Source organism: Nocardia sp. CY15 (assembly GCF_009829295.1).
In the GTDB taxonomy this organism is placed as follows: domain Bacteria; phylum Actinomycetota; class Actinomycetes; order Mycobacteriales; family Mycobacteriaceae; genus Nocardia; species Nocardia sputi.
The window spans coordinates 1-57,671 of the sequence record NZ_VUOT01000027.1; the positions used below are offsets into that span (position 1 = coordinate 1).

Sequence of the window (57,671 nt, forward strand, 5' to 3'; positions counted from 1 at the left end):
TCGGTGGGGTGGGGGGTCGGTTGTATCGGACGGGTGATCTGGTGCGGTGGAATCGTTCGGGGGAGTTGGAGTTTTGTGGCCGGGTCGATGATCAGGTGAAGATCCGGGGGTTCCGGGTCGAACCCGGCGAGGTCGAGGCGGTACTGGCCGCGTATCCGGCGGTGGTGCAGGCGGTGGTGGTGGCGCGCGTGGACGGGCCGGGGGAGCATCGGTTGGTCGGGTATGTCGTGCTCGATTCCGCGTCTGGTGGTGTCGATGTGGCCGCGGTGCGCCGGTTCGTGGCGCGACGGTTGCCGGGGTTCATGGTCCCGGCGGTGATCGTGGTGCTCGAGGCGATGCCGTTGACGGTGAACGGGAAAGTCGATCGGCAAGCGTTGCCGGCACCGGAGTATCGGTCCGAAGTGGAGTATCGAGCGCCGGAAACGATCCCGCAGGAGGTGCTGGCGGGATTGTTCGCGCATGTCCTGGGCCTCGACCGGGTCGGGGTCGATGACGACTTCTTCGAACTGGGCGGCCACTCACTGTCGGCGACCCGGCTGGTCAGCCGAATCCGATCGGTGATGAAGGTCGAGGTTCCCGTCCGGCAGGTATTCGACACACCAACCGTCGCGCAGTTGGTGTCGGTCTTCGATGCGAGTGTCCGGCTGCGCCCGGCGTTGGTTGCCAAGTCGCGCCCGGAACGAGCTCCGTTGTCGTTCGCCCAACGCCGCCTCTGGTTCCTTTCCCGCCTGCAAGGTCGATCGGCGATCTACAACATTCCCATGGTCTGGACACTCACCGGCCCGTTGGATATCGAGGCCCTGCGACTGGCCATCGCCGATGTCATCGCTCGACACGAGTCATTACGAACGGTCTTTCCCGATGTGAACGGCGTGCCTTATCAGAAAGTTCGCGAACCCGGCGTCGCCGCACACGTGTGGCAGGTGCTCGACGCCACCGGCCGGGACGAAAGCTGGATCGACCGCACGACCGCGGAACTGGCTGAGTTCGAGTTCGATTTGTCCGTCGACGCGCCAGTCCGCGCTACCGTTCTGCGCCACGATACCGAAAGGCATCGACTGGTGTTGCTCATCCATCACATCGCAGTCGACGGGTCCTCGATGCGGCCGCTGATGCGGGATCTGACAACTGCCTATGCCGCGCGATCGAAGAAAATTGCGCCACAATGGAGGCCGTTGCCGGTGCAGTACCTCGACTTCACGCTGTGGCAACAGGACTTGCTGGGGGCGCCGACCGACACCGAGAGCCTGATGTCGTCGCAAATCCGGTACTGGCGCGATGAGCTCGATGGGGCGCCGGCACAATTGACGCTTCCCCTCGACCACCCACGACCCCGGGTGGCCTCCTACGCGGGAGATGGACTCGCGTTCACGATCGACTCGACGCTCCAGACGAAGATTCGGCAGGCGGCCGTCCGAGAAGGGGTCACTGTGTCGATGTTCCTGCAAGCGGCGCTCGCGGTGCTCTTGCACCGGCTCGGCGCCGGCAACGACATCGTGATCGGCTCGCCGATCGCCGGACGTACGGACGAGAATCTGGATGACGTAGTCGGATTCTTCATCAACAGCTGGGTATTGCGTGTACAGCTGTCCCCGTCGATCACTTTCGCTGAGCTGCTCGTACAGGTGAGGCGAAAGGCATTGAACGCGTACGAGAACCAAGACATACCGTTCGAAGCCTTGGTCGAAGCGCTGAACCCGCCGCGCTCTACCTCCCATCACCCCCTGTTTCAAACGATGTTGGTGTTCCAGAACACGATCGAGGACGACATCAGGCTGCCAGCTCTACGATGCGAGCGGGTGTCGGTACCCAGCGGAGTGTCGCGCATGGACCTGACCTTCACAGTCGATGATCGCGTTGATACGCAGGGCTGGCCGTGCCACATCGAGTTCGCCACTGAGTTGTTCGCACGCCCCACGATCGAGTTGCTGGCACAGCGCTGGCTGCGCGTGCTCTCGGCCGTGGCGGCCGCGCCGAGCATCCCGATCGACGCGGTCGAATTGCTGGGCGAAGCTGAGCACCGGCAACTGGATACCATGGGTAACACCGCTGCGCTGCGTGCGGTGGCGGCGCCGACCGGTCCATCTGTCCTGGAGTTGTTCGCGGGACAGGTGATTCGGCGACCGAATGCCGCCGCAGTACAGGCCGATGGCGCACAGTGGACTTACGGCGACGTCGATCGTATGTCGTCACGGCTGGCGGGCGAACTGCTCGCGCAGGGGGTCCGGCCGGGCGATATGGTCGGGCTTTTACTGCCTCGGTCGGTGTATTCGGTGACGACGGTGCTGGCGATATGGAAGGCCGGTGCGGCGTACGTGCCGGTCGACCCGGGATATCCAGACGATCGGATCCGTTTCGTGTTCGGTGACGCCCGAGTGGCAGTCGTCGTCACGACAACGGAGTTGGCCGGTCGAATCGGGCAGCCACACACCGACGGCACCTCGTCGGTGAAAGTCGTCGACGCCTGTGCCTGTGCGGGCGAGCCCCCCACCAGCATCGCATCGGTGCGATCCCCTGCGGGGAGCCTGGCCTACTTGATCTATACCTCCGGCACGACCGGGCGGCCGAAGGGTGTCGCCGTCACGCACTCGAACGTGTCGCGACTCTTCCGTGCCACGCAACCGACGATGGCGTTCGGTCCTGACCAGGTATGGAGTTTGTTTCACTCACTCGCCTTCGACGTTTCCGTGTGGGAGATGTGGGGTGCCCTGGCGCATGGCGGATGTCTGGTGGTGGTTCCCGGTCCCGTGGTGCGGTCGCCGGTTGAGTTCACGCGCCTTATTGCCGATGCGGGCGTGACCGTACTGAGCCAGACTCCTTCAGCGTTCTACACGCTGCCACCGATTCCCGGTTCAAAGTTGGATACAGTGGTTTTCGCTGGTGAACGTCTGGAGCCGGTGCGGCTGCGGCCCTGGATGAAATCTCACTCCAGTGTGCGCATGCTCAACATGTACGGCACGACCGAGACGACCGTGCACGCGTCCGTGCGGCAGATTGGGACAGATGATCTCGAATCGAGCGCGAGTCCGGTCGGGGCTCCACTGCCCGACCTCGCATTCGTTGTGTTGGACATCCATCTCCGTCGGGTGCCACTGGGGGTGGTGGGTGAGTTGTATGTCGGGGGACCCGGTGTGGGAGAGGGGTATTGGCGTCGGCCCGGATTGACGGCGTCGCGGTTCGTCGCTGATTTGTTCGGTGGTGGGGGTCGGTTGTATCGGACGGGCGACCTCGCACGGTGGAATCAAATGGGAGAGTTGGAGTTTCGTGGTCGTGCCGACGACCAGGTGAAGGTGCGAGGGTTCCGGGTGGAACCGGGCGAGGTCGAGGCCGCGCTCATCGCGCACCCGCAGGTGAGTCAGGTCGTGGTCACGGCGCGTGCAGATACTCCGGCGGATCCGCGGTTGGTCGCCTACGTGGTTCCAGCACGCGCGGGCACGCTCGACACTGTGGATCTGCTCGGATTCGTAGCCCAACGTCTGCCGGGATTCATGGTGCCTGCGGCCGTTGTGGCGATCGATCGGGTGCCGATGACCGTGAATGGCAAGGTGGACGAAGCGGCGCTGCCGGCGCCAGAATACCGATCGGCGTCAGCGTTCCGAGCGCCGCAGACCGCGATACAGGCCGAACTGGCGAAGCTGGTCGCGGACGTACTCGGGGTCGATCGAGTCGGCCTCGACGACGAGTTCTTCGCGCTCGGCGGTCACTCGCTGTCGGCGATGCGTCTGATTGCGGCCATTCAACGATCATTCGGTGTCGAAATCGCCGTTGAAGCTGTCTTCGAGTCAGCGACCATCGCAGACTTGGCGGCTACCGTGGACTCCGGGCTTCGGCAGGCGACCGTCCGTCCCGTGACGACTCTCCGTGCCGGAATCGGAAATCCCTTGTTCTGCATTCACCCGGGAGTGGACACCGGCTGGGACTACCGCAATCTTGGAACATATCTGCAATGTCCGATCACGGTGATCCGCCAGCTATTTTTGCCGAACGGTGAGCATCCCCGATCTGTCCGTGAGCTGGCGGCTTTATATGCGGATGAGATACAAGCCGTTCAAAACGTAGGGCCGTACCGACTGCTCGGGTGGTCGTTCGGTGGCGTGGTCGCCCACGAAACGGCGGTAATACTGCAACAGCGAGGTGAGACCGTTGCGAACCTGGTACTGCTCGACAGCCGGATACCTGGAGCCGAACCGCAGCCCGTCAGTGACGAGGATCTTACAAACTATATAATCCGCGGCTATCTCGCACGAATGGGTGTCTCAGCGGACCACGTGATCGGCAGGCTGGCCTATACCGATATGTGCGCGTTGGCCGAAGAGCTCGATATCTTCGACGCTATCCCCCCTGAATCTCTGCTGCGGAGGAGCGTCGAGGTAAGCCGGGCGAATCTATTGCTATTGCGTAGTCATGCGCCGTCGGCATTTTCTGGCACCATCGCGGTGGTCGCGGTCGGCGACCGGGACGGTGGTGATAGTGACGCCGCGGACTGGCGAAAGCACTCGAGCGGAGAGGTGCTCAGGTATCTGATCGATGGCGCCCACGACACGATGCTCCAGATGAAATCGGTCGACCAGTTCGGTGCATTTCTTCGCCGGATTCTGCAGGAGGGCGCAGGTCTCTAGTTGGCGAATCCTGCGCACCCGGTGCGGCGCTAACCGGGCTCGGACGCTGATGCGTGTCCGCGCCGGAGTCGGCAGCCGATCACCGAGACCGTCGGAAGCGTGGGCCGGATGTCGTGTTGTACCCACTTGAGCGGACCCACTGCGGTGGCGTAGATGCCCGACGCTCGCACTATTTCTCCGCGTTCGCGATGAGCCTTGATGATCGCAGCGATACTGGTGATCAGTTCGCCGACCAGGTCGGATTCGGTGGGCGGATCGCGAACCTCCCTGCACAGATGCGCGAGGACGAACGCTGCTTGTCCCAGGTCCGGCACGTGCGATCCGAAGCTGGGCGGTCGTGTGCGGCTCCCGGCCGCGAGTGCCGACAGCCCGACTTCGTGCGCGGCGACGGCGAATGGTCCTGTCGCGTCGGGTTCCATCCTCCATGACCAGATCGCCAGCACTCCGGAGACCCGGCTTGCCGCCCACCGCCATGCCGCGCGATCGATACTCCGAACACGTGCCAGCGTTTCGTTGAAACTACGAACATCAGCGAGGGCGAGTGCCCAGAACGCGGTGTCGACCGACACCACGGTTTCTCTGGCCGACGGCGCAACCGAACGCGGGAGTTTCCATTCGGTTTGTGCGTCGGCCATCGCGTGCGCGTCGTCCTCCCACCCGTCCCGTAAATCACGCAAGCTCAGGCCTGCCCCGACCTCGAGGTCGGTGATCACGGGACCCAGGCGTCTGCTGTGGGCGTCACGCCACTGGGCGATGTAGCCGGCGACATAACCGTCGAGGACACTGACGCGTGGCTGCAGGAGGGTCCCGGTCGACCGCATCCGGCGTATCCATTCGACCTCGGAGAGGCTGACTGCGGCCGTGGCGCGCAGCGTGCGCCGCAGCATTCGATGATCCGAGCCGTCACTGTCTTCCAGCCGCTCGATCCCCGCCTGCATCTGCTGCTCGAAACTCGCACCAGGCCCGGGCAGCCCCGACCGGGAAAGGCAAAGGTCGCAACCGGTCAACGCGACATGATCCGATCAGCCGACGAACCGACGATCACCGTCGGCCGAGGGGGTGAACTTGCCACATCAAGCATCCACTCAGGCTAACCAGTCACCAACGCGGGGAAGTTCCTGCGATCGCCACTGTGCTGACAACCTGACCGTCACGAAAGTGTCTGTTGCGGAGAGAATCTCGTGGCGACCGCAAGGCCAGCTTCCACTCGAAAGCTGCCGGTTCCCGGTCTCGTCAACCGCCGCATCAGCTGGCGACGCACTCATCGATCTCGGTTGGCCGCACCGAGCGCACCGAGTTCTTGTCATACAACCGACCCTGGACAGTCCCCGATAATGCGGATCAGCGGAAGTCAAGTCACCAGATCCCCAGCACAGAGCGATTTCGGATACGAACGCCCCTAGTTGTCGTGCCCCGCTTTCTGCATGCCTCGAATCTCCAGGTGGCCCTGTCGGCAGCGCTGTCCGGGCTCGCCGCCGCCGTGAAACCGGATGGGTGACGGTGCCGAACGACTCCCTGCTGCCGTCCGGCTCAGCGGGTGGCTACTGACTCGTACGTCCGGCGCAGCCGACTGCCTTCAGGACCAGCGGGATCTAGAGGCACCACGCATTCCCAGTGCCGAAGGACCTATCATCGGAGTCCGTCACATGGTGCAGGTCGGCACCGATCACGGCGTCACGGAGCGTCGGCTGCTCGCCTCGACCGGCTTGCGACCGGCTGATCTCGCTGCGGACGATCTGGAAGTCGAAGCGATCCAGGAACTCTCGGTCGCGCGCAACTTGGTGCAGACCATCGGTGACAGACCGGGACTCGGCACCGAGGTGGCGAAGCGTTTCTCATTGGCCGGCTTCGGGCTGCTGGGCTTCGCCATGCTCAGCAGCCCCACTGCAGGTGAAGCCCTGCGGGTCGCACTGCAAATACTGCGGATCGGCAACCGGTTCGTCGATATAACTGTCAGTCTCAGCCAGACGGCAGGACGGATCGAATTCCGGGACGACACCCTTCCCGCCGAGGTCCGCGCTTTTCTGCTCGAACGTGACATCGTGATCATCTTCGGTGTGATCGTGCTGCGTTGCCTCAGCCCGCGACTTGCGGACCGTCTCGGTGATGCACGCCTCGAGCTGGCATTGCCCGAGCGCAGCGTGGCCACCATGACCGCCGGCATGGCTCAGACCCTCTCCGATGTTTCGCACAACCCGGTCGACCGATTCCCGATTTTCGCCGACCGGCTGAGCACGGCCCTGACGTTTCCCGTCGATCTTCTCGCCGAACCGATGTCGATGCCCGATCCCGCTACGGCCGCGCTGTGTGAGAAGCGCTGCCTGGACCTTTTACAGCAGCGAAGAGAGCGTGGCCAACTCGCCACCAGAGTCCGCGCGGTGCTTCTCCAGCAGATCGGCACCATGCCTACGGCGGAGGACATCGCGAGGAGACTGGACATGGACCGTCGTACTCTGCACCGAAGGCTCGCCAGCGAGGGGACCAGCTTCCGAATTCTGAACGACGAAGTCCGCTGTGCACTCGCGATAGACATGCTCAGTGTCCTCGAGCTCACTGTGCAGGAGACCGCAATCCGCCTCGGAAACTCCGGTTCTGCGGCGTTCAGCAGGTCGTTTACCCGATGGACGGGCCACCCTCCGAGTACCTACCGCCGGTGAACACTTCCATCGAATGCCCAGATTCTCGGGTCAGCTAGGTGGCATCGAAGGGAGTCGAGGCCGGACAGGTGGGGGCACGAAGATGGCGTTGGACGATCACGCCGGTCCGGTACCGGTCACTGTCCAGCCGGAACCCTTTCGAACAAGCCCGTGGCGGCGCAGGCAATTCACACGTCGTAAATCGTTCGGTTCTCCGACACCCTGTCGTCCTCTGGTGGTGTGGTCCGGAAGCCCAGCGACAATCCCCCATCGGAAACCCGTCCACTCATTACCTACTGCGCGCTGGGTAGGCTGGAGTCGCCGGATCGGTCCGCAGAATGAACGGCTCTACGCCATGAGTGAATACGACGTCTTCCTCGCCGATTGCCCCGCCCGCACCACACTGGCCCTGGTCGCCGACACTTGGTCCGTGGTGGTGATCTTCGGGCTCGGGGACGGTCCGCAGCGCTACAGCGAACTGCGGGACCGTATCGGCGGCATCAGCAAGAAGATGCTGACGCAGACACTGCGCAAGCTGGAGGCGTCACGGCTGGTCGAGCGCCGTGTCCTCGCCGCCGCGCCGCCCGGGACGGAATATACGCTCACACCACTCGGGAAGAGCCTCCTGGAGCCTGTGTCGCTGCTGGCGCGCTGGGCCGAGGAACATGCCGAAGAACTGGCATTCGGGCAGGATTCCTGATCTGTCGCTGGGCACCATCAGGTTCCCCACAGCCCCATAGCTTCGACTGCATGAGAATCGCAATCTTCGGAGCAGGCAACATGGCCGAGGCCCTGGGCGCGAAATGGGCCGCACGCGGGCACGACCTGATGATCACCGGACGGTCTCCCGAGAAGGCCGCGGCCTTGGCCCACCAGTTGGGCGTACGCGCAGGCAGCTTCGCGGAGGCGGCGCAGTTCGCCGACGCCGCTCTGCTCGCCGTGCTGTACCAAGGGATGGAGTACACCCTCGAACGCATCGGGAACGGCCTGCGCGGCAAGCCTGTCATCGACTGCAACAACCCGGTCGAAACCGAGGGATTCACCCTCGTCACCCCGCCCGGCGAGTCGATGGCGCAGCAAATCGCGAAGGCGACCAGCGGACACGTGGTCAAAGCCTTCAACCTCTGCCACGCCGATGTATGGCGCATGCCGTCGATCACTTTCGACGGCCGTCCGCTCACCGTGCCCTACTGCGGCGACGACTCGACCGCCCTGCGCGTAGCCGAGCAACTCATCGAGGACACCGGAGGGGTACCTCTGCCGACCGGCGATCTGCGGCATGCGCAGTACCTGGAGGCGAGTGCTGCGATCATCATCGCCCAACTGTACGGAGGCCTTCCCGCACGTACGGTGTTCAACCTGGTCGACGACCAGGCACTGGTCGCCCGCCAGGGTTGACGGTGCTGTCCATGACGGCCGAGGCGCTGGGACGACTCGATGCCCCTACGTGCGCTCCGGACCTCGATGCCCCGATCACGCACCCATCGTCGAATGTCGGCGGCGTCGTAAGCCTTGTCGGCATGCACCTTGCCGGGCCGACGCCAGCGCGGACCGCGCCGCGACCAAACGGCGGGCACGGCCTTCACGAGTGACTTCAACGCTTCGGCGTCGTTTGGTGTCCGCAGCCGAAATACTCACAGACCGGGGGATTCCCGTACAACCCGCTCGAACCTCCATGAACAACAGGCTGTCCCGAACTCCCTTCTTCTGTCGGGGCAAGGGGCTATCAGCCTGCCATCCGCGTCGTACGAGAGTTCCGACGCACGATCCCGGCGACGTCGTCTGCGGCTCGGTGATGGCGACGCGCAGGAGTACCTAATCGATGACGGTCGTGACGCCGTCACCACTGCGGGGGAGACGCCGTCACCACAATCCCGTTACGTTCGGTACTGAAATGCAGCGACATGTTGTGAACCTGCAGGCGAGAAGCAAGTCAGGTGCATCGGCAAACCGCTGACCAGGGCTTTTCCGGGCGGCCGGGCGGAGGGATCGGCACCCCGCTCTCGGCCTGTGGCATCGCCATGGTGGCCTCGATCTAAAGGCCACAACAGAGAGTGAGCCAGAGGCGTCTTCTGATAGACCTTGATGTACTACGACTCGGAGAGCCCAGGAAATGCGCCCCGCGCAAGTGGGTGTTTTTCTCCGGTGGGGGATTGTAGTGCTCGGGCGACGTCGTAGATGCCGGGGCGGTTGTAGGGGAGAGGGTGTTTCTGCTCTCGGAACGCCGCTGAGGTGACACCGAGCTTTGCCGCCACGTCGGTGAGTGCGTCTCACGCTTTCAGCGCGCCGGTCCTGCACGTCGTCCCACCCCGCGCGGTACCCATCGGCGGCGCTGCCCTTCCAGGTACCGAACAGTGCCTGAACTTCACGGTCCAACGACATCGAACCCGACCTCAGCTGCTCGGCAACGTCATAGGCGAACCTGCCGACCGCCTTCACTTCCTCCGGCACCACATGCAGCGGGGTGTCGCCTGTCGTCATGGTCTCTCCCCCTCCGGCTACTGCGGACGCGTCGTGGGTATATCGACAGGCTCTGCAGTTCCTTGCCCATTGTGCCCCGAGAGCTCGAGTTCGGCTGAGGACATGACATCTGTGTCACTTCACTGTCAGGGCCGCCTCGATGGTCCAGCGGAGGTCGTGGCGGGAGAGGGTTTCGAGGAAATCGGCAGGATCGAATGCTTGCGCGGGGGTGCGTACTCCGGCGGCAGTGTCGCCTGCCGCCAATCGCCGGGCTGCTTCGACCGCGGCGACGGCGGTGGTTCCGTAGGTGTCTCGGCCTCGGATGATTCCCCGTGTCTGCTGCCCTTGGTGGTCCACGGCGTCGAGCAGGTAGGTGAATTGCTGTTCGGCGCGGTCGTGCTCGGTCGGGCCTGCGGGAAGCTGTGCGATCAGTTCCGGTGTGATGGGTGTTTCGAGGCCGGCCTGCAGGGTTGCCTCCAGCAGGCTTTCGACATGATCGACCTGCACGTGTCGGGGGATGGTGACTACCTCGCACGTCGGCAGCGCAGCCATCGCGACGGAATGGCCGTCGGGCAGGGTGATTCGGTCGCGCCGAGCCGGGATCCCGCTGTGCCAGGCACCGTCGTCATATGTCAGCCCGCCTGACCGCATCGCGTCCATCGTCGCCGACGCCGAGCGCAGCGATCCGCGTGAGAGACCGGCAGCACCGGTGATGAAGTGGCTGACAGTGAGTTCCGCCAGCGGCCCGGTCCGCTCGGCGATCAGGTGCGCGAGCAGGTCGCCCGGCAAGCAACCGTCGTTGACTGCCGGCACTACCGTGACACCCGCACGCTCGGCGTCGCCGCCGAAGGAATCGAAAACGCCTTTCACATACAGTTGCTCGCCCGCGGTGTCGACATAGTGGGCGCCCGCGGCGATCGCAGCATCGACCATCACCGCGCCGGAGGTGGTAAACGGTCCTGCACAGTTGATGACGACATCGCTACCCGCCAAAGCAGCAACGAGAGCGGCGCGGTCGTCGAGACCGGCCACCCGGCGATCGGCGTCGGGAATTCCGACCTCGACGGCGGCGGATTGCAACCGTGTGTGATCTCGACCGACGAGCCGGACCTCCATGCCATGGCGGGACAACTCGGCAAGGGTGAGCTTGCCCTGATAGCCGTTGGCGCCGTAGACGGTGATGAGCATGTCAACTCCTGTGACCTATCGACTTCACTGCATGATCAGCAGCAATTCGAACTTAAAGCCAACGGTCTGCGACGTTCAATGCGTCAGGCTCCAAGATTTATACGAATCTGTCTAGATCGAGTCTTGATTTGATAGTTTTGATGGGGTGGATCCTCTTTCTGACGTGGTGGCCGCGATGCGCATCGGCGAGCCTCATTCGGGCCGGGTCAGCCACCACGCACCGTTCGGCTGGCAGTTTCCCGCCTTCGATGCCGCAGGATTCCATGTGGTCCTGGCAGGCACCTGCTGGTTCCTGCCCCCGGCCGCCGATCCGATCGCGCTGCGGCCGGGCGACATCGTCCTGCTCCCGGGAGGATGCGCCCACGGGCTGGCCGACGATCCGGCCACGCCACTACGTCCTGCTGCTGCGTCGCTGCGCCGGGTGAACCCGCGACCATCCCGACCGGACTCCGCATCCGAACCGCGACCGGAGACCGTGCTGCTTTGCGGCGCCTACCTTCTCGATCGAAGCCGGTCACATCCGATGCTCGCCGATCTGCCCGAGGTCATCCACTTGCCCGCCCCAGAAACTCGCCATACCCCGGTCGGGGCGATCATCGATCTCCTCGACAGCGAACTCGCCGTCGACCGGCCCGGTCACGATGCCATGCTTCGCTCGCTGCTGGATGCGCTACTGCTACACATCCTGCGCGGCTGGCTCGACCGCCACACCGACACCGGGTGGTCGGCCGCGCTACACGACCCAGCCGTCGCCGCAGCGCTCTCAGCGATCCACGGCTCGCCCGAGCACGGCTGGACCGTCGCCGAACTCGCCGCGCACGCCGGGGTTTCGAGAGCTGGCCTCGCCCGCCGATTCACCGACCTCATCGGCCGGCCACCCATCGCCTACCTCACCTGGTGGCGCATGACCCTCGCGGCTCGGCAACTGCGCGACACCGATACCCCGCTGTCGGTCATCGCCCGAGACTCGGGTTATGCGTCCGAATTCGCGTTCGCCCACGCGTTCAAGAACGAATTCGGCCAGCCACCAAATCAATTCCGAAGGAAGAACCCGCCAGTTCAACCACTGTATCCGAACGCAGGACGTTCGACCGGCTACGCGGCTCGCGCGGTGACACGCGCCGTCCAATCCGAAGAATAGACCCGAACACTCGGCACCCAGGAAGGCGCAAAACTTTTCGCAGACCACGTTGGCAGCCGCCCGTTGGGAAAAGTTCACTCGGACCGGACAACCACGTTCCGCCGGCACTATCCCCAGATCGTCGTCGAGCTCGGCGCAGTCCGGCGCGCCCGCTCTGTTGGCCTCGAGCAACCCCTGCGGCCACCGACTATTCGCGAGTGGTCGCCCGCAATGCCCGGCTCCGCCACGACAATCGAGACCTCCGTGAACAACTCGACCTGGCCACAGCCTGCCTCGCACGGTTGAGCATCGACGGACAGGAACTGCGCAGGCAACTACAACGCATCCGGCGACAATGACGGGACCATGTGCTACGAGCTGATGACCTACTGGAGCGGGCGGCTCAGCGGCGGCGTGTTCCCGTCGATGTTCGACACCAGTAGCCATCCTGACGCGGACGGGTTCGTCGCGTCCCTTCGGGATTTTGTCGCGGCGTCCCCGGACCGGCGATACCGCGTGGCGGCCGAGCGGTTGCTCGACAGCGGAAAACCGTTTCTGTACGTAATTCCGATGCGCGCGCATGCATCGGTGGGGGAAACGCAGGAGGCGCAGGAGTTCGTCGACTTTCCCGCCCTGTGCGAATTGACGATGCGTGAATTCACGGTGCCGGACTGCCTGGATTTGCGGCTCGAGGCTCACCGCGAGTTCTTTTGTGCTGAGCTGGTAGAAGCCGAGCCGATCAATGCGCGGGTGCAGTTCGCCGGCACCCGCCATGAGTCCACGGTGGACTTCATCTCGGTACTGAGCGCCATGATCTTTCCCGAGCTGGGCGGCGAATCGTTCCACGCGGCAGTAGGACAGGAACTTCGCAAGCGTGGTTACCAGGGGCTGGTCTTCCCGTCCGCGCGCAACGACTCGCGGGTAGTCATCGTCGATGGCACGCTGATGCAGCACAGCGGGTGGAACTTTCTCGACTACCGGGGCGCCCCACGGATCGGCAAGCGCCGCCGCCGTCGCGGCTGGCCGATCGGCCGCGTGCTGAACCGGCAGAGTCTCGGTGATCTGGGCGTGAAGGCATACATCGTCGATCGGCATCTCTGCGACGGAGTGGAATGCGACGCCACGGGTACGTAACGGAGGGCGTCGCAGCCCAGGAATGGCGGCGGATCGAGCACGAGCTCGCGCAGCTCGCTGAGGGCAAGGCCCCCGTTTGTTCTACGACCGGTTCACTTTGCGGCCGTTGCGTGAGCGATACACGCAGTCGCAGGAGTCGATCGGCGATCAGGGCGAATTGCTGGATTGATGCGGCCTGGTACCTCCAGTCGCTGATGTGACTCGCACGCTGCCGCGCTGTGGCCTGTATCGATGTGCTATCTCTGCTTCAATCCGGCCAGCGCCTTGCGGGCTTGGTTTTCGGCGATCGCCGCGAGCTCGTCGCGATCGACCGGGGGTTCGCCCTTCGCGCGCAGGACGGCGACTTCTACTCGCACCGAGACATTGCTGTCCTGCGCGCCCACGATGTAAGTCATTCCGTTGCTGGTTTCCGTGGTCGCGATATGCCAGTAGCCTTGGGCGCCGATTCCGGTGACCTCGCCCGAGGCGCGCCCCGATCCGGTGGCGCGGGTGTCGGTCTGTTTCCAATTGTCGTAGGCGGAGGCGGCGCCCGTGCCGGTGATCTGAGCCCGGAGGCCGATGCCTGCTTCGTTGACGGTGGCGTCGTCGGGAAGGGTCGAAGGGCTGGTATAGCGGATGGCGCAGTACAGGTTGCCGCCGTCGGCGGTATTGGGTGGGGATTCCCGATGCTGCGGTGCTCCGTTCGGGGTGGACGACCATCTGTGCAACGGCGTGGGATCGACAAGATCGCACGCGTTGGTGATGCCGCTTATCGAATAGATGCCCGGTGCCGGATCCCGGCGGGATGGCGTGGTCGAAGCCGCCCTGGACGAAGCCGAGGTGCTGGACGGGGTAGGAGCAGTGGCAAACTCGCTGTCTTTGTCGCCGCCGACGACGACACCGATCACCACACCGAGAGCCAGCGCCACCGCCAGGGCGAGAACCCCGGCCGCGATCAGACCCGTCCTGCTGCTACCGGTCCGCGGTGGGTAAGGTGGCGGCCCATATCCCGGACCAGGTGGGCTGTACCCGGTAGCGGGCTGAGCGAGGGTGGCCCCGGGCGGAGGGATGTACCTGCCCTGGTCCGAGGCGGACCAGCTGCCCGCTGGCGGATCAGGTGGTCGCACAGGAGGATCGGCGTTTTCCGGCGTCGGCCGAGCGTCAGGTTCGTGCTGGGAGTCGGTCATCGCCATAGCCTTTCCGGTTCCGCAACGGGCTCCCCGTCGACTCCGACCCGATCGTATTCCAGCCACGTTCGGTCGTCGGCGCCGTGTGCCTACCGCTCCGCAGGAGTTGCCGGTCGCTACTTCTCGCCCAGACCGTCCAGCGCCCTGCGCGCCTGCGATCTGGCGATCGAATCGAGTTCGTCCCGTCGCACGACGGGAAAGTCCTTCTCGCGCGTGAGGGATATCCTCACCCGGACCGAGACGTTGCCGTCCTGCACACAGACGACGTAGGTCATGTCCGCGACGAGGTCTCCTCTGACTTCGGAGTACCAGTAGCCCTGAGCGCCGATTCCGATGACCGCACCGGAATCCGACTCCGGCGCGGGTGTGGCGACGTCGGCGTGTTTCCAATGATCGTAGAAGGGGGGAGCCGTACCGTTGGTGAATTGGGCCTCGACGCTCATCACGGCCTTGTTCAGAGAGAACTTTTCGACGGTCGCGCTGGTGTATTCGGCATCGCACCGCAGGCTGCCGCTCGAGTGGGCGGTCGGCCGGGTTTCCCTGTGCGTAGGAGCGCCTTTGGGCGTGGGTGACCACCTGGTCAACGGCGTGGGATCGACGAGGTCGCAGGCGTTGGTGATCGCATCCATCGAATAGGTTCGGGTCTCGCTGGCAGTGTCCGAGGCACCGGCGGATTCACCGCTACGGTCGCCACCGCTGAGGACGATGCCGATAACCACACCGAGCGCGAGCATCACCACCAGCCCGAGTACACCGGCGATGATCAGACCTGTTCTGCCGTTGCGAGTCGGTGGAGGCGGATGCGACGGTGCCGGACCGGGTCCATGGCCAGGCGGCACGGGAGGCATGCCCCAACCGGCGACCGGCGGTTCCGATTGCTGTGTAGCGGGATACACGCCGCCGGGCATCGGCGGCCGATCGCCATGCCCGTGCTGGGGATCGGTCACCTCGTAGCCCCTCGATTCCGCAACGGACTTCTCCGTCGAACGGCGTTCCCGAACGGATTATATTCCGCCACCCCGTCACATGTGTCCGACCCCGTTGTGAGCCGGAACGACACGGTCCTGTGCGCGCGTCACACGCCGCCGCCCATGACGATGACTGCGATGGCGGTGACAGCGGCAAGGGAGCCGCCGATGATTGACTGCATAATGAATCGCCACCAACGAGATGACCATCGCCCAGGAGGAGATCTTCGGCCCGGTGGCGACGGTGATCCCGTGTGACGGCCTGGATGAGGCGCTGCGGCTGGCCAACGCGACCCCGTACGGGCTGGCGGGCGGTGTCTGGACCAGGGATCTCAGTACCGCACACAAGGTGTCGCGGGGCATCACCGCGGGCACCGTGCGGGTGGTCTGCTACGGCGTCCTCGACCCGTTGCCAGACAGCTGACACGGCGCGCTGGGCGTGGTCAAAGAATCGGCAACTCAGGAGGTATCTGCAGGGCGACGTTGGCGGAATCGGTTCTCGCCCCGAACATCCCGTTCTGCGTCGCCGCCGGAATCGGAAGATCGCGTCTATGTGTTCGTGGTGTTCGTCCCGCAGCCGCCCGCGGCGGTGAACGGGTGGATCAGCTGGCGGGCGTAGTCGACCGGGTAATCGGGTTTGGCCGCCATGCCGAGCTGTTCGGAGGTGAAGCGCCGGCCGGGATCGTAGGAGTAGGTGCGGTAGAGGTGGTCCCAGAGCAGGGTGAACAGCCCGAAGTTCACGTCGCCGATACCGGCCCACTTGAGGTGATGGAAGCGGTGGCCCGCGTTGAGGGCGAGGGCGTATCCGGCGGGACCGACACGGTAGTCGGCATTGGAGTGCTGTAGCAGCAGCTGGATCGCGACGGAGAGGGCGAGGACGGAGGCCACGTCGACGGGCAGGCCGAGCAGGATCAGCGGCGCGACGCCCGCGGCCATCTCGACGGTCTGGTGGACGGGATGTTTCATCAGGCCGTTGAGTCCGTAGAACCGGGTGACGCTGTGGTGCACGGCGTGGAATCGCCACAGCAGCCCGATCTTGTGACTGGCCAGATGCACCGTGGTGATGCCGAAGTCGGCGATCAGTACGGCAAGGAGGACCTGTCCGGCGAAGGGCAGCTCGCCGGGCCAGATCCGCGCACTCGGGACGATCGCGGCCAGCAGCGGAATGGCGGCGACACTGATCAGGATCAGGGTTTCGTTGACCATCGCGTGGATGCGGTCGCGGCGACTGTCGCCGAGGTCGTGGTTCCAGCCCTGCTCGTACGGGATGATCCGTTCGGCCAGAAACGAGGCTGCGATCGCCGAGGCCAGGATCGCGAGGAGCCAGTATTTCGGGGCGCCCGCAGCCGAGAGGGCGATTCCGAGCCCGTTGAGCCCGAGCAGCATGAACGGTACATAGGCATACCGCGTGATCCGTTGTGCCGTCAACAGTATGGTCGTGTGCATGCGTTGAGCGTGCTGGCTCGACACCCCATCCGGCTTGAACGATTCGGCTATCGCGAATCGTTGTGCCAGGACAGGTTCCGGCTCAGCGCCGAGGGCGGCAGGCCGAAGGTCTCCCGGCAGGTGCGAGTCAGGTGCGCGCTGTCGGCGAACCCGGCGGCGTGCGCGGCGGTGGTGAGGTCCGCGCCGCCGGCCACCGCGTCCCTCGCGATCATCAGCCGCAACCAGAGCACGTAGCGGCGCAGCGGCAGCCCGACCTGAGCGGTGGAAAGATGTGTCAGTCTGCTCGCCGAAATGCCAACGCGAGCGGCGAGATCGGCGGTGCGAATGGTCCCGGAGGCGACGACAACCGGCAGGCAGTGCAGCGCGGAGGCCACCGCCGGGTGACGGACGGCGTGGGAGACGGCCGTGCTGTGCGGCGCCAAGATCGCCATCAGTTCGGTGACGGCCGCGGCCACCGGCGCATCCTGATCAGGCAGGGACAGCGCCGGTCCGCCGGACCAGCCGGCGGTGTGGGCACGGTGCGTGGCGGCACGACCGGCGGTGCTGTCCGGATCGAGGAACACCGCGATACCTGCGGGGGCGCCGCGCAGAACGCGATGCGATGCATCGGCGGGGATGATCATGTGGGTACCGCTGCACTCGGCGTGGTCGCCGGCAACGGTGATCGGGCCCGCCCCGACTATCACCTGGACGGCGTGGTGGGCGTGGGTGCCGGTCGGGCCGATCGATCCGCTGAAGGCGAGCACGCCGGGACGCAGCAGGACCTCGCCGCGCCAGGGCTGCGGGCCGGTGCGCTCGTCAATGGTGGCGTCGGGAGCCTGCGTCCCGCATGCCGCCGAACGGAGTGGTGACACCGTCGTAGCGTACGTGCAGCATCATCCCCTGTTGTGCGTGCGGCAGGTTGGGGCAGTGATTCATCCAGATGCCCGGATTCGATGCTCGAAACACGACTTCCCAGACTTCTCCGGGGCGAACATCGCGCCGCCGCGGCCGACCGGGGAATCACCGGAATGCGGAAACGCTGCCGACTGCTCGGCGGTGAACTCGAAGCCGGGGCACGTCCCGGAGGCGGGTTCGACGTAAGCGCTCACCTGCCACTCGCCCCGATGGGATCGCACCGGTGAATACGACATCTCCGCGACCACCCATCAGGGTGCTGCTCGCCGACGACGAACGCCTCGTGCGGTCCGGTCCAAAGTTCTCCCCGACCTGGAGGACGACATCGCGGTGGTCGGCGAGGCCACCACGAGCGCCGAAGCCGTCGAATTGGCCCGCGCTACCCGCCCCGACGTGGCTCTGATGGATATCTGCATGCCATCGCTCGACGGGATCCACGCTGCGGCCCGCATTGCTGAGACACGACGGGCTGGAACGGGCGCAGGTCCTGATCCTCACCACCTGCGACACCGACGAGAACGTTGCCGAAGCCTTGCGGGCGGGCGCGAGCGGATTCCTGCGCAAAGACGCGCGACCCGCCGAACTACTGCACGTCATCCGGGTGATCGCCGACGGCGACGCCCTGCTGGTCGTCATCGCCTACCAGACCGGGCTGACCCAGCCCTAGCTGCGGCAGCCCGCGACGGCGATCGCATTCGTCCAGCACAGCCGCCACGCGGCTCGGTCCTCGTCGACGTCCGCGCGGCTACGACCTCCCGCGCAGACGCTTGCGATCTGCGTACGAGGATCGACGTAGACAGTGCCGACCGCTGACGGACGCGGGACGTGCCCACCGGATCGAGAATCAATGGCGTGAGAGGCAAAGTTCCACTGCGAGTGCGCATTCTGTCCGCGCTTACCACCGAGCCGGACTGGGATTCGATCACCCCCGAACAGATCATCGAGGTACGTGAGGCTCAGGCCCACAAGCGCCGCTCGGCACTGGGCAGACTGGTCACCGGCAAGCCTGATCAGCGCGCACGCATCACCACGCACACACTCGATCTCCCACAACGACGCGTGGACGTGCGGGTCCACCGGCCCGAACGGGAAGACTCGGCGCTGCCTTTGATCATTGCGTTCCACGGCGGCGGATTCCTCGGCGGTGCACCGGATCAGGACGATTGGCTGCTCGCGCACTTGGCGGCGAACCTTCCGGCCGTGGTCACCTCCGTCGACTACCGGCTGGCCCCCGAACATCGGATCGGCGCATTCGTCGAAGACGCCCACGACGCCGCGGCCCAGCTGGCCGAATCAGCCCCGGCGTTCTGCGCGGACCCCGCCCGAATCGCCCTGCTGGGCGCCAGCGCGGGAGCCACGCTCGCGGCGCTCACTGCGATCCACGCCCGCGAACTCGGGCTGGCGGTACGGGCGCAGGTGCTGATAAATCCGCAACTCGATTGGACCGACCGTATATTCGACTATCACTCGTTCACCGAGAACGCGGACGCACCGAGCCCGACGCCGGCCTTCTGCCGTGCCATGCTGCGTTTCGCGATTCGCGAACCGTTCGATCGCACGACGATCACCCCCCTGCTGCGTGACGACCTCGCGGGGGCGGCCCCGGCGCTCATCCAAGCCGCGGGGCTGGACCCGCTGGCGGACCAGGCCCCGGCCTACGCCGACCGCCTGCGGCAGGCGGGCGTCGACGCGACGCTGACGCACTATCCGGAGGCGGTGCACGCCTTCCTTTCCATGCCCGGACTGGTTCCCGCGGCCCGGCCGGCCCGCGCCGAGATCCTCGGTTACCTCCGTACCCACCTGCTGGCACGGCCCGGCGAGCAGACGTGCCCGCCTCAGTCGCCGAACCCGTCGGTGATCTGGCGGGCTCACGGCGGTTCGTGAAAGGGCACCGTTCCCGTTCGAGCGAGCGGGCCGACATGCGTAGTCGCTCGTGCCCGCGAGTGCGGTGTGCCGACTCCGGCCGCCGGTTGAGGGCTAAACGGCTGTGGCCCACGGGCGCACCCCGTTTGCCGGCGTTACCATCCCTGGCGATACATGCAGGTACGTCTCGAGGTGTAGCGTCCACGTCAGCGGGACGACGCAGTCGCCGATCGAAGGCCTTTGAACTCTGGAACTCTGTTGCGGCACTGGCTGTTTGATCTAAATTTTCGAAGTGGTTCTTGAATATTTTGGAGTGAGGTGGTGTGTGCGGTGAGCTGGAGACTGGCGGCCTGGATCCGCGAACGCATAGCCAACACGATGGCCAAGCACGCCAATGACATTGCTTCAGTGCGGGAAGTACCGATTCGGCAGACCGCGCACGAACTGGAGCAGACCCAGATCACGAAGCAAGACAAGGATCTCGACGGCGGACGTCAACTCCAAAACGCCGGTGCCGAAACAGATCGCCACAGCACCGTGCCGCATGATCCGGATACGTCCGACAAGCGGCGTTCCACACTGTCGGTGCCCGCTTGGGAATGGGATGAGAAGAACGTGATTCAGCGATGGGACGATGCGGTGGCGGTCTACCCGAACAACCCCGTCGTAGAGGGGCACGTCATGGTCGTTGCCATCGGGCCGTCGGGCGCTTCCGTCGACAAGAGAATGGTTTACGCTGCCGAACTCGCTCGCACGATGTCATCTGCCAACATCATCACCTCCCGCCGCGGGTTGAACTCCGAGTTCGGGCCAATGCACGTCATCCCACGCGCATTCGGTGACGGCCTACCGCTCTGGGCCGAGGGGCACGAGGCACACCCACTCACGCCTTTGACCAAGGAGAATTGCGTATTCGACCGCATCGTCGAGGGTCGTGCGCCCGCCACCATTCTCAGACGCTGGAGGGACGCCATCGCGATCGTGCCGCTGAATCCGATCGCTGAAGGTAAGCACCAACTGATAATTCCTACTGAGCACATTCCCAATGCCGCTGCGGACCCGCAGGCCGCCGGCGCCATGATGGCCCATGTGGTGGAGCAGACCCGCCACATGGAGAATGTCGACATGGTCACCTCGAAGGGAGGACCTGCAACTCAAACTATCGACCACGAGCATCTGCATGCCCTCGAGCGTGAAGAAGGCGACGGGTTCGTGTGCATGACCAACGGCTGAGCTCGATGCACCACACTTGCCGCTCGCCAGGACGACCGGTTCGTCATCCGATAACGCCGGGGCGCCAGCACGTGGCCAGCTTAGCTACGTTCGGCCGCCTGACTCGGCTTTCATCGGCTGGGAATGAACGCCTCAAGCTTTGGCATACTCTGGGACCCCGTTGATCATCACGGGCACAAGGAAACCCGAGGCAGAATCTGCCACGCCATCGGCACGAGCGCCGCAGAACGAAGGGAACATGGTGCAGCGCAGTCCAGGGGGTATGGGCGAATCCCGTATGCCGATACACGAAAGAGCGGGGTGTGCGCGGTGAGCTGGAGGCTGGCGGCCTGGATCCGCGAACGCATAGCCAACACGATGGCCAAGCACGCCAATGACATTGCTTCAGTGCGGGAAGTACCGATTCGGCAGACCGCGCACGAACTGGAGCAGACCCAGATCACGAAGCAAGACAAGGATCTCGACGGCGGACGTCAACTCCAAAACGCCGGTGCCGAAACAGATCACCACAGCACTGCCTCCGGCCACCTGGGTGGGCCAGGAGACGAGGTCGTGTCCTCCGGTATCACGAAGGATGACTTTCCATTCCCAGGCCGCGCGGATACCTTCGCCAGGCCGCTGAGCGAATCGGACAGGGCAGAGCTGGAGGGAAGGAAGGAGTTCGCCGGATGGCACGCTACCGCGGCGAATGCCGGGGTAGCCCGCCTGCGCGCATTGGGCCCACGACCGACCGCGGCCCAATGGCGGGCGGAGTACGGGACCTTGATCGATCAGCGAGCTGAACAAGGAGTTGCGCAATTCGGCCAGGACCACACAACTGGCAAAGAACGGTTCCAGATCCCGATCACCGACGAATCGCCGAACCGCGACCAGATCGGGAGTACCGGCAGGCTGCGCGCCGGGTCGGTGTGGAGTGACGAGGCGCAGGCGTGGGTCGGGGGAGAACCGACGCCGGCAAGCAGAACCTTCGAGGAAGCCGGTCAACGCGCGAAGGAACGGTTCGCGGCCGAGGAGGTGACCGGCGACGTGCTGCAGAATCGAGTGCGGCTTTCCGACGGGTCGGAGGTCGACGGCAACCAGATCGTCACTGGTGAGGCTGCCGAGCAGATCGCACTCGAACTCAAAGCCCAAGTTGCGGCTCGAGGCATCGACGTCAGTACATTTGAAACCAAAGGCGAGGACCTCTCGTTCACGATCACGGCAAAAGCAGCCGACCGAGAACGGATCCTTCAGGATGCGTTCGACCAGCTCGGCAGACCCGAAAAGCTGACCATCCACACGTGGGCGGACAACGCCTACAAGCTTTTCCAGGCACCCGAGAATAAGCGCGGATCCGATTCGGTTATCAGAACCTTCATAGCCGAAACCGGCGAATATGATTTGGGGCGGGTGCCGAAATTCCCACACGATATCGACCTCCGCGCAAACACGATGAGCCAATCGGACTTCGTGAATTATCTCGTCGAGTACGACGCGGAACACGGATAACGCCTCGGCCACTACCATTGCAGCAGGCCTTCCCGTTACTTCCACACAGTACCTGCCGTTGGAATGATTCGCGCGCCGCTACCGGCTAGTGCTTTGTTCATCGATGCGGCGCCGTACCCACTCAACGCCGGACCGTTCTTCACCGGAGCCGCGGCACCCCAGCGCTGCTCGCGTGGCAGGCGGATGAGGAGCGTGAATCGTGTCGACCGCTCGACGAGGGTGCCGATCGCGGAACGGCCCGTGCCGAAGCCAGCCGCTGCTGGACATGGTCACGCAGGCGGGAGGTGGTCACCAGCTTGGAAGCCATCGGGCACCGGGCGAACAACTCGGCCTTCCACTGGGCCACCGAGGCACGATAGTCGAGCTTCCCACTCCTGGTCGCGGCATTGCGCCGCAGTTCCCGCGAGATCGTCTACGGGCTACGCTCCAGAATCGAAGCGATCTGGCGGACACCACTGCCCCGGGTCCGCAACAGGGCGATCTCCTCCCGCCCGGCGAACGACAGGGACCGGCCCGACGGAGACTCCACGAATACGGCGACATCCCGCCAGCATCACGGAACCACCTCGTTCCCACCGCAGGTGAGACACCGGCCGCGACAGCGCATTCCGTCGGCAGATCACCTTCGGCGATCCTGTTTCAGAACCCACGCTCGACCACCCGCTGATGCCCAGGATGCCCCGGCGACCGCATCGGGGGTCGTCCCGTCACCTCCCGCACCAATCCGACGGCCTTCCCGCAACCCCCCTGACCTCGGATGTTGCTTCCAACGGTTGAACCCGATCAAATACACATCGGTGAAGTTCACCGAATCACTTGCATTACAAGGGTTGCCGGCGTCCAACATATTTCTCGTCTTCGGTGGGTCGTGCCAGGAAACCGACCACAAAAGATTCAACGAGCAGTCACGGTGGGGGAATGCGGTGCCGTTCGAATGTACCGCGTGATACGGCAACCGTACCCGGCGAACGCGACGGCGACCGTAGGATTGTCGATGTCAGCTAGCGTCAGGTATCGGTACTCGCAGAAACTACCGGGGCCGTATACCGTGGCGAGCTGCTTGTAGTAGAAGATCGCGGGCACTGAGAACTGAGCAGGGTTGAGTTCGAGCCCGGCGGCGCGGAGAGCGTCATTTCGAGGTGCCGGTCCGCTCCATGCTGACGCTGTCTGGCTGGGCTCCTAACCTTCTGATCCGTAGTTCTGGAGATCGGGCGGGGCGGGGTGCGCGGAGCACCGCGCCCCAGGTCTTTCGAACATGGGGGAGCCGAAACCTTCTGTCGCACTTCTAAATAGATGAAGGGTCGGACGAATCGGAAGTTCGCCCGACAACGGTGTGCCGTCGTCAGCGCGGCCCCAGATCACCAGGGATCTCGGCCCGGTTGCCGGGTCGGCGGCCGTCCGTAGCCACACCGGCCGCTTGCCCTTCATCCACGCAGCCACGAAGTCGAATACGTCGTCGGGATCGACCCCTGTTCGCGCAGCACCTGGGCGAATGCCCAGTACCACTCGATACCACAGCGTCAGTCAGACTACTCTAAAGACTACGCGTCTGGGAGTGGGCGGACCTCCCGGGTCCTCTCCAGCACCGGGTGCACAGAGACGGTCGCCATCCGTAACCCCGGAGTCGAGGCATTCTGCTGAGAAGTGCCCACCTTGGTGGGATCGAACCATGTCGAGGGTGAGCTGCCGTGCACCCTTAGTGGCCTTTCGGCGCGGTCCGGCGTCGATGAGTCTAGACAGCGTCATCACGACAGCGGGACCGCCCGCCACGCCATCCGAAGGAGCACGAACATGACCATCAACCAGCGCTCGTCTCGCCGCAGCCACCAGTTCGCACGCGCCCTGGCGATTGCCGCGGCACCCGCCCTGCTGGGCGTGGGTCTGGTGACGGCCGGAGTCGCCCACGCCGGTCAGGACCCCAACCTGCCGACCTGCCGCTGGCCCAACTTGGTGTGCGGCCCGCAGACCAATCTGACACCCGGCGGGCAAACCAACCTCACCCCTGGCGGCCAGACCAACCTCACCCCGCACCGGCCCTACTCCCGAATGATCGACTGACCGCTCCGCTCATGATCACCATGCCTGCGCGCGGCCACGCCAGCCCCGGCGGGGCCGAAGCACGCAACCCCGCGCCGTGCCCGAAACCAACAACCCAGACCTACTCGATCGACCGCCTGTGCAGTCGCCGGTGCGGTAAGACGCGACCCTACCGCTGCACATGACACGCGAGGAGGAAACCATGACAAGTTCACCAGGTGCAGATCTGTACCAGAGCCAAGCCAAATCACCGCCCGATGAAGGTGTAGGCGAACGGTGACCTGCACGATGCCGGTTCCGGCAGGAGAGATTGCCGTGCTCTGAGTCGCGGAGTCGACCGTCAACGAAGCCGCCGACGTCCACCGAAATCGACTGCGGTGGTTTCCGATCAGATCGGTTCCGTTGAGAACGACCTTCGTGCCGCCCGCTACCGCATATGACCTGGATCAGAATGGCCTCGGGCAGCCTGTGGCCCACTGCATTGCTCCATGGTTCATCGAACTTGCCCGCCAACCCGGTCCCGGCGAGCATCGGCACCTAGGCAGATCCGGCGGGCGACACACTCCATACCTGGCAAATGGGCGAGTTGGATCGCTATGTCGGCGCTTGCCGCAGCGCTGGTGGCAACCGGGCGATGTCAGTAGCAGTTGGCGCCGGCGAGCCGCTGAGTACCGGAGGAACGCGTCTGGATCCGGCGTCGATGATGGCGACCTTCAGCGCGCCAACCTCGCGTCGATGTCTTCGGCCAGATACGGGCATTCGATCGCGGGATTGTCGCGGTGACATCGCAACGCGTGCTCGAGAAAATCTTTGGCAGCGATGAGTCGCTCGATCTGGGCTTCGAATGCATCGGTCCGAGTGCGTATCACGTCGTGCCAGTCCCCGTTGCTGCCTCGACCGGCCAGCACCGCGGCGATATCGCTGAGGCTCATCAGCCCGGTTTCCTGCAGGTATTGGATTATCGCCAGCCTGCGTATCTCGTCCTGGCTGTAGTACCGCCGACCGCCTCTGCGATCTTCCGGTGAGATCAGTCCTTCCTTCTCCCACCAACGCAGTGTCGACGTCGCTACGCCCAACAACTCGGCGACTTCGCCGATCGACCTCGACTTCACACTGCAAGCCAAGCGCATCAAGATCCGGCCCACAACCCTTGACTTGAAGTTGACTTCAACTGTGAGGCTGGTCGTTCAAATGCCAGGAAGAGGAGGAACGACGATGTGCGGTATCACCGGCTGGGTCGATTGGGAGCGAGACCTCACCCAGCAGCGTCCGCTACTGGAAGCGATGACCGATACCCTCATTCCGCGTGGTCCCGACGCGGGTGGGGTGTGGCTCTCGCCGCGGGCGGCATTCGGTCATCGACGATTGGCGGTGATCGACATCGAGGGTGGCGTGCAACCGATGCAGGCCAGTCGAGAGGGTGAGCAGCCGTGCGTGGTGACCTACAGCGGGGAGATCTACAACTTCCCTGAGTTGCGTGGCGAGTTGCAGAGACTAGGCCACCAGTTCCGAACCCGATCCGACACCGAAGTGCTACTACACAGCTACCTGGAATGGGGCGAGCACTGCCTGCCCCGATTGAATGGCATGTTCGCCTTCGGCGTCTGGGACCCCAACCGGCAGGGGCTGCTGCTTGGACGCGACCGGCTGGGCGTCAAGCCACTGTTCTACCTGCCCTACGCTACCGGGGTGCTATTCGGCTCGGAGCTGAAAACATTGCTGGCCAACCCGATCGCTGCGGCCGAGGTCGGTATCGAGGGCCTTGCCGAGGTGTTCTGCGCCACCCAGACTCCCGGGCATGCGGTGTTCCGCGATATTCGCGCACTGCGGCCCGGCCACTACGCGTGGATCCAGCGCCGGAGCTGCCGGGAGCAACGATACTGGGCGCTGACCAGCGGTGAACACCCCGACGATCTGCCGACCACCACCGCTGCGGTGCGCGAGTTGCTGGAGGACATCGTGCGACGGCAGCTGATCGCCGACGTTCCGGTGGGCACGCTACTGTCCGGCGGCCTGGACTCCAGTGCGGTGACCGCGCTGGCCACAGAAGTGCTGAACCGGAACAGCCGCGACCGACTCGCCACATACTCGATCGACTTCGAGGGCAACCAGGATAATTTCCAGCCCAGCGCGATTCGCCCGGAACAAGACACCCCGTTCGCGCGGATGGTGGCACAGCGAGTGCGCAGCGATCACATCGAGTTGCTGCTACGCACCGACGAGGTGATCAGCGCCCGGTCCGAAGTGTTGCGTGCTCGCGACCTGCCCGGACTCGCCGATACCAACGCCGCCCAGTACTTGTTGTTCCGCGAGGTCAAGAAGCGCTCGACAGTGGCGTTGTCCGGAGAGTCGGCCGACGAGGTGTTCGGTGGCTACCCCTGGTTTTTCGATCAGCGTATGCTCGGTGCCGCTACATTCCCGTGGGCGGTCTCGGTCGCCGCGTTCGAGCCGGTACTCGACACCGAGTTGTGGCGGCTGCTGCGACCGCAGGAGTACATCGCCGAGCGCTACGCACAAACCATGGCCGAAGTGCCAGCGCTAGACGGTGAGGCGCCGGGCGACGTACGGATCCGGGAAATGTTCTACGCCAACCTATCTCGATGGCTGACCATGCTGCTGGATTTCAAAGACCGGATGAGCATGCGAGTCGGCCTCGAGGTTCGGGTGCCGTTCTGTGATCACCGACTGGTGGAGTACCTGTGGAACACCCCGTGGGCGTTCAAGACCTCCGACGGGCGAGTCAAAGGCCTGCTACGGAACGCGGTCGCCGACCTGCTGCCAGCCCCAGTGCTGGATCGGAAGAAGACCTCGTTCCCCGTCAGCCAGCATCCGGCCTACGAACAGACACTCCGGGAGGAGATGCGGGCCGAACTCGCCGACCCCAACTCGCCACTACTACCGCTGGTACGCCGAGAGGCGGTCCTCGACCTGCTGGCCGGACCGCCCGGCCAGCAGGGCATGTGGCGCTCTGCGGACACGCTGTCGTTGCTGCTACAGATCGCCGAGTGGCTGCGGGTCTATCACATCAGCATCCGATGAAACCACTGGACGCCGAGCTGAGTCATGAGGGCAGTTCAGTCCGGTTGCGTGGGCCCTGGCGGACAGAACTCCAGGACAGCCCATCGGTGAATTCGCCGCGGCTATGCGCTGTCCAGGAGCCGGAGTTCAATCTGTTGTCGACAGGCACTTTTCGCGCCGCGCACCCGCAGTCGATAGTCCTAGTCAACCGAGCGCGCCGCTGGTGGCCGTGCCGCAGGTTCCAACGCATCGCGCTGTATTCGAGGCGGCATCTGTGTCATGGCCGGTGTGCTGGACTCGAAGTTGTTCAGTCCACTTCCGGGCGGCTCGGCGTCGCAATGAGGTCGCGCCTGTTCACATCCGAGCTTGTCGATCTCGGTGAAAAGCGCCTCGATGATCGTATGCATCTGCTTCTCCGCGATCTGGGCGTAAGTGCGGATGTACTCGATCTCCGCGGGCAGGGGATCGGAAGATCCTGCTGGATCGGCCACCACGGCGGCGATGCCGTCCGCCGCGCGGGCTGCCGACTGCTGGGCCTGCCGCAGAATCTCTGCGTACTGCTCGCGGGCGTGCGCGACCAGCTCACGGGCATAGATCTCGGCTTCGGCCACCGTTGATTCCGCGGTGATCTGCGCCTGGCTGAGCATGTTCACTGCGCGTACGTTCACTCCGAGCAGATCGCGCTGGGAATCCTCGCGCAGCTGTGCGTTCTCGCGCTGCAGTTCCTCCAGCTCGGTGCGCAGGGATTCGACGGTGGAGGAATCGCCGAGCGCCGACTTGTACATCGAGACCCGAAGCTCGAGATCCGCAACCTGGTGAGCTAGATAGTTGTTGTCGGCCAGCAGCGCCTTCTCGTCGCCGAAGTCCAGCTGCTGGGTCAGCCGCTTGTTCGCCGAGTTCAGCCGGGAAACCTCACGGGCTACTCGCCGGACGAATTCGTCGACGTCGCGTTCGTCGTACCCGCGGCGACCCAGTGCCGACTTCTTGAATTTCGCGTTCTCGATATCACGTGCCCTCAGCGTCATGTCGCTACCTCGTGCGCAATCTCTCCGCCGGAGCTGCGGAGGTATTCGGTGTGATGTCCTCGGGGGTGCGGCCGTCGAGGTTCTCGAATCGGATGGCCGAGTCGGGCAGGCCCGCGCGCCGCAGTTCACCGGCAGCGTGCTCCACCATCGCGGCGGAGCCGCAAATGAGCGCGGTCCTGCCCTGCCAGGGGCGGGTCTGGGCGGCCACCGTGCCGACCAGCCCCACAGCACCCGGGTAGGTCGGGTCATCGGAGACCACCGGGGTGTAGCGCAACCATGGCCTGGTCCCGGCCAGCTCGGACAGGAAGGCATGATCGTAGATGTTCCATTGAGTCCGGACCCCGTGGAAGAGATGGACATTCGTGGCCTCGCCCGTGGTGCGCCAGTTCTCGTCGAGTTGTTCGATCAGGGCGGTCATCGGAGCGAGCCCCGTACCGCCCGCCACCATCAGCAGATCCCCGCGGAAATTCGCGGGCAGGGTGAGTGCGGTGCCGATCGGCGCGCCCAGCCGCAGTGTGTCGCCGACCGTGACCGTCCGGGCGAGGGTGGCGCTGACCTGTCCACCGGCGACGATCTGCACATGCAGGTCGAGGGTTCCGTCGGGGCGGGGCGCGTTGGCCGGGGTGTAGTAGCGCCACAGCCGCGGCCGCTGCGGAACCTCCACGGCCATGGACTGTCCGGCGGCATAGTCGTAGGGCTCGGTGGGCCGGATGCGTAGCAACCCGACGTCCATTCCGCGGCGTTCGGTGGCGACGACCTCCGCCTCCCACCAGGCTGGAGTGGTTTCCTCGTCCTCCTCGGCCGCCGCCATCATGATCTGGGCGACCGAGCCATACGCCTCGGCCCAGTCGGAGGCGAGACTGTCGGTCCACGCCTCGCCGAGGAAGTACTGGAGCGTAGCCAGCAGTGACGCTCCGGCCGCAGGGTAGTGGTCGGCAACGACCTCGAATTTGCGATGGTCGCGGCCAAGTTGCCGCACAAAGGTGGGGTCGGCGGCAACACGGTCGACATTACTGACAATGCGGCCGAGCGCCACTAAGAATTTGCCGCGCTGGGCGGCCATCGACACCGGGAACAGATCTCGGACTTCGGGGTGCGTCATGAACAGATGTGAGTAGAAGTACAGAACCGCCTCGTCGCCGACCTTCTCAATCCTGAGCCAGCTGTCTCTGAGCGCTGGAACATCCATGTCCGATCACCAACTCATCTGTCGATCGATCCTGTACCGGCGCAACACCTCTCGATCCCGGATTTTCCAACGGAAACACCTCGATCCCGGGATGCCGATGATGACCCCGAACTCACTCGTACGCCCTGAACAGAGGGGCCTCATATCTGCGCCCCATGCAGGTCCTTCGAACACGGCATGAACTTCTCACGATCTGCAGCCGAACGCAAACGGGGAGAACGCCTTTGACTACAGCAGGTGACGTTGGTCAGCACCTCGAACAAAGCCTTTCGCAATCATGCGCGTCGCGCACCAGTGTCAATCGCATAGAGCTGGTCTATGGTGGCGATGTCGTTGTAGAGCCGTACCCAGCCAGGACTGCTTCGTCCCAAGCAGGTCCATGTGGTGAGCGGGCAAGCGTCTGGCATGCTTCGGCCCAGTTACCATGGCCGCCGGAACTTTCAACGCCCCGGCGTCATCGCGCGACCCCACTCGATCACTCGCGAGTGGCCCCTGTCGCCGGAGCAGCGCACCCGCGCCCCGGCTCGGTCGACCGGTCGCACTCGTCGCTTCGGCCACGCCGATTCACCCCTGTTCTTCGACCGCTTTGCCGCGCCGTTGTCGGCGGGCAGATCAGCCGCACCCATCGTCGCCATGCTCTGTATCCCTGAAGTCGCTCTACATCACGTACGGGGATATGCAGACCAAGTAGTCTTATCCGAGTCTGGCGAGTAGGGGTGAGACTTGATTCGTAAGCATTGCCATGATGAATTTCGCCAGCAGGCCCATTACATCTGAGTATGCTTCACGCACACCGTTTGTCAATAAACTTGGATCGACTGTGCGACAACCAAGTCCCTACCGCCACCGCCGGTCGCTACATTATGGGCGACCGTCGGAAAATGGGAGGAGTCGATCGCACGATAGGCGCGCTCGACATCCCTCCTCGGCGGTTCGCCGCTCCGATCATTTCTCGGATTCCGTAGTATCAACCGGTCATGCAGCCGAACCACTGACGATGTCTGATGCCAGATTCGACACCGTGCCGACGATCTGTTCCACGGTCTCGGCGGGCACACCCGCAGCCGCGAGAGAATCGGACAGATGCGCCGCCACGAGTTCGAAGTGGCGCATCGTAATTCCCTTACCCTGGTGGATGCGATGCATCGGGGCACCTGTGTAGGGATCGGGACCGCCGAGTGCCGCGGCGAAGAACTCCACTTGACGCCCCTGGAGCCGGGACATATTGACGCCCTTGAAGAATCCGGCCAACTCATCGTCCGCGAGAACCCGGACATAGAAGTCGGCGACAACGACCTCGAGTGCCTCGGCGCCGCCGATCCTCTCATAAATACTGCTCATTACATCTCTTATCTGCGTGTGGATCTAGGCATCCGTGCCGACCGACCCATTAAGGCGCCTCACCCAGGTGGTACGCGATCCTGTGAAACCCGTTCGGAACGCCACTGGAAACCACTGGGGATCGTACTGGGGAGAGTAGTCGCCGACAACGCGAGCTTCCCATGTCCGGAGAGACTGTCAATTTTTTAACCGCCCTGGTTCACTTCCGGTGACGCCCGGGCTATGCGAGCAGGATGCGGTGCCGAAGTAGCTGAAAATTGGCCCTCCCATACATTTGTCGCTTGATCAGTTTGGTCTTGGTGTTGACGCCTTCGATCGGGCCGTTGCTGTAGGGCCGGGCGACCGCGGCGTCGTGGTCCTGGTCGAGGCCACGTAGGAAAGGGTCGAGTTCGGTCAGCCCGGCCTCGCGAACTTTGATTCATCCACTCGTCGAGAGCGCCACCGCGACGTTCGATCAGGATCGCTGCGAACTCGCCGACGAGCCGAGCCAGGTAGGTCATCTCGGGGCGTGCCCCGAGAAGTTCGTCCAGATGAGCACGGCGTCCGGCGGGAAGATCGGTCGACCGGCTCATGATCCACGAAGTCGGCCGGCGCGGTGCGGCGGAGTACCGCGGATTCCGGGATGGTGCTTCCTGGTATCTGGGTGAGGTACTGCGCCGGAATCTGGGCGGATACTGGGACCACGATCAGGAGGGGGACGAGGTCGTCAGGCAGGTCGGCGCACGTAGCCAGCTGATGTTTCCGTTCCTGGACTTGAAGCACGTGTTCGATCAGCCGGGCTACCTGGGACGGCACTACGACTATTGCGCCGTGAATGAATAGTTGTAGTCGCCGCTTCGGCAAGGAGTGCGAGGTGCGAGGCTCATGGACGACGATCCGCTGACAGAGTGGCGGGACATACTTCTGGGGGCGGTTCTTCGATCTGGACGACGACGAAGTGCTGGACGACGTCACGCTCGATGTCACCGCCTCGCCCCTGCGCGGGCTGGCGACATACGCGCAGCAGCTGGACTTCGATGATGAGGAGAGCGTGCCGGCGGTCGCGGCGTATCTCGGCGAGACACTGATGCGTGCCGGCGGAGGCTGCTGGGCATGGATCGATGAGCTGCCGCTGGTACGGCTGGACGACGGCTCGGGCTGGCACCGGTTGGACCGGTGCAGCTGGTCGAAGAGGCCGACCGGTCGTTCGAGGCCGTGCACGCGGAATGGGCAGCGGCTGCCGCCCGGGTTGCCGCGGAGCGTCCAGGCTGGCCACCGGCGAAGGAAGAGACAGATCTCGACCTACTCGACGACCCCACGCAAACGCCCTCACCCGGTGGCTTGCTGCCCAAGAGTCGGCGTTGGTCGGCGGTGCCGGGTTCGACTTTTCCCCTGAGTCGGGAAATGTGGATGGAGTTGTATGACTGCGGAGTTCGGAGGGGTGCGCACCGGCAGTGTGGGCGAACCGTTCCGGGGAGCCTCACTGCGCTGACGCCACATCGAGACGGCGTCCGTCGCTGACAGGTGGGCGCCGCGCGGGAACATGGAGGATTGCGGCTTCGGCCCTTCTCCGCAGTCGTCAGTGCCGCGGGTGATGACTAGCCGATCTTTTCGATCTCGGCGACCCCCCGTGAGCACCTGCCCCCAATCGCGCCAATCCTCCCTCACGATCAGGTTGATCGAGGCGCCGGTCTGCTCGTCGCGAACGCCAGGGCTCGGCCCACCTACCGTCGCGCAGGCGATAGAGGCGGCCTGGTCCGACTACCTTGCCGTCGCTGAGCCGGTAGACCAAGCGAGGGGCTCCGAGCACGCTTGCGATCATGTCACGTACCGGTCGGTCTGGCGGGATAGGCTCACCGGCATGGTTCAGGTCGGTGACAGGGTGCTCTCGGTCGCGAACGGGGTCTCCGTGTTCGAGGTCCTGTCGACCGGGGGATGTCGGGGGGGTGATCCGTGGGTGGTTACCACCAAGCGGAGGCAGCGAAACGGGGTTCGCCTTGATGCTGCGGTTCTGCATCGAGCGGAGCTGGTTCGCAGCGAGATCCTGGGTGCCGCGGTCGAGTGCGTGGCCCGCCACGTCGGATCGTGGGTGCCTGCCACAGCGGTGATGCCGGAGTGAGCAGAGGTAGCAGGAATCTTCTTGCCTGGATCACGAATGAACTGGAACGCTTGACCAGGAAAGGAACGCAAGCCTACCGAGACACTGGCAAACGCACGGCTCGCTTCATCGTGCAGGATGTCGAGGAGAAGTTGCACGTCGATCGGCGCGGTGGGCACGAGATCGAGAAAGCAGGTGAGGGACCCAGAACGCCCGAACACACCGAGGCGCCGCCTGCTGAGAATAGTCCCCCGCCGTCACGTCTGGTCGATCGGTCCGTGCCGGGTGAGCGATACTTCATACAGGACACAGCGAGCCCACGGCTCTACGCCGAGGGCACAGTCGGCCGTAACGGCGAACTTCAATTGGCCCTCCGAACCCAACTCGAAGATGGGCAACGTTCAACGCTGCTGAGGGGTGCAGAGCAGTTCGAGGCGATTCTGAGATTCTTCGAAGGGAAATTCGCGTCAATAAATGGAAGTTGGCAGTACGGCTCAAACCTCGCCCGCTTCAATGAACTCACTGCTTCAGGGGTGTCACCCGAGGTCGCGGCAGCGAGGACATGGACCGGAAGACAAGCCGATAAAGCAGGGTTCCGGACGGTAAAGATCTTGGATTCTCAAGGCGATCCTGGAAAGTACACAACCGTGAAAGTGCAGTTCACTTCATGAATAATCGCGAGCCGAAGTTCGATGATCAGGCAACCGTGCTGATGGCCCGGATGCACCAAGAGGGACGGTCTCCCTCTCAAATCCTCCGCGAGATCATAGCGCTCTATCCGGACGTATCGACGCCCGACTTGATGGAGCTGATGCAGAATGCCTTCTCTCTACCATATTCGGCAGTTCAATGCATCGGCGGCTGGTGGATGGACGGTACAGGTGAACTTTCCGATACCCAACTCGACGCCTTCTTGGTCGAAGAAATCGCGAAAGTGTCGCCACAATGGAGAAAGGGCGAGGAAGAGGCGGAGCAATAATGAGGCACCTGCTGCACCGCACCATGGTGCGGAATTGGCGCGAGAGCGGGCTGCGGGCATCTTGACCGGCAGCACTGCCACCGAGCGCTTCGCTTGCTTCATCCAACGATTCACCGAGCCGGATCGCCGGCGAGCGCTCTATGACGAGTATCCCGGACTGGCCCGGCGCCTGACCACCGCCGCCCGCCTGTGACACGAGTACGCGGCGGAGCTACTGGAACGGCTCGTGGCCGATTTGGTCGAACTACTAGATCGGCTCGCTGCGTCGCCGGACAGCGGTGCCGTGATCGCGGTCAGGACGGGGCTCGGCGAACCGCTCGTGGTGCGCGATCGGTGGCCTTGATCGAGTTCGCTTCGGGTTGGAAAGCTGTCTACAAGCCGCCTCCATTCGGCATCGACGCCCATGTCGACTTCTGCGAATTCGCCGACCCCTACGGCAACAACCTCAGCCTCTACACCGTTCACACCGCCTGACAGCAGCCGCGTCAGCATCCGTTCGCCCGAATCATTTAAGGAGAGGTCACCCGGTGCGTGGGATCTGCTGCCCAGACTTGCTTTCGGCGTGCAGCACACGCGCCGCGGCGGTGGGCCGCCCATAACCGGCTCGACAGAACACATACGCGGACCGCTCGACCGTGACCTCAGGTCGCTCGCGCCGCAGCACCAGATTGCGCCAGCCCGGCGTCACCACATCCAGGTCGACGGCGCGGGCGTCCAAATAACAGGCCGGAACTCGCTTGGTCGGGCCCTTGTCCAGCAGCTCGGGCAGATCCTTCAACGCGGCCAGCACGGGCGCGACGTCGGTGGTGGCCCCGAACTCGATCGTCTCCACCAGCAGCCGGAGGAACTTGCGCACGAACGGGTACCGAGTCATCTCTCCAGCAATCCAGCAAGCGAACCCAAATCCCCAGAGCTTGCGGCCGGGAAGTTGGTTGATCAATCCTGCGGCGGCGTCCAAGAATTGGTGACTTCAGCGGATCGGAGTCGAGGTCGACAACCGTATGGGTAACATTCGCGGCGGTGTCGGAGTCGGTGCAGGACCCCATAGATGGACGGTGCGGGCCGCGCTGACGTCGCGAACCATGTCGATGCTGCGTTCCGCCATCATAGCCGGGAGAATCACTTCCAGAATCATCGATCGGCGCGGGTAACGCGGTCGGTCACCGGCGGGGGTGCGCTTGCGGGCTGCCCGGCGGGCACGGCGGTTGTAGTACGGCTGGTTCGAGGGCACGTCGATCTCCTTCGGCGCGGTCTACGTCGACTGGACGCGGTGGGCTCGCCGGCTCGGCCCGGCGCACGCATCGACCGCAGCGAGCACCACTGCTCGGGACGGGCGATTGGCGTCGGCGGCCGGATAACGACCGCGGAATCGACGACTCGATACCAGGTCATCCGGTGTGCAACGTCCGTCTCACCGAACTACGCGGCATGATCATCGGTAGCCTCCTGTCCGAACTTGCCACCCGGCTTCCACCCGGCGCTGCCTTCGGGACCGCACGAACGGCGTCGCACTCGCCGAGATCGCCCGAGAACTCTCGGACGAAGTCCTGGAACAGACCTTCATTGGCCGCGGATGACAACAGAGACGTACCGTGGCGGTGTCATAACCGCTGGCGATCAATCGACTGTGCCCGGAGTAGGGAGCAAGTCGGGGAACAGGACACCGCGAAATGCGACGGAACGGTCGAGTCTCGAGATCGCGACTTGGATGCCACCTCATCGGCCACCTGCCAGGTGGAAGAAGAGGTTGGCGGCCTCGTTTTCGAACGGGATGTGTCGGGTCGGTGGCAGGACGCCGTGCACCGTTTCCGGTGTCGGTTTTCCCGCCACCGCCCGCCGAACCGGACGTGCCCGTTGGCCGAGCATCCGGCTCTCCATGCGATCCGATGAGCCGCCCGCATGAAACAGAAGATTCTCGCCGCCGCACGCGTTGCGGCCGAGCAGCCGACCTATTCCATCCTCGACCGCGGTATCGAGCAGGAACTCCCAGCGCTACGCCGGCGGCCGGCAGCCCATCGTGCGGCGGCCTGACCTGATGACCGTCCTGTCCTCCCGCGCGCTCAACCGGGCCACCCTCGCCCGGCAATTACTGCTCGAGCGTGCCGACCTGCCGGTGTCCGGCGCTGTCGCACATCTGTGCGGATTGCAGGCCCAGGAACCGCAGGAACCATTCGTGGGGCTGTGGTCGCGACTGCGCGCCTTCGAACCGGCGACCCTCGACGAACTGCTCACCACCCGGCGGGTGGTCCGCACCCAACTCATGCGCCGCACAGTTCACCTGGTCACCGCCGCCGATGCACTGGCCTGGCGGACCCGCCACGACGCCATGCTGCGCCAGAAGATACTCGGGTCCTACCGCCGCGAGCTCACCGGAGTAGACCTCGACGAACTCACGGCCGCGGCCTGGGAACTGCTGGCAGACGGCCGACCGCGCACCATGCCCGAACTCGGCCGGGAACTCGCCGCACGGTGGCCGACGGCCGGGCCACGGCCACTCGGCGAACTGGTGATCGCCGCTCTCGTCCCGACGGTGCAGCTGCCCCCACGCGGCTTGTGGCGCCACAAGTCCGGCGCACGCGCCGTGCCCCTTGCCACCTGGCTGGGTCGCGAGGTCGACCCGCCCGCCCCGGACGGCACCGATACGGTCGGAAAGGCGCTGGTACGGCGCTATCTCGCTGCATTCGGACCGGCCTCGGTGGCTGATCTGCGCGCCTGGTGCGGCCTCGCCGGGCTTCCCGCCGCGGTGGCCGCGACCCGCGACGAACTGCTCACCTTCCGCGACGAACAGGGCCGCGAACTCCTCGACCTCCCGGATGCACCACGCCCGGACCCGGACATCCCCGCCCCGGTGCGATTCCTGCCCGCGTTCGACAACGCGATCCTCGGCTACCACGACCGCACCCGGATCATCGACCATGCTCACCGCGGCCTCTCAATCGCCGGCGAGCGCGTCGTGCTGGTCGACGGCCGGGTCGCCGCGACCTGGACCTGCCGTGCAGACGCCCTGACCGTCACCCCGCTGCGCCACCTCTCCCGCTTCGAACACACTGCGGTCGTCGAACAAGGACAGGAACTGGCGATGTTCCTCACCGACGACGACAGCCATCCGGTACAGGTGGCGGCATCCGGCGACAGCGGTGATGGCCCTTGGGGCGCCCAGCCGGACCCACCCGCCGCCCCGAGCTGAGAGCAGCCGCCCAACCTTTTGTAAGTGGTCAGCATCGCGTATTTGCCTGCACCGATCTCACTCCATGTCAAATCTCGCTCCTGGGTAAGGCTGCCCGCGGGCGTGGATGGTCTTTCCGGACGGGTCACTCTGTTTCGTCGCCTGCTCGTGCGGTGAATCGGACTGCGTCTTGGCTGGGTGGGGTGCCGAACAGGCGGCGGTATTCCCGGCTGAACTGGGAGGGGCTGTCGTATCCGACGAGATATCCGATGTCGGCGACATCTCCGGGATTCGCTGCCAGCAACAACCGCGCCTCCTGAAGTCTGATCTTCTTCTGGTATTGGATGGGCGTGGTTGCGGTGACGGCCTGGAAATTCCGATGGAACGCCGAAGGGCTCATACCGGTGCGCTCGGCCAGCTCCTCGACCCGAAACGACTCCCGATAGTGCTGCCGAATCCACTGCACCGCTTCGGCGATCGGAGAGAAGCGGGGATCGGTGAGCCCGATCCGGCGGACCGTCGGGCCGTGCTCGCCGGTCATCAAGCGCCACAGGATCTCTCGCTTGACCAATGGGGCCAGCACGTCCCGATCGCGGGGCTGGTCGAGCAGTCGCACCAACCGCACCGTGGCGTCGAGCAGCTCGACGGAGGCATCGGCGAAAACAATTGCGGGCGCGGCGTTGTCCTCGTCCTCGGGAAAGGCGCCGCGCGGGGCTTGCACCATTATCTCGGCGACCTGCGCAGGCTGCAGGCGCAGGCACAAGCCCAGCACCGGACGTTCCGGAGTGGCGTCGATGAACTGACACTTCAGCGGCACCGCGACCGACGCCACCAGGCACTGCCCGGCCCGGTAGTCATACACGCGCTCGCCGTAGGCGAGCTGCTTTGCGCCCTGGGCGATCAGCGTCATGCGGGTCCCGCCCATGGACGGCGGTGGCGGCGTGTCGGTCTCCTCCCGGCCCACCAGCAGGTCCGCGATCGCGGTCGTCGCGTCGTCTCGGGCATGGTGGGCCAGCAGCACACACAGCTCCTCGAGCAGCGCGGGCACAGTCCGATTCGCCAACATCATCATTGCCCCGATGTGGTGGTCAGACCTGCTCGGTCGGACGGACGAGCAACTCGGCGACGGCCACGTGCCGTGGTCGGGTCACGATATAGCTCACCGAATCGGCGATGTCACCGCCCTGCAGCCGCTCGATGTCGCCGAAAGCATTGGCGAGCTGCTCCTTCACGGCCGCCGAATTATGGTCGCGCAGTTCGGTATCGACACTGCCGGGCTCGATGACCGACACCCGGACATGCTGACGAGCCAGCTCCTGGCGCAGCGCCTCGCTGAAGGCGCCGACGCCGAACTTCGTCGCGCAGTACACCGCGGACATGGCGAAGGCGCCTCGCCCGGCCAGCGAGCCGATGTTGACGATGTCGGCGACCTGGCGTGGCCCCTGGGCGGCCGCCTGGACCAGATGTGGGGTGGCGGCGTGCGCGCAGTACATCAGGCCCATGAGATTGATGTCGATCATGCGACGCCAGTCGTTGAGGTCCGCGCCGGGAGCCGGGCCGAGCAGCATCAGGCCGGCGTTGTTGACCAGCGTGTCCAAGCGGCCCAGTTCCGCGATCGTGCGCTCCACCGCGTCCGCCGCGGCTTGGGCGTCGGTGACATCGGCGGGCACGACCAAAGCCCGTCCGCCGGCGTCGGTGATTTCCGCGGCCACATCGGTGAGCCGATCCTTGCGCCTGCCGACCAAGGCCACGGCTGCGCCCTCGCGTGCGAGCTCGGATGCGGTGGCGGCGCCGATGCCGCTGGAGGCCCCGGTGACCAGGGCGACGGTTCCTTCGAGACGAGCGGTCATGGTTCCAGCCTTTCGATGAACGCCCACAGGACCTCCCGGGGCGTGACGAACACGGACGAACCATTCAAACAAGCTGACCTGGGAAGAGATTAGAACGATACTCGCTCGCTCTTGCACAATCCTCGCGCTTTCCAGATGCCCGGCCGCAGGGTCTCCCCGGTGCCGCCCTCGGCAAGGCTCGGTGCGACCGCGTCCAAAGCATCGGCACTACCGAGCGGTCGTGACCCGATCACCCCCGGGGGCAGCGTCAGCCTTGTGACCAGGCAGATCCTGCCAAGAGGTTGACGCAAGACACTCTCGGTCTCCAGCGATGAACCGCCCAGCAGCGGGCGCATCGCTGATCAGTCGTTGGTCGGGCTGTCCAGATCGGAGAAGTTGGCGGCTCTTCGCGCCCGTATGGCGGCGGTCGAGGGCCGCGTCGGTGCGACGGAGCCTCCGTTGACGACGAGCGTCGACTCCAGCAAGGTGCTGCCGATCGATGGTGGACCCGGCGATGCGCTTCCGGGCGGTGGCTTGCCCCGCGGCGCCGTGGTCGCCTGTACCGGCCGCAGAGGTCCCTTGTTGGGGATGTTGGCGGCGGCTACCACGGCGGGGGAGTGGACGGCCGTGGCCGGGTGGCCCGGGTTGGGGCTGCTGGCTGTGGCCGAGATTGGTGGTGACCTCATCTGGCTCAGCGGACATCGCATGCATCCCGGGGCCCGTCACTCGACGAGGGCTACAGCTGCCGAGCCTCAGACGCTGCCGGGCGTTCTCGTGCGGCCCCACGCATGGGTCGCTCGGTCGCGGGCTCGGGCAGCCGCCGATTTCTCGCGTGCGTATTGACGACGATTGGGTCAGCTCGCGGCGCTGTGGTGCGGCGGTGGGGTCCTACGGGAGCTGACACCCACCGCCGCGAGCTGTTCGGTTGTAGCGATCGGTCGGTTCGTAGGTTGGATGGACCGCCGTGCTCTTGTGGGCCGGTGCGTTGTGGCGGTGGGTACACCGAGGGGTTCTTAGTGTGGTGTGTTGGGAACCCATTCGCTGATGGAGGGTTCGGTGCCGTGGTCGCTTTGGTAGTGCTCGTAGTTGAGGGTGAACATGGTGCGCCATTGGTCGACGATCATTTTGCCGGCGTTGGGGTGTGTTGCTTTCTGGTCTGTGCCGTCGGGGGTGCGCGAGAGCCATGCTCCGTTTTGTGAGTAGATGTCGAGGAAGTAGTCGGTCTGCTTCGGTGTCTTTCCGCCGGTGTGGCCGAGGATGTAGATGTAGCCCTTCATCTCGGTGGCGATGTCGAGGTAGGTGACCGACGGGTCGGAGTTGTGCAGTGCCATGGTGGCGTACCAGTTGTGCACTGCCAGGTGCGATTTGTCGTTCTGGTCGATGGTGATGCGGTAGGAGGTGTCGTGGACGGTGTCGGTGAGCAGCCATGTCGCGCCGGGTTGCAGCACGCGCACGGTCACTGACGGGGTCACGGTGCATGTGGAGGGCAAGGTGATGCCGCGATCGCGGGGCGGGCTGCTCACCGACATGCCAGACGTGGTTGCGCCGCTGGGGGTCCCAGCTGGTTTTCTGCAGCGGTACTGCGTCTGGGCGGTTAGCGGCACCAGGTTCTCCTGGATCGAGCCTTCGATCGTCAACTGCGACTGGTTTTGCGCTAGCGCGGCATCGACCCAGGCGCTTTGCCAGCGCCCGGCCAGCCAGTCGGTGTCGGAGTACACCCCGAAGATGACCTGCAACTGGCTACCCGTCCTTCTCCAGCTCTACCTCGGCCAGCAGTCGCTTCAGGCGGGCGTTCTGTTCGCGCAGCTCCTCGAGCTCATACTTCGCATGGCTGCCATCACGGCAGATGTCGTTCCGCCGGGGCCGGTTCGTCGTGATCCGGCCGGGACAGTGCGGCGAGTGTTTCGGCTATCGCCCGATAGCCTTCGTCCGCTGTCGCCAGCACGCATTGCTGCAGAGGTTCGTCGACAACGGCATCGTTCATCCGCCCGGCGAAGGCCGTCCAGCGTTTCCGGTCACCGGAGTTGTAGTAGGCGATTCCGCGGCCGTCCGTCAGTCCGAACGTCGCACGGACATGTGGGGTCAGCTCCAATCCGCCCATGGTGGAGCCTTCCATCACGTACAGGAATCCGAGTGTCGAGACGGGGTTTTCGGCCGCACGGTCGCAGATCGCCTCAGCGAACCGTTGTGCCGCACCGATCGCCGTAGCCGGCACATCACCGACGGGTATGGTGTCGAAAAATTCCAGATCCCGGTCCAGCAGATGCACTTTCGCGAGGTCGGGCCGCCATACCGCGGTCACGATCGGGTCCGCCAAGCAGGCCAGCCGGGTTTCCAGGGCATCGAGAACGACCCGATAGGCCGTCAGCTGGCCCACATACCAGCTGAGCGGCAGTGTCCCGCCCAGGAGCTCGAGACTGAAGGGCGTCGTCTCCAAGGCATGGTGCCAAGCCCGGGTTTCGGCGCGCAGCCGCTGCATAATCATGGTGGCGGCCGTTCTAGGCGTTCGGGTATTGGGTGCGTACCGCGTCGAACAGCCGTTCCATCACGTGGCCCTTGCGATCGATCGTGAGGTCGAAATACGTCGCGCCGCCAGCCGATCGGCACAGCTGGTGAATCCGGCGTTTGGCCTCCTCTTTGAGATCGACCGCTTGCCCGGCGAGCTCGACGAGGGTTTTGCCGAGCCGAGGATGACCGAGCGCGAACATCTTCAACCGGTCTCCGACCAGGTCGGTGTCGGCCTCGGGCGGCGTGGATTCGACGCCGAGCAGTTCGAGATACACCCGGTTGGTAAGTCCGTCGAAGTCCTCATGGGTATTGGCTCCGCCGAACTCGGGGACGAAATCGGTGAGGTCGTTGAAAATCTGGCTCGCGAAGCCGAGCTGCCGCATCGCATCGTCGAGAACGGTCAGTTCGTCGTCCGGCACCCGCAAGGCGGTTGCGGCCGCATTCAACGGCATTCGGAACAGCGTCGAGGTTTTCAGCGTCGCGACCGACTCCCAGAACTTCACCCGATTGTCGCCGTCGGCCGCGACGATCTCGCGCCGAATCTCGGCGAGCCTGGTGGACATGTCCAGCGCCTGACCGATGAAGCCGTTCTCGACTGCGCGCACAAGATAGTTCACGACTGCGGGTGATTCCGCATGCCGCAGCGCGGCGAGCACCATCCAGGCTCCGGTGTTGAGGGCGAGCGGCACCCCGTGGGTAGTGTGCAGTGCAGGCTCGCCGTATCGGACCGCACTGCCGTCCTCGATATCGTCGAGAACGACCGCAGCCTTCAGAAGAATTCGGACCGCTACCGCCACCCGGCGGATGACGTGCAGGTCGGCACCTGCCTCCCCGGTCTTGGCGAAGCCACGGTAGTTGCGAAAGACCCAGTACACGATCGATGGACGGAAGCCGGGACCGCCCGCCGCCCGCAGCGCCTCCTGCCCCACTTTCGAGCCGAGCGCGTCGGTGACCGGGTTGTGAAACGCTCGGCGCACAGCGGTGTCCAACTCCTGCGGTCCATTGGCCGAGCCGGCTACCTGCGCCGCCGAGACCGTCAGTTCGGCCAGGAAAACCCGCAAATCTGCTTCCAGCAATTCCGAGTCGCTACGCACGACGTCCATTACCTGCGTGTCATTGTCGAGGGCTGTCATTGTGGCCGCTCCTGCTGCTCGGGCCGACTGGAATACGGGACATCCCGCCTCGGCCCCAGGTCATCCGGTGGAGGCCGCTCACCTAGCAACAGTGTAGTTACGGGTATAATGCAAGGTCTCCCCAGAGATGGGGAGTTTGCGCGCCAATCGCCGGAAACCATGTATCGACCAACGCTCGTATTGAGGATTCGGATGCCGCGCCGTCGGCAGAAGTACAGTCGTGGCGTGTTGCATGTTGTGCCGCGACGGACATCTCTGCGGCCGGTTCAACCACGCCGAAATTCACCGGAAACCCGGTCAGGATTCACGGAAAGCCAACGGACGTACCTTCCGACCGGCGTCGGCGCGCCGGCATGATCTAGACATCGGACTGACAGATCATCGAGGACGCTGCGTCCTTCCCGTCATCCACCTGTTCTGGTCATTGCTCGCGTGGAGAAGCCGGAAATGTTGGTTCATGCATCGGGCGGCGCCGATTCCGGGCGCTAATCAACCCGTCTCGGCGAGCAATCACATTCGCCAAGGCCATAAGGTCGGCCGTCGCAAGTCCGGCGGGCAAGGTGTCGACAGCGGCCTGCACCTGGCGGTCGGCATGTCGCTGAGCCGATCGTCGTCCCCCGGCGGCGTCGACCAGTGCCATGGCCCGGGCGACCATTTCCTGGCCGAGAGCGGTGTCGGACTCATACAGTTCCGCTAGCTCGCGCGCGGCCTCGCTATTCGACAACAGGGCCGTCACAACAGGCAGCGACCGTTTGCGTCCGGCCAGATCATTGCCCGCTCGCTTTCCGGTGATGATCGGGTCTCCCCAGATTCCGATGATGTCGTCAGTGAACTGGAACGCCAGGCCGAGTTTGCGACCGAAACAGTCCATCAGCGACACCGTCTCCGGGTCTGCTCGCGCACTCAGTGCGCCGAGCGCGCAGGCGCAACCCATCAGCGCACCTGTCTTGTCCATCGCCATCTGAATGTACTCACCGAGTTCCACACGTGGTCGCGTCTCGAACGCACAGTCGTCGGACTGGCCTCGGCACATTTCGGCGACCGCGACAGCGAGCCGTCGCGAAGCTTCGACAGCCACCGGTGCGGGCAGACCCGCGACCAGAACCCGATAGGCCAGGGCATGCAGGGTGTCGCCGAGGAGAATGGCGTCGGACGTTCCCCACACACTCCACACTGCTGGGTATCCTCGTCGTGTTCGGTCCCCGTCCATGATGTCGTCGTGTACGAGACTGAAATTGTGCACCAGCTCGACCCCGACCGCGGCGGATAGCGCGGCGGCCTCACTTCCTCCACAGGCCCTGGCCGCGGCGATCACCAAGGCGGGTCGCAAATATTTCCCGAATCCAGCCTGCGTGGGTACTCCAGCGGTATCCCACCAGCCCAGATGGTAGCCCGCCATGCGACGCAATGGATTCGGTAGCGATTCGACCGACTCCTGGAGCATCGGCTCGCAGATTTCGCGGGCCCGTGTGAGGAGGTCGCCGGCTCGGAGCTCGACAGCGCGTTCTGTGTGTGCACTGTCGGTCATTCGTCGACTCGCGGCGCTGCGCGCAGATCATCGGGCCGAATGTTCTTGTTGTAGCGGAACATGTTATCCGGATCCCATTCGGTTTTGGCGCACACGAGGCGCGCGTATTTGTCGGGGCTTCCCCATACTCCGCGGCGCCACGCCGGCCCATCGTCGGTGGAGAGATTTACATAGGCGTTGCTGCGCAGGTGTGGTCTGATGTCGGCGCGTGCACTGCCGAGCCAACCGTGGAATGTCCGGTCGCCTTCCGGATGGTCCCATTCGGTGACGATTTCCCAGAACAACGGGGCGCCTTCCCGGGAAAAAGCGACAGCGTCCTCGTCGACGTCTTCGCTGATCGCGCTCGTCGAAGAAAATGCCGGTCAGCGTACGCTCCAGCAATTCAGGGCGTCGCCCGTAGGTACCTTCGTCGTTCACATCGTCCAGGATGAACAGCCAAGTCACCCAATCCGCCAGCAGGCAGAGATCGGCCGGATCAGCGATCGGGTAGCAATAGGCAGCGAGCGTCCCGGGCCTGGTTCTCGCCAACCGCTGCTCCGCGCTGCCGGACTGGATCAGCTGATTTTCCTTCGCCCACCGGACCGCATGACCATCTGCCTGATCACCGAACGGACTGACTGGTGTGGCGATGCGGTCCAACCCACGCGGGATGACTGTTCTCATCGAGCACCCGGGGCCATCGCGGACGGTCGAAATGTTCTGTGCGCCATCACATCTTGTCCTGCTTGATGAACCAAACTCGATACCGAGTGGTCTGTATCTTAATCTCGACCGCTACCGAGCTGTCAATACCTAGCCTCGATTTTTCGCCGGACCTTCGGCCCGGCATGGTCGGGTGTGTTCTCGTTAGTGCCTCGCTGCCATGGGCTGTGAGGATCGGCGAAGAACACCGGAATTCCTGTCTCGTCGGTGAATACGGCGTGGCCCGACATCTCCTTACCTCGGTCCCAGGTCAGTGATCTCAACAGCGGCGGGGGCATCGGTCCCAACGCCGCGGCCAGGGCGTTGTTCATCGATTCGGCTCCGTATCCGCTCAACGCGGGGCCGTTCTTCACCGGAGCGGCCGCCCTCCATCCCGGCTCGCGTGGCAAGTGGATGAGCAATGCGAACCGCGTCGACCGCTCGACAACAGTGCCGATCGCAGAACGGTCCGTCCCGATGATGAGGTCGCCTTCCCGGTGGCCGGGCACCGCCGGTCCTCGGCCTCCGGCGGTCGTTCACGCAGCAGCGTCCGCGCGGTGACGTGCGCCCAGGCCGCACGCTTCGATCGTGCTCGGGGCATCCGCAGCGCCCGCCCGGTGCGCAGGCACAAGATCAACTCACGCTCGAGCGCTCCACGCCCTTCGATATACAACGCCAGGTAGATCGCTTCATGGCTGATCCGCATCGACAGGTCGTCGGGGTAGTCGATCTTCAGACGCTTGGAGATTCGCTGCGGGCTCCACGCCTGCACCCATCGGCGATCAGCGCGATGGGGCTTGTTCCTGCCGGTCCACGCGGTCGTGCAGGTCGAGGGCGCAGTCACCTGCTGTGGCGGGCCGGCTCGGTGTCAGTGCGCGGGAGTGGCCGGTGCGGTCGCGATTGTCGCGGTGCGGATGCTGAGCACTGTGCAGATCAGGGCAATGGCGATGCGCCGTTCGGATTCGTCGGCGAGCCGCCCTCGTTCTCCGAGTGCTGGGTTCGTCAGTCTGTAGGGAGGCCGTGCGTGGAGCAGCATCCCTCGCGGGGCGTCGCGTGAACAGTTCATGCGACTCGATACGCAGTCGGCTACTGGCTTGTGCTGTCATCCAGACGCGTCCGGTGCTGGTCATGTGTCCGTTCCTGGTTGGGTGGGCGAGTGTCATCAGGGCCGGGCCACGGCGGCGGTGCCGCCCCTGACGACGCGCAGGCCCTGGTGTCGGGCCGAGTTCTGGATCGCTTGCACCCACAAGCATCGCGGGCTCGTGCCGAATCAACGCAGGATTCGCACTTGTCAGGCCGATAACATCTTCGGCGACATGGATGGCTACGGTCGCTTGCCGGACCGATCGATGCTCACCATTTCGGTGCCCTACCTGTGACTTCTGCTCCAGTCCATGATGGCGAGGCGATCGGTTGCGCTGATCCGACAATCGCGGTGCCGGGATTTGTGGCGATGACACAGCGCGGGTGTGTCGTGAGTCGTCCACGGGCGGGTACGACCGGTCAGCTCGTCACGGCCGAGCTGGGGTTCTGCGGCGGACTTGTACAACTGGCGGGCGGCCAATACTTGGTTCGGGAGCTCGAGGAGTTGTCGGTGTGTGGCGCCGAATTAACAGCGCCACAATCCCGACCCTCGAACGGCACTCGAGTGCACCCCACGCACCAAACTGCCGTTCTGGAGTGACCGGCTGGTTCGGATGGCCGATATCCGATAACGTCGCCCCAATCGAATTACGTTGTTCCGGAGGAGTGCCAATGACCGCCAAACTGGAAATCTGCGAAGGGAAGTGCCCCAACGGCCACCCCTACCTCAAGTTCGGCGACGGCGCCCCACTGATTGCCTTGCCTGGATCGACTCCGGAGAACGGCAACCTGGATGGCGGGTCGCGCAAGTTCATGATCAAGCCGTTCCTGCCGCTGGCCGCGCATCGCACGGTCTATGTCTTCAATCGCCGTGCCGGAGTGCCCGCGGGCTTGACGATGGCCGACATCGCAACCGACCTCGCTGAGGGACTCACCGGCGAATTCGACAGTGCGGTGGACGTGGTCGGCTATTCCACTGGCGGATCGGTCGCCTTGCAACTCGCGCATGACCACCCCGCAGCCGTCCGACGGCTTGTCCTCGCGAGCGCCGCGTATTCACTGAGCACGGAGGGTCGCAATGCCATGCGGCTGTTCGCCGAGCGCGCCGCCGCAGGGAAGCGGCCCGCGGTGGCGTGGGCGTCGATCGCGTCGACGTCACCTCTCGGCAGAAGGCTGATGGCCGGATTTCTCTGGATGATCGACCCGATGATGCGTCCTTCCAACGGTGACTACACCGAGGCGATTCGTGTCATCGAAGCGGAGGACTCGTTCGATTTGCGTGACCGGCTCGCCGACATCGCCACGCCCACCGTGGTGATCGGCGGCGACAAGGACCTCGCCTATCCCGTCGCCATGTTCCGTGACACCGCCGAAGGGCTCAAAGACGCCGAGCTGTTGGTCTATGCCGGGCGAAACCACAACAGCGCGATCGCCGACCGGCGGTTTGTCGAGGACGTCCTGGAGTTCCTCGAGAGGTAGCGCTGAGCGGTGGGGTTTCGACGACAGCTGCGCGGCCTGCTCGGACGGCCCAGACCGCCCAGTGCCGGTGCGACACTCGGCTAGGGGCGCATAGTGAAGGCATCGCCGCTCATGCCGTAGCTGGTGCGACTCACCGCACGGTCGACATCGAACTCGACCCGCACCTCGTACAGGCCCAAGTGGCCCATCAACAGTTGCGGCTCACCAACGTACACCGTGGGGACGCGGTGATGGCGGAAGTAGCCGACCGCCATCTCCCGCATCGTTCGACACCGGTTCTCCGGATCGGTGAGCGGATGCAGGAGATACGCGGTGGCGTCGAATACGGCGCAGGCCAGGTCCAGGTCCGTGCCAAGTGCGGCGATGCGTTCAGCGGCGAGAGCAAGGGCGTGGTAGCCGGCATTATCGGGGACGAGTGCCCAACCCACCGCGCCGCCGAGATACACCGCTGCCGCCGACAGCAGGTCGATGGTGTTCTCCCAGAAATGGGTGGCCGCGACCAGGTCCACGCTGTCCGCCGCAAGATGGTCCGCGCCGCGTTCGCGAGCCAGCCGACGTACCGCCGCGCTGCCCTCCCAGACGTTATCGGCCATACCCAATTTTCGGTGCCGCGAAAGTTCCGGCCGATTTCCACTGCGGCCACCGGAAGTTCGGGCAACTCCACGAAGCCGAAGTGACCGCGAACAGGGTCCCACGTCGAGTGCGGACGCTCAACTTCGCGCAGCCCCTCCGCGAAATCGGTCAGTCCGCCTTCGAGGCCCATGGTGATCGCCGCTGCAGGAGCAAGCTCGGCGAGCAGATCGTCTGGCACGAACGGGGCCACGCGCGTGCCGCGCGGATGCGGCGCAGTAGGAGCGGGGGTGCACGGCACCTCTTCCGGGTCGACCATTCTGGCATCGAAGATGTTGCGGTGCTCGAGGATTCGCGCGATGATCCGGTAGCCGCCGGGCAGGACCAGTTCGACACCCTCGGGCGTCGGGAGGAGTCCGCGGGCCTGGTCGTAGGACAGTCGCGCGAGTCCGGTGTCGGAACACAGGTGCCGGTCGGCGAGGTACTTGCCCGGCCCAGGGCGGTGGTGGGTGGCGCCGCGCCGGCGGGGGCGGGGTTTGGCGCCTGTAGATCAGGCGAACCACCCCGACGGCGGGCCGGCTTTCGTCCTGACAGTCGCGTACAGCTCAGCTTGCAGCCGAACTCGCCCAGCCATTCGACATAGCAGCCTGGCCCGAGCTCGATCAACATGACGTCCGGTATTGGAATCCACAGACCGTCGGCGACGCGCTGTTCAACTATTGGGACTGAAACGGTAACGCCAGCCTATGTTGACAAGCGACGATCCACCATCACGCCATGACCATCACGAAATCCGGCTGGAATATTAGGCCGAGGGTTTGCCGGACGTTGCCGCAGCGCCGTTGCTGCGAGCCTGATCCGGCGGGAGGCCGCTGCCCGTCAGTCCTGGTGCCGCCGTCTTTCATGTGTGCGCGACGGCCGTTTTGCTGCTGCAGTACGGATTTTGTCGAGCAGATCTTTGGGTGCGAGCTTGATGATATCTTGACGAGAACCGATCTCAAGTTTGCGGAGAACCATCGCCACTTGTGCGTCGACCGTCTTGGATGACGTACCCCGCCGGGCGGCGATCTCAACGTTCTTCCACCCCGCCGCCGCGAAGACAGAGACTTCCATTTCGGCGTCGGACAACCGACCCCAGCGCGAGGCAGTATTTTGCCGCGCGGGATGTTCCATCGGCATCTTATGGATTGCAAGCGTGCCCAATGCGAGACGCTGTACTTCATCCGCCTCCGGAATCAACAGTGAACCCTGCCGGTAGGCTGCGTGGAAAGCCTCAGGCCCCAATACCCCGCGGGCGACTTCGATCGCGGTGTTGTTTTCATTCGCTATCAGAGGCAGATCGTTGAGGTCGAAACCGCGGCCTCCGCGTAACGCTACAGCCCCTCCAGCGAGTTGGGCAATTTCAGTTGCCATCGACTTGAGTCGGGTGCTGTCGTTGTTACCCGCAGCGAGCATGTCAGTGATAATCTGCGCTAGCGACCAGGTACGCACGTACACTGTGAAGGCTGCACCCCACCCATCACGCGCAGCTACCTGATTCTCTAGTGTTGCTCGCTCAACTGCTAGGGCCTGAATGGGATCACCGTGTTTGGTCAACGTCGTCGCCCACGCCAACTCGGCCCAAGCTTTTGCCCACCCTGCTCCGGACGCCCTGGCGTGATCGAGGTGCCGCATCGCTATCTCGATGGCTTCCTCTCTGGACCCAAGAAAGCACGCGGCCCATGCCTTATACAATTCGCTTCGAGCGGCTCGGCCGGAATCTCCGAGAGCTTGAAATTTTTTGCAGGCTCGTGCCAGCACTTCGATTGCGCGCGCGTCGCGGTCCAGGAACGTCAGCTTGGATCCCCACAAAAATTCAATCGGTGCTGGGAGACCAACATCAGCGTGCGGGTCTTGTCGCCAGTTCTGCCTGATCATCGCATCGTCGATGCATGTATCGATGCAGTCGTCGAGTATGCGCTCTACATCTTCGTTTCTTCCTTGGACCATCGCCAGCCACCCGATCAAGGACAGCGCGGCCACTTGGACTTCGATCCGCTGCGGAGTCGACATGCGGGCGGCTTCGAGGGTGCGCTCGGCCCAGCGGCGAATCTCTCGCGGTGATCCTTTAAAGGGTGGTAAAGCAATCAGACTCGCGCAAATTTCTAATCCGACTTCAGGTTCGCCTGCGGTCAGACTTCCCTCGATTGCGGTAACAATATTGTCCCACGCCGCGCGAGCCCAGTTTTGCTCAGCCGGGCTGAACCAATCGCGCTGCAAATAAACAGCCTTATCGCGATAGTACTGTCGGTGTCGGCGCACCAGGCGCGCCGGTTCGTCGACTTCATCGGTGCTGCGTTTCTGTAGTTTTTGCTGGGCAAATATTCGAACGCTTTCTAGTAGAGAATAGCGCACTGTATTCGGCGATACATGCAACGTGACCAGCGATTGATCGGCGAGGCGTTCGAGCAGGCCTTCGATCTCGTCCGCGGCTAGTCGAACCACCACGCCATGGTGATCAGCGGATTGCTCATCGCCGCCCCGGCTGGGGTCGTCAGAGCAGACCGTTTCGACCGCGTCCAAGTCCGCGCCGACGTCGAGGGCCGTACTGTTATCGTCTTCGGGATTCGTGTCATATCCAGCGGCGAAGACGGACAATCGGTCGAGAAGTAACTGTTCCTTCTCCTCGCATAGGTCGTAGGACCAGGCGATGGCATCAACGATCCTGCGGTGACGCGGTTCGACTCCCCTTAGGGGTCGAGGAGGCCATCCCATCCGTCTGTCGGTTTCCTCGCCAGTGAGGTCGGAAAGGATCATCGCCAACGGCCGGAGTTGCACGCGCGCCGCAGCTAATCGGATAAACAGCGGTTGATTGTCCATATGCCGACAGATTTGCGCTGCCACTGCCACGTCGTCAGGAGCAACGAGGGTGTGACCGGCGAGTTGCGCTCGCTGACAGAACAGGGTCACAGCTTGTTGCTGTGTCAGTGGGGGAACTACAACGACATGCTCGTCGACCCACCCCACCGGTTCGCGGCTTGTCGCGAGGATTGTCAATCCCGGGACCTCCGCCAACAACTCCGCAATAAGGCGGCCAGAGCCGCCGCGAACATGTTCGCAGTTGTCCATCACCAGCACGGTTTGCTGGTTGCGGCCCAGCGCATCAGTCCTACTCAGCGTATCGACCAGCGCGTCCCAAGTCGTGCTGTCGGGGAAGTCGGCCTCAACCACAGAACGTGCGATCTCGTCCTCGACGGCCACCGCGTTCGAGTCTCTTGCTAGGCGCGCCAACCGTACCCAATACACCGGAGCCGACCTTGGCCGGCGAAATCGGCGGAGGGCCTCGGTAGCGAGTCGCGTCTTCCCGATCCCGCCAGGACCGACTAATGTCACCAACCGCGCTTCGCCGCGCAGCAACGCATGTAGTTTCTGGAGTTCAGGATCACGGCCGACGAACTCGTCGGCGTACACCGGCTTTTCCATGCCCCGCTCTCGGCGTGTCGATGGCATATCAACTGATCCTAGTACGGCGTGTGTGGGAATGAACCGGTGTTCGGTGTCCAAATTTTCGCGGGTCGACTGGTCGATCCAGGGTCGACAGCGCCCTGTCCCGGTTCGACCGGAGGGCGCCGAACAGGTCACGCCACTGGTCGTCAGGGATCTCTCGTGGCTGTTGCTTCGGCAACCTCGGGTTGTACCGAAGCCGCCCTTCTGGCCGGCGCCGGTGCGACAGCGGTGGACAGCCCGCCGGGGTTCGACCGGTTCGTTTTCGCGAAGACGAACCGTTCACCCGCGTGCGAGCGTGAGCGCCTCACCGGTATCAGGCCGGTGTGCTGGAGCGTTCCCAGGCTTCGATCGGGTCGCGGGAGTACCAATGTCCGGTCCATTCCCGGTCGGCGGACAGCGCCGCGCGGAACTGGCCGGCGTCGGGTAGCTCCGGGGCGTGGGCGGTGAGAACCCCGGGCCGGTCGCGGTGGAATCGGCGGGCGCGTTCGACCGCACGAGGTGGTGTTCACCGGATCTGTGGGCGTCGAGCGCTTCCTGCTGGTGAGAACGGTCTCGTCCGGTCGAGTTCCGCTGTCGGAGAAACTGGTTGTCTCGGCGGGACCGAAGGGAGAGGCGATGGTCGACAGGTCGACCGTGCTCGTTCGCGGCGGCCACCGGACGGTGCTCGGTCGTCGGCCGGGGGGCCGGAGGCACTGGTGAGTGAATCACTGGAGGTCGATCCGGAGGACCTGCGGGCGCGCGGGGCAGCGCTGCGAGAAATCGGCGCCGAAGCCAGACAGGTGGTGGAACGGCTGCGTGCCGCCCTCGCCGAGGAAGGCCGGTGGTGGGGTGAGGACGAGGCAGGCAAGGCGTTCGCGGAGACCTACGAACCGGATGCGCGGGATGCACTGATCGCGCTGCGGAACTTCGCCGACAACGTGTGTCGCTTCGGCAGCGACGTGGGGCGTGCCGCGGAAGCCTTCCACACCGCGGATGAGCAGGCGGGACGGCAGGTAGCACAGGCACTCCAGCCGACAGTCCCGCCCGGCGTCGGGACCGGCAGCGGTTCGTCCGCCGAACCAGGACGTGCACCGGACCCCATCCAGATCCGCCGCTCGCCCGAGCCGATCCCCAGCATCGTGTCGCGGGCGGTGACGCCGGAGTCGGTCGACGCGCAGCCGGTGTCCGTGCCACCCAGCAGCGCTCCCTTTGCCGATGCGAGCACGGCACGCACCCCGAGTCCGGTCGGCGAAAGTCCGGGCCCGGGTCATGTCGGCACGCCGCGATCTCCGGTCGCGGCTGCCGCGAACAGCGGCGACCGCACCGCCGAGCAGCCCGGCAGCCGCCTCGCCGACCCTAGCCGGGCGCCCGGCGCTGCCCCGCCCGGTGCTCGGCAGTTCGACACCGCCGGCGACCGTCGGACGGCGGCGGAACCTGCTCGTGCCGTACCGAATACCACGGCAGCCCCTGCGCGCGGCACCCCGCGCCCGGCTGCCGTCAGCGCGCCGGTCGTCCAGCCTCCGACGCGGACGCCGTGGTCGGACGGTACGGCCTCGGCCGGTCCGCTCGGTGGACGTCCCACACCCGACCGCGCCGCGGGTAAGCCGTTCGCGGACAGAGTTTCCGCGCCACAGCGCCCACCCGGCAGGCAGCACGCCGACAGCGATCCCCCCCGGCGGCCGCGAAACCAGGGGAACACCGACAGCGCCCTGGAGCGGCTCGCCCGGGAACTGGCCGAGCGGCACGGCGTCGAGGTGGCCGGGTTCGACCTGCCCGTGACCGACGAGGCCGCCGTCCGGGAATTCGTGGCGGCGACCGATGCGGTCCTGACCAGATTTCCGGTGCTCGACGTGCGTTCTGTCGGCATCGGTGCGCTCGCGCCGCGCGAGATCGTGCGGATCGAGCAGCAATCGGCAATGGGCACGCGGGAGCCGGTGAGCGCCTGGTCGGTGACCCTCAATATCACCCTGCTCGATGATTCGGCGCGGCTCGCCGCGGCGATTCGCGCGATTCACCGACCGGGATCGACTGTCGCACAAGCGGACACGCGGCCGGTCTATGCGACGACGGTCCGCGCGTTCGGGCGCGCCTTCGACCGCGCGGGCGGGCGGCAAGCGCGTGCCGGTGCGCAGCGGGCGCTGATCGCGGAATATCTCCGAGACCGCGGCGAGCACAGCCGCGCTGGTCTGGCCCCCGTTGTGCGTGGCTACCGGCGATGGCGGGATCAATTGAGCGGCGGCAGTTTCGACAAGGGGCGCTTCGATCCCGCCGCGGCACTGGCGGACGCGCTCACCGACGTCATGCTCAACGAGGACCGGGCCGCCGAACCGGCGAAGACGTTGTGCCGACTGCTCATCGACACCGCACGCGGGTCGGCGACGCAGGATACGGCGCATGGGCAACGCGGCCCGCTGTGATGAATCCATGGAATCAACAGCGAAAGGTATCCGATGCGGGATTCGAGAGCCGACGATCCAGCGGGATCGGATGCGCCGGGAAACAAACTGTCGTACCAGGATTTCGAGGAGCCGCTCGACACGCGGCTGCTGCGGCTGGCCCGCCGGATCGGAGCGGAGATCTCCGCCGTGGCCGCGCCGGATTGGCGGTCGTGGGATGCGGTCTTCGCGCTGACCGTCGACGAGGCCGTGGCCAACGCCGCCTGCGTGGTCGACGACCGAACGGTGCGAGTGGAGCTGCCGGAGTCGGTATCGGCGCTGGTGCGCCGACATCGGGAGTTGTCGGCGGGGCTGGATCGCGGGCCGTGGTGGCGGTTGCTGCTGTCGGCGACCGCCGACGGCGAGGTGGAATTCGACCTCGATTACGGTGACGAGCCGTTCCCGGACGGTGAATTGTTCGCGCCTGAGGCGTATCGCGCCGATCTGGTGAGGTACCCGAGGGCCCGGCTGCCGATTTGGCTGGCGGCCTACCTCGGCCACGGCGATCGGCAGACGCGCAGTCCACGCCGCGCCGTGGCGGAGGTTCGTGCCGATCACACGGCCGGGACGCGGCCGACGCCGATGACCAACGAACTGCCGGAGCTGCCGGTGCTGTGGGCGCGGTGGGCGGTGTTGTCGGCCGCGTTCGTGGCGGTCGGATCCGAGCGCGGACCGCGAATCCTGCCGTCGCTGGGCTGGTTCGAGAGCTCCCGGCGGGCCGGGTCGACGGTGTTCGTGCTGCCGGGCGACCGAGCCGTGTTGTCGGGCGGTGTGTGGCATTCTCCCGCCTTGAACGCGGTGTACAACGATGCTGCCGAGATGCCGAATTACTATGCTGGGGCGCCGGATTGGGTGGCCGATCCGGTGCTGAACCCGCGCGCGGCGACCGGGTTGCTCTCGTTCTGCTACTGGTGGGATACCGGGCAGTGGTATCGAGGTGAGTCCCCGCCGGCGGCGGGTTCGGGTTCGGCGATTCCCGGGGTGTGGACTACCGAGACGGTGATCGACATCGTGGCGAGTCTGCTGCCGGATCGGCCGCCCGCACCGGTGCGCACGGCGGCGGAGGCGTTGGTGTCCGCGGCGCAGGACGGTGTCGTGACGCGCGAACTGGTGGTAGATGTCTTCGGCGAGGCGGACCGTTTCGACATAGATGCGGCGCTGTATCAGTTCTCGATCGCCGGATCGCTCACTCGGCATGCACGGCAAGAGATCTCGGCGGCGGACGCGATCGCCCGCGTCCGCAGTTATATCACCGATCGGCAGCTGGATACGACGGGCTACCCACTCGCACAGTTGCGCGCCGATCGCATCAACGCGGGCTGGATGGTGTACGTGCCCGTGCCGCGCGGGGAGATCGCGATCGGGCGCGCGATCTTCTATGTCGCGGATGACGGCGTGGTGGAACATTCCTCGTCGTCGACGCCGCCCGCGACCTACGCGGCCGGCTTCGAACAGCGGTATCTGCGGCGGCAGGGGGCGTCGGTCTGAGCTGGCCACGGCGCCAGGGTCAGCATTTCCAATGGTGGGGATGTGTGGGCGCCGCCAGACCTCGATGCGGTCTATCCTGCGGTTTCGATCCTGCTCCGCCGACCAGGGATGGCTGCCGTGACGATGACGCCGCCGCAGCAATTTCTGGACGATCTGCCGAATTGGTTGACCGACATCGTCTTCGGCAACGAGGTCCCCCAGATGCGTGGGGAGTCGGGGCGGCGGTCGAGCGCGGCGTGGGCGCAGGCGGGAACAGAGTACGACGATCTCGCGCGGCGGTTGCGCGAAGTGGTCGCGGCATTGCCGGATGCGGTGCGTGGTGAGTTCGGGGACCGTATCACCGCCAGCGCTGTCCCCATGTGTGAGGTCGCCGAGGATTCGGCGAAGTTCTGTCACAGCATGAGCCGCCATACCGATCGCAGTGCCGCCGACAGCGACAAAGAGGTGTACGTGATGTACGCCTTCGGCGCGTTGACGTTGTATCAGCTTCTGCTGGCTGGTGGTGTGCACCCGATCCGGGGGTTGCACATCCTGACAGCCGCGCGGGCGAAGCATCTGACGGCGTTTCGGGCGTTTGTCGCCAGTCGATTGGGCGCGGGCGCGGCCGCGGCGGTCGAACGAGCGGGGCCGCTGCTCGCTCAGGTGGGTGGGTTCGCGATAGCCGCCGGTGGTGTCGATCTCGTGGTACAAGCCGGGCAGATTGCGGGGACCCTGGACGGTCATCGCGACAGCGTCGACTGGAATTCGGTTCTCCTCGCCACCGCGACGGGCGGCGGTTCCGCGCTGGGTGGAGTGCTGAGCGGGTACGCCGCGCACGCGGTCGTCTCCCGTGCCAACGCTCCAGTGCTGCTGGGGCGCGCCGTTGTCGGGGTGGTATCCGGGGTCTTCGGAGTCATTGGTGGCGCGTCGACCGCCGCGGCGCTGACCGGTGAGTTCCGGCTGTCGGCGTCGGCTCTGGTCAGTGGCGTGGCGCTCGGGATGGCCGGTGCCGGCCTGCACGCGCGGGCGCGCTCCGAACCGCCGCCTTCGCTGGCGAGCCACGAAAGAGCCGGACCACTCGCGGATCTCGTCGCGCGGCCGGACGCGCTCGGAACGCGCGAACTCCGTCCGGCGGACGCCGAACCGGTGCGCAGCTCGGCGGCCGATGAGTCCGGGATAGCGGTCGGACGTCCTCCGGATCCCGCCGAATCGGTAATCGCCGGTCACGGTGACAAGGACACCTCGCGCCCAGCGGCGGACGGCAGTGCCGTGGCGGACCGGGAAAGCGCCACGGCGTCAACGGAACCGGTCGGCGATCCGAATGCGACGTTGTATGAGCGAATCAACGCGCTGCGCGATCGCGAGTTCGCCGAGACCGAAGCCGCGGCCGCCGGTGCGGTGGCGGCGCCGGCGAATATCTCCGAGAGCATCGGTGGGCGTGCGTCCGAGACGCCGACCGTTCCCGGTGCCGAGCTCCCATCTCCGTCGCCGAGGGAAACCCCTGCGGGACAATCCAGTTCGAGCGTAGCCCCGACGGCTCCCGATACTGAGATCGCCGCGTCCGGGTCGGTGGACTCACCCGCGGGTCCGGACCTGCCGGGGACTCGGCACGACACGGAGTCCGTCGCTGACCTCGCGGCGGCCGATAGCATGGTACCGCAACGGGATCCCGCCGAGGTGGATCGACTCGTGGCGGAGCGCGACGATGCGCGCGCCGAACTCGCTACGCTGCTGGGGATATCGCCGCAGGAGCTGCGCTGGTGGGGGCATGAACCGGTGGCCCGGGCCCTCGACGAGAACAACGCCTGGCAGGCGAAGCTGGCTGAGCAGAGCTCGTTTCGGGCAGAGCCCGGCGTACGGGAGCGCGAGCTGTCGAGCCTCGGCCAACGCATGGCCGTCAAGGTGCGAGCCGGCGTGGCGGAGGCGCGCGCGTTGGCGTCGGTGCTGCAGTGGGCGCAACAGTTCGAGCCGGCCGGGCAGCCGACGGGTCGCACGAACGGACAATGGCCGGCGGTGCGGGCCGCAGGTGTGGCCGAACGCGTCCCCGAAGTCGGACGCCTGTTGGACGGGGTGGAGCGGTACCGGGCCGCCGATGCCAGGGTCGCTGCCGTCGATCCGCGCGCTGCTGACGGAACATGGGATTCGGCTCATCCCCGATACCGTGCGCCCGACCCCAGGGCAGAGGTAACGGGCACCGCGCCCGCCGGGGCCGGCGCCGCAGGCCTGAACCCGACCGGTCCGGGAGGTGCGGGGGCCGGTCGGGAAACCGCGGTCGGCGCAGCGCCGAGCCGCGACGAGACCGCGGCGCGGGCCGGAGCGGACGAATCGCTCGGCGCCGATCCGGTTGTGCCGGTGCCGGAGCAGATCCAGCAGCTCGGCGCCGCCGCGTCGGCGGAGGCGGTGTCGATGGTGCGGGCCGCGGATTTCGCGGTGCTGGGACAGG

At 65.0% G+C, this 57,671-nt stretch carries 47 protein-coding genes and 4 pseudogenes (1 of these 51 running past the window's edge); 25 read left to right on the forward strand and 26 right to left on the reverse strand.

Going from position 1 to position 57,671, the window contains the following annotated elements; all coding sequences use genetic code 11:
- Positions 1–95: 95 nt before the first annotated feature.
- Positions 96–4,619, forward strand: coding sequence for a non-ribosomal peptide synthetase (locus GVY39_RS25185; protein ID WP_255466271.1), 4,524 nt, complete (start codon positions 96–98; stop codon positions 4,617–4,619).
- Positions 4,620–4,648: 29 nt separating this feature from the next.
- Here GVY39_RS25185 and GVY39_RS25190 read toward each other — a convergent pair whose 3' ends face one another.
- Positions 4,649–5,626 carry a hypothetical protein gene (locus GVY39_RS25190; protein WP_159928801.1) on the reverse strand — a complete coding sequence of 326 codons (978 nt, stop codon included), beginning with the start codon at positions 5,624–5,626 and terminating at the stop codon, positions 4,649–4,651.
- Positions 5,627–6,265: 639 nt separating this feature from the next.
- Between GVY39_RS25190 and GVY39_RS25195 the strand changes: the two genes are divergently transcribed.
- The 3 genes from GVY39_RS25195 (at position 6,266) to GVY39_RS25205 (ending at position 8,653) form a co-directional block, all read left to right on the forward strand.
- The gene (locus GVY39_RS25195) at positions 6,266–7,276 is read left to right on the forward strand and encodes an AraC family transcriptional regulator (protein WP_159928803.1); all 1,011 of its coding nucleotides are present in this window, start codon (positions 6,266–6,268) and stop codon (positions 7,274–7,276) included.
- A gap of 334 nt (positions 7,277–7,610) precedes the next feature.
- On the forward strand, positions 7,611–7,955 hold the full coding sequence (locus GVY39_RS25200; RefSeq protein WP_159928805.1) for a helix-turn-helix domain-containing protein: 345 nt from the start codon (positions 7,611–7,613) through the stop codon (positions 7,953–7,955).
- Positions 7,956–8,005: 50 nt separating this feature from the next.
- The gene (locus tag GVY39_RS25205) at positions 8,006–8,653 is read left to right on the forward strand and encodes an NADPH-dependent F420 reductase (RefSeq protein WP_159928807.1); all 648 of its coding nucleotides are present in this window, start codon (positions 8,006–8,008) and stop codon (positions 8,651–8,653) included.
- Positions 8,654–9,118: 465 nt separating this feature from the next.
- On the opposite strand, the gene GVY39_RS34600 is transcribed toward GVY39_RS25205, so the two are convergent.
- Positions 9,119–9,736 (reverse strand): WXG100 family type VII secretion target, encoded by a 618-nt coding sequence (locus GVY39_RS34600; RefSeq protein ID WP_236565657.1) that lies wholly within the window; start codon positions 9,734–9,736, stop codon positions 9,119–9,121.
- A 114-nt stretch (positions 9,737–9,850) separates the two neighbouring features.
- On the reverse strand, positions 9,851–10,903 hold the full coding sequence (locus GVY39_RS25215; protein WP_159928809.1) for a trans-acting enoyl reductase family protein: 1,053 nt from the start codon (positions 10,901–10,903) through the stop codon (positions 9,851–9,853).
- 145 nt (positions 10,904–11,048) lie between these two features.
- Here GVY39_RS25215 and GVY39_RS25220 point away from each other — a divergent pair, with 145 nt between their 5' ends.
- Both GVY39_RS25220 and GVY39_RS25225 read left to right on the forward strand, forming a co-directional pair.
- The gene (locus GVY39_RS25220) at positions 11,049–12,044 is read left to right on the forward strand and encodes an AraC family transcriptional regulator (RefSeq protein WP_159928811.1); all 996 of its coding nucleotides are present in this window, start codon (positions 11,049–11,051) and stop codon (positions 12,042–12,044) included.
- 345 nt (positions 12,045–12,389) lie between these two features.
- A complete protein-coding gene (locus GVY39_RS25225; protein WP_159928813.1) occupies positions 12,390–13,157 on the forward strand; it encodes a hypothetical protein in 768 nt (255 codons plus the stop codon).
- Positions 13,158–13,393: 236 nt separating this feature from the next.
- Here GVY39_RS25225 and GVY39_RS25230 read toward each other — a convergent pair whose 3' ends face one another.
- Both GVY39_RS25230 and GVY39_RS25235 read right to left on the reverse strand, forming a co-directional pair.
- On the reverse strand, positions 13,394–14,065 hold the full coding sequence (locus tag GVY39_RS25230; RefSeq protein WP_159928815.1) for a hypothetical protein: 672 nt from the start codon (positions 14,063–14,065) through the stop codon (positions 13,394–13,396).
- Between the two features lie 374 nt (positions 14,066–14,439).
- Positions 14,440–15,063 carry a hypothetical protein gene (locus GVY39_RS25235; protein WP_159928817.1) on the reverse strand — a complete coding sequence of 208 codons (624 nt, stop codon included), beginning with the start codon at positions 15,061–15,063 and terminating at the stop codon, positions 14,440–14,442.
- A gap of 430 nt (positions 15,064–15,493) precedes the next feature.
- Here GVY39_RS25235 and GVY39_RS25240 point away from each other — a divergent pair, with 430 nt between their 5' ends.
- Positions 15,494–15,715, forward strand: coding sequence for an aldehyde dehydrogenase family protein (locus GVY39_RS25240; protein ID WP_159928819.1), 222 nt, complete (start codon positions 15,494–15,496; stop codon positions 15,713–15,715).
- A gap of 125 nt (positions 15,716–15,840) precedes the next feature.
- On the opposite strand, the gene GVY39_RS25245 is transcribed toward GVY39_RS25240, so the two are convergent.
- The 3 genes and pseudogenes from GVY39_RS25245 to GVY39_RS35040 form a co-directional block, all read right to left on the reverse strand.
- Positions 15,841–16,737 (reverse strand): sterol desaturase family protein, encoded by an 897-nt coding sequence (locus tag GVY39_RS25245; protein WP_159928821.1) that lies wholly within the window; start codon positions 16,735–16,737, stop codon positions 15,841–15,843.
- A 47-nt stretch (positions 16,738–16,784) separates the two neighbouring features.
- Positions 16,785–17,591: a helix-turn-helix domain-containing protein gene (locus tag GVY39_RS25250; RefSeq protein WP_236565658.1), complete on the reverse strand. Its 807-nt coding sequence runs from the start codon at positions 17,589–17,591 to the stop codon at positions 16,785–16,787.
- A pseudogene (locus tag GVY39_RS35040) lies at positions 17,536–17,703 on the reverse strand (multicopper oxidase domain-containing protein); the annotation flags it as partial. The pseudogene GVY39_RS35040 and the gene GVY39_RS25250, both read right to left, overlap by 56 nt.
- Positions 17,704–17,964: 261 nt before the next feature.
- Between GVY39_RS35040 and GVY39_RS34605 the strand changes: the two are divergent.
- From GVY39_RS34605 to GVY39_RS25275, 5 genes and pseudogenes are all read left to right on the forward strand, one after another.
- A pseudogene (locus tag GVY39_RS34605) lies at positions 17,965–18,039 on the forward strand (DNA-binding response regulator); the annotation flags it as partial.
- Positions 18,040–18,085: 46 nt separating this feature from the next.
- Positions 18,086–18,301: a hypothetical protein gene (locus GVY39_RS34610; RefSeq protein WP_236565672.1), complete on the forward strand. Its 216-nt coding sequence runs from the start codon at positions 18,086–18,088 to the stop codon at positions 18,299–18,301.
- A 185-nt stretch (positions 18,302–18,486) separates the two neighbouring features.
- Positions 18,487–19,518, forward strand: a complete 1,032-nt coding sequence (locus tag GVY39_RS25265; RefSeq protein WP_201295341.1) for an alpha/beta hydrolase — start codon at positions 18,487–18,489, stop codon at positions 19,516–19,518.
- A gap of 309 nt (positions 19,519–19,827) precedes the next feature.
- Entirely contained in the window at positions 19,828–20,730 is a 903-nt protein-coding gene (locus GVY39_RS25270) for an HIT domain-containing protein (RefSeq protein WP_159928823.1), read from the forward strand.
- Positions 20,731–21,039: 309 nt separating this feature from the next.
- On the forward strand, positions 21,040–22,218 hold the full coding sequence (locus GVY39_RS25275; protein ID WP_159928825.1) for a hypothetical protein: 1,179 nt from the start codon (positions 21,040–21,042) through the stop codon (positions 22,216–22,218).
- Positions 22,219–22,304: 86 nt separating this feature from the next.
- On the opposite strand, the pseudogene GVY39_RS34615 reads toward GVY39_RS25275, so the two are convergent.
- Positions 22,305–22,911 (reverse strand): annotated as a pseudogene (locus GVY39_RS34615) (helix-turn-helix domain-containing protein); the annotation flags it as partial.
- A gap of 1,098 nt (positions 22,912–24,009) precedes the next feature.
- Here GVY39_RS34615 and GVY39_RS25285 point away from each other — a divergent pair.
- Positions 24,010–24,276 (forward strand): hypothetical protein, encoded by a 267-nt coding sequence (locus GVY39_RS25285; protein ID WP_159928829.1) that lies wholly within the window; start codon positions 24,010–24,012, stop codon positions 24,274–24,276.
- 692 nt (positions 24,277–24,968) lie between these two features.
- Here GVY39_RS25285 and GVY39_RS25290 read toward each other — a convergent pair.
- Positions 24,969–25,367 carry a MerR family transcriptional regulator gene (locus tag GVY39_RS25290; protein WP_201295342.1) on the reverse strand — a complete coding sequence of 133 codons (399 nt, stop codon included), beginning with the start codon at positions 25,365–25,367 and terminating at the stop codon, positions 24,969–24,971.
- A gap of 103 nt (positions 25,368–25,470) precedes the next feature.
- Between GVY39_RS25290 and asnB the strand changes: the two genes are divergently transcribed.
- Positions 25,471–27,294, forward strand: a complete 1,824-nt coding sequence (asnB, locus tag GVY39_RS25295; RefSeq protein ID WP_159928833.1) for an asparagine synthase (glutamine-hydrolyzing) — start codon at positions 25,471–25,473, stop codon at positions 27,292–27,294.
- A gap of 179 nt (positions 27,295–27,473) precedes the next feature.
- Here asnB and GVY39_RS25300 read toward each other — a convergent pair whose 3' ends face one another.
- The 4 genes from GVY39_RS25300 to GVY39_RS25315 all read right to left on the reverse strand — a co-directional run bounded on the left by GVY39_RS25300 (position 27,474) and on the right by GVY39_RS25315 (position 31,246).
- Positions 27,474–28,298, reverse strand: a complete 825-nt coding sequence (locus tag GVY39_RS25300; RefSeq protein WP_159928835.1) for a DivIVA domain-containing protein — start codon at positions 28,296–28,298, stop codon at positions 27,474–27,476.
- 4 nt (positions 28,299–28,302) lie between these two features.
- Complete coding sequence (locus GVY39_RS25305) at positions 28,303–29,487, reverse strand: FAD-binding oxidoreductase (RefSeq protein WP_159928837.1); 1,185 nt, start codon at positions 29,485–29,487, stop codon at positions 28,303–28,305.
- Between the two features lie 975 nt (positions 29,488–30,462).
- Complete coding sequence (locus tag GVY39_RS25310) at positions 30,463–30,828, reverse strand: group 1 truncated hemoglobin (protein ID WP_159928839.1); 366 nt, start codon at positions 30,826–30,828, stop codon at positions 30,463–30,465.
- A 220-nt stretch (positions 30,829–31,048) separates the two neighbouring features.
- Positions 31,049–31,246: a transposase gene (locus GVY39_RS25315; protein ID WP_159928933.1), complete on the reverse strand. Its 198-nt coding sequence runs from the start codon at positions 31,244–31,246 to the stop codon at positions 31,049–31,051.
- Between the two features lie 152 nt (positions 31,247–31,398).
- Here GVY39_RS25315 and GVY39_RS25320 point away from each other — a divergent pair, with 152 nt between their 5' ends.
- The 5 genes from GVY39_RS25320 (at position 31,399) to GVY39_RS25340 (ending at position 34,358) form a co-directional block, all read left to right on the forward strand.
- The gene (locus tag GVY39_RS25320) at positions 31,399–31,650 is read left to right on the forward strand and encodes a hypothetical protein (RefSeq protein ID WP_159928841.1); all 252 of its coding nucleotides are present in this window, start codon (positions 31,399–31,401) and stop codon (positions 31,648–31,650) included.
- Between the two features lie 1,272 nt (positions 31,651–32,922).
- Entirely contained in the window at positions 32,923–33,576 is a 654-nt protein-coding gene (locus GVY39_RS25325) for a hypothetical protein (protein ID WP_159928843.1), read from the forward strand.
- Positions 33,573–33,884 carry a hypothetical protein gene (locus GVY39_RS25330; protein WP_159928845.1) on the forward strand — a complete coding sequence of 104 codons (312 nt, stop codon included), beginning with the start codon at positions 33,573–33,575 and terminating at the stop codon, positions 33,882–33,884. Before GVY39_RS25325 ends, GVY39_RS25330 begins: the two co-directional genes overlap by 4 nt.
- A gap of 61 nt (positions 33,885–33,945) precedes the next feature.
- Positions 33,946–34,077 carry a hypothetical protein gene (locus tag GVY39_RS35045; RefSeq protein WP_255466264.1) on the forward strand — a complete coding sequence of 44 codons (132 nt, stop codon included), beginning with the start codon at positions 33,946–33,948 and terminating at the stop codon, positions 34,075–34,077.
- A 140-nt stretch (positions 34,078–34,217) separates the two neighbouring features.
- On the forward strand, positions 34,218–34,358 hold the full coding sequence (locus tag GVY39_RS25340; RefSeq protein ID WP_159928847.1) for a hypothetical protein: 141 nt from the start codon (positions 34,218–34,220) through the stop codon (positions 34,356–34,358).
- A 46-nt stretch (positions 34,359–34,404) separates the two neighbouring features.
- On the opposite strand, the gene GVY39_RS25345 is transcribed toward GVY39_RS25340, so the two are convergent.
- Positions 34,405–34,758: a hypothetical protein gene (locus tag GVY39_RS25345; protein WP_159928849.1), complete on the reverse strand. Its 354-nt coding sequence runs from the start codon at positions 34,756–34,758 to the stop codon at positions 34,405–34,407.
- Positions 34,759–35,783: 1,025 nt separating this feature from the next.
- On the opposite strand from GVY39_RS25345, the gene GVY39_RS35050 reads away from it, so the two are divergent.
- Entirely contained in the window at positions 35,784–35,915 is a 132-nt protein-coding gene (locus tag GVY39_RS35050; RefSeq protein ID WP_255466266.1) for a hypothetical protein, read from the forward strand.
- 4 nt (positions 35,916–35,919) lie between these two features.
- Positions 35,920–37,071 carry a winged helix DNA-binding domain-containing protein gene (locus tag GVY39_RS25350; protein ID WP_159928851.1) on the forward strand — a complete coding sequence of 384 codons (1,152 nt, stop codon included), beginning with the start codon at positions 35,920–35,922 and terminating at the stop codon, positions 37,069–37,071.
- Positions 37,072–37,195: 124 nt separating this feature from the next.
- Here the strand turns inward: GVY39_RS25350 and GVY39_RS25355 are convergent, their stop codons facing one another.
- The 9 genes and pseudogenes from GVY39_RS25355 to GVY39_RS34620 form a co-directional block, all read right to left on the reverse strand.
- The gene (locus GVY39_RS25355; RefSeq protein ID WP_236565659.1) at positions 37,196–38,113 is read right to left on the reverse strand and encodes an AraC family transcriptional regulator; all 918 of its coding nucleotides are present in this window, start codon (positions 38,111–38,113) and stop codon (positions 37,196–37,198) included.
- A 25-nt stretch (positions 38,114–38,138) separates the two neighbouring features.
- Positions 38,139–38,900: an SDR family NAD(P)-dependent oxidoreductase gene (locus GVY39_RS25360; protein ID WP_159928855.1), complete on the reverse strand. Its 762-nt coding sequence runs from the start codon at positions 38,898–38,900 to the stop codon at positions 38,139–38,141.
- Positions 38,901–39,241: 341 nt separating this feature from the next.
- The gene (locus GVY39_RS25365; protein ID WP_159928857.1) at positions 39,242–39,565 is read right to left on the reverse strand and encodes a hypothetical protein; all 324 of its coding nucleotides are present in this window, start codon (positions 39,563–39,565) and stop codon (positions 39,242–39,244) included.
- A gap of 327 nt (positions 39,566–39,892) precedes the next feature.
- The gene (locus GVY39_RS25370; protein WP_159928859.1) at positions 39,893–40,615 is read right to left on the reverse strand and encodes a hypothetical protein; all 723 of its coding nucleotides are present in this window, start codon (positions 40,613–40,615) and stop codon (positions 39,893–39,895) included.
- A 101-nt stretch (positions 40,616–40,716) separates the two neighbouring features.
- Positions 40,717–41,364 (reverse strand): biliverdin-producing heme oxygenase, encoded by a 648-nt coding sequence (locus tag GVY39_RS25375; protein ID WP_159928861.1) that lies wholly within the window; start codon positions 41,362–41,364, stop codon positions 40,717–40,719.
- Between the two features lie 13 nt (positions 41,365–41,377).
- Complete coding sequence (locus tag GVY39_RS25380) at positions 41,378–42,520, reverse strand: polyprenyl synthetase family protein (protein ID WP_159928863.1); 1,143 nt, start codon at positions 42,518–42,520, stop codon at positions 41,378–41,380.
- Between the two features lie 421 nt (positions 42,521–42,941).
- Entirely contained in the window at positions 42,942–44,048 is a 1,107-nt protein-coding gene (locus GVY39_RS25385; RefSeq protein ID WP_159928865.1) for a polyprenyl synthetase family protein, read from the reverse strand.
- Positions 44,045–44,332, reverse strand: coding sequence for a BBE domain-containing protein (locus GVY39_RS25390; RefSeq protein WP_236565661.1), 288 nt, complete (start codon positions 44,330–44,332; stop codon positions 44,045–44,047). The genes GVY39_RS25385 and GVY39_RS25390 overlap by 4 nt, the downstream gene beginning before the upstream one ends.
- 552 nt (positions 44,333–44,884) lie before the next feature.
- A pseudogene (locus tag GVY39_RS34620) lies at positions 44,885–45,543 on the reverse strand (IS30 family transposase); the annotation flags it as partial.
- 941 nt (positions 45,544–46,484) lie between these two features.
- Between GVY39_RS34620 and GVY39_RS25400 the strand changes: the two are divergent.
- Complete coding sequence (locus GVY39_RS25400; protein ID WP_159928867.1) at positions 46,485–47,291, forward strand: alpha/beta fold hydrolase; 807 nt, start codon at positions 46,485–46,487, stop codon at positions 47,289–47,291.
- A gap of 80 nt (positions 47,292–47,371) precedes the next feature.
- Here the strand turns inward: GVY39_RS25400 and GVY39_RS25405 are convergent, their stop codons facing one another.
- Both GVY39_RS25405 and GVY39_RS25415 read right to left on the reverse strand, forming a co-directional pair.
- The gene (locus GVY39_RS25405) at positions 47,372–47,884 is read right to left on the reverse strand and encodes a hypothetical protein (RefSeq protein WP_159928869.1); all 513 of its coding nucleotides are present in this window, start codon (positions 47,882–47,884) and stop codon (positions 47,372–47,374) included.
- An 856-nt stretch (positions 47,885–48,740) separates the two neighbouring features.
- Positions 48,741–51,323 carry an AAA family ATPase gene (locus GVY39_RS25415; protein ID WP_159928871.1) on the reverse strand — a complete coding sequence of 861 codons (2,583 nt, stop codon included), beginning with the start codon at positions 51,321–51,323 and terminating at the stop codon, positions 48,741–48,743.
- Between the two features lie 719 nt (positions 51,324–52,042).
- On the opposite strand from GVY39_RS25415, the gene GVY39_RS25420 reads away from it, so the two are divergent.
- The 3 genes from GVY39_RS25420 to GVY39_RS25430 form a co-directional block, all read left to right on the forward strand.
- Complete coding sequence (locus GVY39_RS25420) at positions 52,043–53,743, forward strand: hypothetical protein (protein ID WP_159928873.1); 1,701 nt, start codon at positions 52,043–52,045, stop codon at positions 53,741–53,743.
- A 33-nt stretch (positions 53,744–53,776) separates the two neighbouring features.
- On the forward strand, positions 53,777–55,249 hold the full coding sequence (locus GVY39_RS25425) for a hypothetical protein (RefSeq protein ID WP_159928875.1): 1,473 nt from the start codon (positions 53,777–53,779) through the stop codon (positions 55,247–55,249).
- Between the two features lie 123 nt (positions 55,250–55,372).
- A protein-coding gene (locus GVY39_RS25430) for an MFS transporter (RefSeq protein ID WP_236565670.1) crosses the window boundary here: on the forward strand, positions 55,373–57,671 show its 5' portion. It continues 14,423 nt past the right edge of the window; only the first 2,299 of its 16,722 coding nucleotides appear in the window; it begins with the start codon at positions 55,373–55,375; its stop codon lies beyond the right edge, outside the window.

Excerpts from the sequence above, each read along its gene's own strand:
- GVY39_RS25195 (WP_159928803.1), top strand. The coding sequence starts at position 6,266 with ATGGTGCAGGTCGGCACCGATCACGGCGTCACGGAGCGTCGGCTGCTC.
- GVY39_RS25200 (WP_159928805.1), top strand. The coding sequence starts at position 7,611 with ATGAGTGAATACGACGTCTTCCTCGCCGATTGCCCCGCCCGCACCACA.
- GVY39_RS25300 (WP_159928835.1), bottom strand. The coding sequence starts at position 28,298 with ATGACGCTGAGGGCACGTGATATCGAGAACGCGAAATTCAAGAAGTCG.
- GVY39_RS25205 (WP_159928807.1), top strand. The coding sequence starts at position 8,006 with ATGAGAATCGCAATCTTCGGAGCAGGCAACATGGCCGAGGCCCTGGGC.
- GVY39_RS25330 (WP_159928845.1), top strand. The coding sequence starts at position 33,573 with ATGAATAATCGCGAGCCGAAGTTCGATGATCAGGCAACCGTGCTGATG.
- GVY39_RS25400 (WP_159928867.1), top strand. The coding sequence starts at position 46,485 with ATGACCGCCAAACTGGAAATCTGCGAAGGGAAGTGCCCCAACGGCCAC.
- asnB (WP_159928833.1), top strand. The coding sequence starts at position 25,471 with ATGTGCGGTATCACCGGCTGGGTCGATTGGGAGCGAGACCTCACCCAG.
- GVY39_RS25310 (WP_159928839.1), bottom strand. The coding sequence starts at position 30,828 with ATGAGCAGTATTTATGAGAGGATCGGCGGCGCCGAGGCACTCGAGGTC.
- GVY39_RS25285 (WP_159928829.1), top strand. The coding sequence starts at position 24,010 with ATGACCATCAACCAGCGCTCGTCTCGCCGCAGCCACCAGTTCGCACGC.
- GVY39_RS25350 (WP_159928851.1), top strand. The coding sequence starts at position 35,920 with ATGACCGTCCTGTCCTCCCGCGCGCTCAACCGGGCCACCCTCGCCCGG.
- GVY39_RS25385 (WP_159928865.1), bottom strand. The coding sequence starts at position 44,048 with ATGACCGACAGTGCACACACAGAACGCGCTGTCGAGCTCCGAGCCGGC.
- GVY39_RS35050 (WP_255466266.1), top strand. The coding sequence starts at position 35,784 with ATGAAACAGAAGATTCTCGCCGCCGCACGCGTTGCGGCCGAGCAGCCG.
- GVY39_RS25405 (WP_159928869.1), bottom strand. The coding sequence starts at position 47,884 with ATGGCCGATAACGTCTGGGAGGGCAGCGCGGCGGTACGTCGGCTGGCT.
- GVY39_RS25365 (WP_159928857.1), bottom strand. The coding sequence starts at position 39,565 with ATGAGGTCACCACCAATCTCGGCCACAGCCAGCAGCCCCAACCCGGGC.
- GVY39_RS25425 (WP_159928875.1), top strand. The coding sequence starts at position 53,777 with ATGCGGGATTCGAGAGCCGACGATCCAGCGGGATCGGATGCGCCGGGA.
- GVY39_RS34600 (WP_236565657.1), bottom strand. The coding sequence starts at position 9,736 with ATGACGACAGGCGACACCCCGCTGCATGTGGTGCCGGAGGAAGTGAAG.
- GVY39_RS25320 (WP_159928841.1), top strand. The coding sequence starts at position 31,399 with ATGATCCACGAAGTCGGCCGGCGCGGTGCGGCGGAGTACCGCGGATTC.
- GVY39_RS25225 (WP_159928813.1), top strand. The coding sequence starts at position 12,390 with ATGTGCTACGAGCTGATGACCTACTGGAGCGGGCGGCTCAGCGGCGGC.
- GVY39_RS25415 (WP_159928871.1), bottom strand. The coding sequence starts at position 51,323 with ATGGAAAAGCCGGTGTACGCCGACGAGTTCGTCGGCCGTGATCCTGAA.
- GVY39_RS25380 (WP_159928863.1), bottom strand. The coding sequence starts at position 42,520 with ATGACAGCCCTCGACAATGACACGCAGGTAATGGACGTCGTGCGTAGC.
- GVY39_RS25245 (WP_159928821.1), bottom strand. The coding sequence starts at position 16,737 with ATGCACACGACCATACTGTTGACGGCACAACGGATCACGCGGTATGCC.
- GVY39_RS25215 (WP_159928809.1), bottom strand. The coding sequence starts at position 10,903 with ATGCTCATCACCGTCTACGGCGCCAACGGCTATCAGGGCAAGCTCACC.
- GVY39_RS25375 (WP_159928861.1), bottom strand. The coding sequence starts at position 41,364 with ATGATTATGCAGCGGCTGCGCGCCGAAACCCGGGCTTGGCACCATGCC.
- GVY39_RS25305 (WP_159928837.1), bottom strand. The coding sequence starts at position 29,487 with ATGGATGTTCCAGCGCTCAGAGACAGCTGGCTCAGGATTGAGAAGGTC.
- GVY39_RS25240 (WP_159928819.1), top strand. The coding sequence starts at position 15,494 with ATGACCATCGCCCAGGAGGAGATCTTCGGCCCGGTGGCGACGGTGATC.
- GVY39_RS25345 (WP_159928849.1), bottom strand. The coding sequence starts at position 34,758 with ATGACTCGGTACCCGTTCGTGCGCAAGTTCCTCCGGCTGCTGGTGGAG.
- GVY39_RS25360 (WP_159928855.1), bottom strand. The coding sequence starts at position 38,900 with ATGACCGCTCGTCTCGAAGGAACCGTCGCCCTGGTCACCGGGGCCTCC.